The sequence below is a fragment of the Methylobacterium sp. Leaf102 genome (assembly GCF_001422425.1).
Lineage (GTDB): Bacteria > Pseudomonadota > Alphaproteobacteria > Rhizobiales > Beijerinckiaceae > Methylobacterium.
Map to the genome: position 1 here is coordinate 1 of NZ_LMMX01000003.1, position 54,374 is coordinate 54,374.

Consider the following 54,374-nt stretch of genomic DNA (forward strand, 5'->3'; position numbering starts at 1 on the left):
GCTGAAATTCGCCTGCTTCCTGAAACACTGAGATTACGGAGGCTACGATGGCCAAAGAGAAATTCGCTCGTACGAAGCCGCACTGCAACATCGGCACGATCGGTCACGTGGACCACGGCAAGACGTCGCTGACGGCGGCGATCACGAAGGTCCTGGCCGAGTCGGGCGGTGCGACGTTCACGGCCTACGACCAGATCGACAAGGCGCCGGAGGAGAAGGCGCGCGGCATCACGATCTCGACGGCGCACGTCGAGTACGAGACCGCCAACCGGCACTACGCCCACGTCGATTGCCCGGGCCACGCCGACTACGTGAAGAACATGATCACGGGTGCGGCGCAGATGGACGGCGCGATCCTGGTGGTGTCGGCCGCCGACGGCCCGATGCCGCAGACCCGCGAGCACATCCTGCTCGCCCGCCAGGTCGGCGTGCCGGCCCTGGTGGTGTTCCTCAACAAGGTCGACCTCGTCGACGACGAGGAGCTCCTCGAGCTCGTCGAGATGGAGGTGCGCGAGCTCCTCTCCAAGTACGACTTCCCCGGCGACGACATCCCGATCACCAAGGGTTCGGCCAAGGTGGCCCTCGACAACGGCGACAAGGCCGTCGGCCACGACGCCGTGATCGCCCTGATGAAGACCGTGGACGACTACATCCCGCAGCCGGAGCGTCCCATCGACAAGCCGTTCCTGATGCCCATCGAGGACGTGTTCTCGATCTCGGGCCGCGGCACGGTGGTGACGGGTCGCGTCGAGCGCGGCATCGTCAAGGTCGGCGAGACCGTGGAGATCGTGGGCATCCGCGACACCCAGACCACGACGGTGACGGGCGTCGAGATGTTCCGCAAGCTCCTCGACCAGGGCCAGGCCGGCGACAACGTCGGCGTGCTCCTGCGCGGCACCAAGCGCGAGGACGTCGAGCGCGGCCAGGTCGTGTGCAAGCCCGGCTCGGTCAAGCCCCACACCAAGTTCAAGGCCGAGGCCTACATCCTGACGAAGGAGGAGGGCGGCCGCCACACGCCGTTCTTCACCAACTACCGCCCGCAGTTCTACTTCCGCACCACGGACGTGACCGGCGTGTGCGTTCTCCCCGAGGGCACCGAGATGGTGATGCCCGGCGACAGCGTGACCATGGACGTCACCCTCATCGTGCCGGTGGCCATGGAAGAGAAGCTGCGCTTCGCCATCCGTGAAGGCGGCCGCACCGTCGGCGCAGGCGTCGTCGCCGCCATCAACGAGTAGTCTTCCGTCCCACGGTCACGTCTGCAGGGAACGACAGAGGGGCGGGGCCTCGCGCCCGCCCCGATATCGCCCCGCCAAGGTTTAGGTCATGAACGGTCAGAATATTCGTATCCGCCNATCGTGCCGGTGGCCATGGAAGAGAAGCTGCGCTTCGCCATCCGTGAAGGCGGCCGCACCGTCGGCGCAGGCGTCGTCGCCGCCATCAACGAGTAGTCTTCCGTCCCACGGTCACGTCTGCAGGGAACGACAGAGGGGCGGGTCCTCGCGCCCGCCCCGATATCGCCCCGCCAAGGTTTAGGTCATGAACGGTCAGAATATTCGTATCCGCCTCAAGGCGTTCGATCATCGGATCCTCGATGCATCGACCCGCGAGATCGTCTCGACGGCCAAGCGCACCGGTGCCACCATCCGTGGTCCGATCCCGCTGCCGACGCATATCGAGAAGTTCACCGTCAACCGCTCGCCGCACATCGACAAGAAGTCGCGCGAGCAGTTCGAGATGCGCACCCACAAGCGCGTCCTCGATATCGTCGATCCGACGCCGCAGACCGTGGACGCGCTCATGAAGCTCGACCTCGCCGCCGGCGTGGACGTGGAGATCAAGCTCTAAGTCCCGCGGGGATTTAGAGCTTACCGTAAATCGCGCGAGGGGAGACACCTATGCGCTCAGGCGTCATTGCACAGAAGGTCGGCATGACCCGCATCTTTACGGATGCAGGCGAACATGTTCCGGTCACAGTGCTTAAAATCGATCAATGCCAGGTGGTTGCCCACCGTACCGTCGAGAAGAACGGTTACGTCGCCCTTCAGGTCGGCGTCGGAAAGGCCAAGGTGAAGAACGTGTCGGCTGCCGAGCGCGGCCGGTTCGCGGTCGCCAAGGTCGAGCCCAAGCAGAAGCTCGCCGAGTTCCGCGTGTCGGAAGACAAGCTGATCCCGGTCGGCGCCGAGATCACCGCCGACCATTTCATCCCGGGCCAGTTCGTCGACGTGACGGGCACCACCACGGGTAAGGGTTTCGCCGGTGGTATGAAGCGTTGGAACTTCGGTGGTCTGCGCGCGACCCACGGCGTGTCCGTGTCGCACCGCTCGATCGGTTCGACCGGTGGCCGTCAGGACCCGGGCAAGACCTTCAAGAACAAGAAGATGCCCGGTCACATGGGCGTCGATCGGGTGACCACCCAGAACCTGCGCGTCGTCCGCACGGACGTCGAGCGTGGCCTGATCCTGGTCGAGGGTGCGGTTCCCGGCGTCGCCGGCGGCTGGATCCAGATTCGCGACGCGGTGAAGCGCAAGCTCCCCGCGGACGTTCCGCAGCCTGGCAAGTTCCGTGAGCTCGGCGCTTCGCCCGTCTCCGACGCCCCGGCTCCCGAGGCTCCCGCTTCCGAGGAGAACGCGTGATGAAGCTCGATATCACCACCCTCGACGGCGCCGGAGCCGGCTCCGTCGAGCTCGACGAGACCATCTTCGGTCTCGAGCCCCGCGTGGACCTGCTCCAGCGCATGGTGCGCTGGCAGCTTGCCAAGCGTCAGGCCGGCACCCATGCGGTCAAGAACCGCTCGGACGTCAACCGGACCCGCAAGAAGCTGTACAAGCAGAAGGGCACCGGTAACGCTCGCCACGGCGCCGCCTCCGCTCCGCAGTTCCGCGGCGGTGGACGCGCCTTCGGTCCGGTCGTGCGCTCCCATGCCCACGACCTGCCCAAGAAGGTCCGCGCCCTGGCCCTCAAGCATGCCCTTTCGGCGAAGGTGAAGGATTCGACCCTCATCGTCATCGACGACGTCAAGCTCGAGGACGGCAAGACCAAGAACCTCGCCGCCCGCTTCGAGAAGATGGGTCTGTCGAGCGCGCTGTTCATCAGCGGGTCCGAGGTCGACGTGAACTTCGGTCGCGCCGCCCGGAACATCCCGATGATCGACGTGCTTCCGATCCAGGGCATCAACGTCTACGACATCCTGCGTCGCGACAAGCTCGTGCTGACGCGCGCAGCGATCGATGCGCTGGAGGCGCGTTTCAAATGAGTGCCGATCCGCGCCACTACGACATCATCGTCTCCCCGGTCATCACCGAGAAGGCGACGAACCTCACCGAACAGAACAAGGTCGTTTTCCGGGTTGCCCCGAAGGCGACGAAGCCGCAGATCAAGGAAGCGGTCGAGAAGCTGTTCGACGTCAAGGTGACGGGCGTGAACACGCTCGTGACCAAGGGCAAGAAGAAGATCTTCCGCGGGCTTCGCGGACAGCGTTCGGACGTGAAAAAAGCGATCGTGACCCTCGCCGAGGGTGAAACGATCGATGTCACGACCGGCCTCTGAGACAAGTCGGGTTAAGGATTACCACCGATGGCCTTGAAGACATTCAAACCGGTCACGCCGAGCCTTCGCCAGCTCGTGCTCGTCGACCGCCGTGAGCTCTACAAGGGCAAGCCGGTCAAGAAGCTCACCGAGGGCAAGTCGTCGTCCGGCGGCCGCAACAACCTCGGCCGCATTACCGTCCGCTTCCGTGGCGGCGGTCACAAGCGCACCCTGCGCAACGTCGACTTCAAGCGTCGCGTTCAGATGGGTGTGAGCGCCACCGTCGAGCGGATCGAGTACGATCCGAACCGCACGGCGTTCATCGCGCTGATCGCCTTCCCGGACGGCACGCAGAGCTACATCATCGCGCCCCAGCGTCTCTCGCCGGGTGACAAGGTGATCGCGGCCGAGCAGGTCGACATCAAGCCGGGCAATGCCGGTCCCGTCGGCAACATGCCGGTCGGCACCATCGTCCACAACGTCGAGCTGAAGATCGGCAAAGGCGGCGCGATCGCCCGCTCCGCCGGCAACTACGCTCAGATCGTCGGGCGCGACCAGGGCTACGTCACCCTGCGCCTGAACTCGGGCGAGCAGCGCCTGGTCCACGGTCAGTGCTTCGCCAGCGTCGGCGCGGTGTCGAACCCGGACCATATGAACATCTCGCTCGGCAAGGCGGGTCGTAACCGCTGGCTCGGCAGGCGCCCGCACGTTCGTGGTGTCGCCATGAACCCGGTCGATCACCCGCACGGCGGCGGTGAGGGACGCACGTCCGGCGGCCGTAACCCGGTCACGCCCTGGGGCGTTCCCACGAAGGGGAAGAAGACCCGCTCGAACAAGCGGACCGACGTCTTCATCCTGTCCAGCCGTCACAACCGCAAGAAGTAACCATCATGGCACGCTCGCTCTGGAAGGGGCCGTTCATCGACGGCTACCTCCTCAAGAAGGCTGAGACCGCGCGCGGATCCAGCCGCAACGAAGTCATCAAGATCTGGAGCCGCCGCTCCACGATCCTGCCGCAGTTCGTCGGGCTCACCTTCGGTGTGCACAACGGGCAGAAGCACATCCCGGTCTACGTGTCCGAGGAAATGGTCGGTCATAAGTTCGGTGAATTCTCGCCGACCCGTACCTTCCACGGTCACGCAGCCGACAAGAAGTCGAAGAGGCGCTGATCATGGGCAAGCCCGCCACTCCCCGCGCGCTCCCCGAGAACGAGGCTCAGGCCGTCGCGCGCATGCTGCGCGTCAGCCCCCAGAAGCTCAATCTCGTCGCGCAGCTCATTCGCGGCAAGAAGGTCGAGTCGGCCCTCGCCGATCTCGAATTCTCCCGCAAGCGGATCGCCCGCGAGGTCAAGAAGTGCCTCGAGAGCGCCATCGCCAATGCCGAGAACAACCACAATCTGGACGTCGATGATCTCATCGTCGCCCAGGCGTTCGTCGGAAAGGCCCTCGTGCTCAAGCGCTTCCACGCTCGTGCCCGCGGCCGCGGCGCCCGCATCCTGAAGCCCTTCGCGAACCTCACCATCGTGGTGCGCGAAGTCCCGACCGCCGAAGCGGCGTGAGGAGGACCTGATGGGCCAGAAAGTCAATCCGATCGGTCTGCGGCTCGGTATCAACCGGACCTGGGACTCCCGCTGGTTCGCCCAGAAGGGTGAATACGCGAAGCTCATGCACGAGGACGTCGCGATCCGCGCCGCCCTCATGAAGCAGCTGAAGCAGGCTGCCGTCTCGAAGATCGTCATCGAGCGTCCGCACCGGAAATGCCGCGTCACCATCCACTCGGGTCGTCCGGGCGTGGTGATCGGCAAGAAGGGCGCCGACATCGAGAAGCTCCGCAAGCTCGTCGGCACCCTGACCAAGGCCGACGTGACAATCAACATCGTCGAGGTGCGCAAGCCCGAGATCGACGCCACTCTGGTGGCCGACTCGATCGCCCAGCAGCTCGAGCGCCGTGTCGCCTTTCGTCGCGCCATGAAGCGTGCCGTGCAGTCGGCCATGCGTCTCGGCGCGGAGGGCATCCGGATCAATTGCTCCGGTCGTCTCGGTGGTGCCGAGATCGCCCGCCAGGAATGGTACCGCGAGGGCCGCGTGCCCCTGCATACCCTCCGGGCCGATGTCGATTACGGTGTCGCCACCGCCTTCACGACCTACGGGACATGCGGGATCAAGGTCTGGGTGTTCAAGGGCGAGATCCTCGAGCACGACCCGATGGCACAGGATAAGAAGGCGCAGGAAGAGGGTGGCCGTTCGGGCGGCCGTCGCGAGCGCGATGGCGAGGGTGGCCGCGAGCGCGGCCGGCGCGAGCACGCCTAACGGCGTGTTCGTGACCCCGTCGCCCTAGAAAGGTGTTGAGAGGCTGCCATGTTGCAACCCAAGAAGACCAGGTTTCGTAAGCAGTTCAAGGGTCGCATCCACGGTGCGGCCAAGGGCGGCTTCGACCTCAACTTCGGGACCTTCGGCCTGAAGGCCGTCGAGCCCGAGCGCATCACCGCGCGGCAGATCGAGGCGGCCCGCCGCGCGATCACCCGCGAGATGAAGCGTCAGGGCCGCGTCTGGATCCGGATCTTCCCGGATGTTCCGGTCACGGCCAAGCCCACCGAAGTCCGCATGGGCTCCGGTAAGGGTGCTCCCGAATTCTGGGCTGCCCGCGTGCATCCCGGTCGTATCATGTTCGAAGTCGACGGCGTGGCCGAGGACGTCGCGAAGGAGGCCCTGCGCCTCGGCGCGGCCAAACTCCCGATCCGCACGCGCGTCGTTCAGCGCATCGCTGACTGAGGGGGGGGGATCATGAAGTCGTCACAGAGACAGTCGGATCTCGCCGCCCTGTCGCCCGATCAGCTGAGCGATGAGCTGCTGAACCTGAAGAAGGAGCAGTTCAACCTGCGCTTCCAGGGTGCCACCGGCCAGCTTGAGAACGTCGCGCGGGTCCGCGAAGTCCGCCGCGATATTGCCCGCGTCCGTACACTTCAGCGTCAGAAGACGCTGAAGTCCGCGCAGGCTTGAGGAGTACACCATGCCGAAGCGCGTATTGCAGGGCGTCGTCGTCAGCGACAAGGGCGAGAAGACCGTCGTCGTGAAGGTGGAGCGTCGCTTCACCCATCCGGTGATGAAGAAGACCGTCCGTCGTTCGAAGAACTATCACGCCCACGACGAAGGCAATGTGGCCAAGGTCGGCCAGACCGTATCGATCGAGGAATGCCGTCCGTTCTCGAAGACCAAGACCTGGCAGCTGATCTCCGGCGCCGCGTCCGAGGTTCCCGCCGCCGAGGCGTGACCTCGTCGTCAGGACCGACCAAAAACGGGCGCAGGTTTCTGCGCCCGTTTTTTTGTGCCCGGCGGAGAAAGGGTTCCGCAACGGGATGCGTTGAACGCCTGCGTCGTCCGCCCGAACCCGGGGATCCTCTCGCCCGTCCGAGACGGCGCCGTATCAGGGCGCCTCATATGGTTTCCGGCTGATCCGTTCGGTGACGCGGTGAATCGCGGGTCCTTACACCTTCCAGGAGAGGGAGCCCGTCGCGCCGGCTCGATCCGAGGTGATCGGGCGGACACCGTATCAGGCGCCGTCGTAGCGGCCGCGGCCGGCTTCTCCCGCTGCGCCACCGTCGACCAATCGCCGGCCATGATGCTGCCGTAGGGCTCGACCGAATCGACGATGTCCGCGAGGCCATAGGTCCGGATCCGCGCCCGGACCGATACTGCGGCCTTGTAGGCACCCGGTAGGCCGAACGCGGCTCGGATGCGATGTGACGAGCGAGCCGGCCGATGCGTTCGGCATCCGTGCAAACCCTCTCAGGGTCCGCGACCCACAGTCGATCCTGTGCGGGAAGGTTGCTTCGGGTTCCTTGGCATCCGGGTTCCGGCCACGGCATCGTGGATCGCCGGCGGGACGGTTTCTCTGGCGGTTCCTGCGACGGGCCTTGCACCGGCAAGCCGGCTGATGTATTGGGCATGCCTTCGCGACAGTTGAGAGGGGTGCTCGCACCTTTCGAACGCGGTGACCGCGCCGGTGTGAAAGCACCGATAGCGCGGTTCGTCATATGAGCCGGGGACATCAGATCCCCCTCAGGCGTCGTCCGCCGGACAATACCGTCCGCGTGCGGAAACCCGCCTGAAACAAAGAAAGGTCACTGCCCGTGATCCAGATGCAGACGAATCTGGACGTCGCCGACAACTCGGGTGCACGCCGTGTGATGTGCATCAAGGTTCTGGGCGGGTCGAAGCGTAAATACGCCGGTGTCGGCGACATCATCGTGGTCTCGGTCAAGGAAGCGATTCCCCGGGGTCGCGTGAAGAAGGGCGACGTCATGAAGGCCGTCGTCGTGCGCACCGCCAAGGAAGTGAAGCGTCCCGACGGTTCGGTGATCCGCTTCGACAAGAACGCCGCCGTTCTGATCAACAATCAGAAGGAGCCGATCGGCACCCGCATCTTCGGACCGGTGCCGCGCGAGCTTCGCGCCCGCAACCACATGAAGATCATCTCGCTCGCGCCGGAGGTGCTGTAATGGCCGCTAAGGTCAAGAAGGGCGACACGGTCGTCGTTCTCACCGGTCGCGACAAGGGTCGCTCCGGCGAGGTCACCCAGGTGCTCCCCAAGGAAGACCGCGCCTTCGTGCGTGGCATCAACTTGGTCAAGAAGCATCAGAAGCAGACGCAGAACCAGGAAGGCGGCATCGTCTCCAAGGAAGCTGCGATCCAGCTCTCGAATCTCGCGTTGCAGGACGCGAACGGCAAGCCGACTCGCGTGGGTTTCCGCATCCTCGAAGACGGCCGCAAGGTTCGCTTCGCCAAGACCACGGGGGACCAGATCGATGGCTGAGAAGAACATTGACGGGTACGTCCCGCGCCTGCGCAAGCATTACGACGAAGTCGTTCGTCAGAAGCTGATCGAAGAGTTCGGCTACGCCAACCCGATGCAGGTGCCGACGATCTCCAAGATCGTCATCAACATGGGTGTCGGCGAGTCCACCGCCGATTCGAAGAAGGCCTCTGTCGCCGCCGGCGATCTGGCCCTCATCGCCGGTCAGAAGCCGGTCATCACCAAGGCCCGCAAGGCCATCGCGACCTTCAAGGTCCGCGAGGGCATGCCCATCGGCTGCAAGGTCACCCTGCGCCGCCAGCGCATGTACGAGTTCATGGACCGCCTCGTCACCATCGCGCTTCCCCGCGTGCGTGACTTCCGCGGCCTGAACCCCCGCTCGTTCGACGGCAACGGCAACTACGCGCTCGGCCTCAAGGAGCACCTCGTGTTCCCGGAGATCTCGTACGACAAGGCCGAGGCCACCTGGGGCATGGACATCGTCATCCAGACGACGGCCCGCACCGATGCTGAGGCGCGTGCGCTCCTCACGCAGTTCCGATTCCCGTTCCGGCAGTGAGGCCTGCTTAGGTCTCATACGCGGACACCGGAGAGAGAAATGGCAAAGAAAAGCTCCATCGAGAAGAACAAGCACCGCGAAGCGCTGGTCAAGCTCTATGCTCCCAAGCGCAAAGCCCTGCTGGCGACGGCGAACGATCAGTCCCTCGAAATGGAGGAGCGCTTCGAGGCGCGCCTCAAGCTCGCGGAACTGCCCCGCAATTCGTCGCCCACCCGCGTCCGCAACCGTTGCGGCATCACCGGCCGTCCGCGCGCCTTCTATCGCAAGATGGGCATCTCGCGCATCGCGCTGCGCGAACTCGGCAACCAGGGTCTGATCCCCGGTCTCGTCAAGTCGAGCTGGTAAGGAGCAACCACCATGGTCAACGATCCCGTGGGTGATATGCTCACCCGCATCCGCAACGGTCAGCAGCGCCGCCGCAACGTCGTCCAGACGCCCGGTTCGCGCCTGCGTGCCAGCGTGCTCGACGTCCTCAAGTCCGAGGGCTACATCCGTGACTACGCGACCACGGATTACGGCAACGGCCGCACCGAGTTCGCGATCGAGCTGAAGTACTACGACGGCCAGCCCGTCATCCGCTCGATCCAGCGCGTGTCGAAGCCCGGCCGCCGGGTCTACTCGTCGGTCGGCGAGCTGCCGCGTGTCGCCGACGGTCTCGGCGTCACCATCGTGTCCACCCCGCAGGGCGTCATGGCCGACCACGAGGCGCGCGAGCGCAACGTCGGCGGCGAAGTGCTCTGCAAGGTGTTCTGATCCTGGACTTGGAGGAATAAGGCGATGTCTCGCGTAGGCAAGAAGCCCGTTCCCGTCCCGTCCGGTGTGACGGCCACGGTGACCGGTCAGACGGTTAAGATGAAGGGCTCCAAGGGCGAGCTCCAGTACGTCGTTCCCAACGTGGTCGACGTGAAGTTCGAGGACGGCGCCGTCTCGGTGCAGCCCCGGAACCAGACCAAGGAGGCCCGCTCGCTGTGGGGCACCTCCCGTGCTCAGGTGGCGAACCTCGTCGAGGGCGTCTCCAAGGGCTTCGAGAAGAAGCTCGAGATCACCGGCGTGGGTTACCGCGCCGCGATGGCCGGCAAGGCACTCAAGCTCTCGCTCGGCTACAGCCACGACATCGAGTACGAGATCCCCGTCGGGATCACGATCGCGGTGCCGAAGCCCACCGAAATCGTCATCTCCGGCATCGACCGGCAGGTGGTCGGCCAGGTGGCAGCCGAGATCCGCGACTATCGCAGTCCCGAGCCCTACAAGGGCAAGGGCGTGAAGTACGCGGGTGAGTTCATCTTCCGCAAGGAAGGCAAGAAGAAGTAAGGGCCGGCCAACATGTCACGCAAAATCGATGCACTCGACCGCCGCAAGGCGCGTGTGCGCCGCGCGCTGCGGGCGGCGGCCAACGGACGGCCCCGGCTCTCGGTGTTCCGTTCTTCCAAGCAGATCTACGTCCAGGTCATCGACGACGCCGCGGGCAAGACCCTCGCGGCGGCGTCCAGCCTCGACAAGGATCTGCGGACCGGTCTGAAGACCGGTGCCGACGTCTCTGCCGCCCAGGCGGTGGGCAAGCTCGTCGCGGAGCGCGCCAAGGCAGCCGGCGTCACCCAGGTGATCTTCGATCGCTCGGGCTACCTCTATCACGGGCGCGTCAAGGCGCTCGCCGACGCCGCCCGCGAAGGCGGTCTCGAGTTCTAAGATTGGCGGAGGGGAGCGGTTTCGGCCGTTCCCCGTCCTGACGATTCAAGCGAGCGGGTCCGCCACCCGCGCCAGTGAGATGGAAGTGTAAGAATGGCACGTGAACGTGAAGGCGGGGGCCGCGGCCGCCGCGATGAGCGCGAGGAGCGCGACAGCGAGTTCGTGGACAAGCTCGTCCACATCAACCGCGTCGCCAAGGTCGTGAAGGGCGGACGTCGCTTCGGCTTCGCTGCCCTCGTCGTCGTCGGCGATCAGAAGGGCCGCGTCGGCTTCGGCCACGGCAAGGCCCGCGAAGTCCCCGAGGCGATCCGCAAGGCGACGGAAGCCGCCAAGCGCGGCCTCGTCCGCGTGGCCCTGCGTGAGGGCCGCACCCTGCACCACGACGTCCAGGGACGTCACGGTGCCGGCAAGGTCATCCTGCGCGCCGCTCCCCAGGGTACCGGCATCATCGCCGGCGGCCCGATGCGCGCCGTCTTCGAGACGCTGGGCATGCAGGACGTGGTGGCCAAGAGCCTCGGCTCCTCGAACCCCTACAACCTCGTGCGCGCCACCTTCGACGCCCTGAAGAACGAGGACAGCCCGCGCTCCGTCGCGGCCCGTCGCGGTCTCAAGGTGTCGGCGCTCCAGGCCCGCCGTCGTGACGCCGATCCGTCCGACTTGTCCGAAGCCGCAGTGGCTTGAGGGAGGGTCAGATGGCACAGAAGACCGTCCGTATCGAGCAGATCGGCTCGCCGATCCGCCGTGAGGGCGACCAGCGCGCGACGCTGATCGGCCTCAAGCTCAACAAGCTGCACCGGGTCTCCGAGCTGGAGGATACCCCCTCCGTGCGCGGCATGATCCGCAAGGTGCAGCACCTCGTGCGTGTCCTTGGCGACGCGGCCTGAGGGAGGGCATCATGAAACTGAATGAACTCCACGACAATCCCGGCGCAACCAAGAACCGGATGCGCGTTGGCCGGGGCATCGGCTCCGGCAAGGGCAAAACCGCTGGACGCGGCGTGAAGGGTCAGAAGGCCCGCACCGGCGTGTCCATCAAGGGCTTCGAGGGCGGTCAGATGCCGCTGCATCGTCGCTTGCCCAAGCGCGGCTTCAACAACCTGTACTCGACGGACCTGAACGAGGTGAACCTCGGCCGCGTCCAGCAGGCGTTGGATGCCGGTCGTCTCGAAGCCGGTGCGGTCGTCACCGTCGAGACCCTGATCGCCGCGGGCGTGTGCGCCCGTGCCCGTGACGGCGTCAAGCTCCTCGGCGTCGGCGAGCTGACCACGAAGGTCTCCTTCGAGGTGACCCGCGCGTCGAAGTCGGCCATCGAGGCCGTCGAAAAGAACGGCGGAACCGTCACCGTGACCTTCGGCGACGGCGTGTCCACCCGTGGCAAGCCCGCCCGCGTGGTTGCGTAGACTCGAGACCGACTTTAAGTCGAACCTCTGAGCGGCGGCCCGTGCGACCTCGCGCGTGGCCGCCGTTTCAGTTTATCGGGGAGCTGTTCGCTCCCGTGCGAATCGTGACTCAGGAACCGGTGCCATGGCCTCAGCCGCCGAGCAGCTTGCCGCGAACCTCAATTTCGGGGCCATCGCCAAGGCCGACGAGCTCAAGAAGCGGATCTGGTTCACCCTGGGTGCGCTGATCGTCTTCCGGCTCGGCACCTACATTCCGATTCCCGGCATCGATCCCGAGCAGTTCGCCCGGAACTTCCAGCAGCAGGCGGGCGGCGTGCTCGGGCTGTTCAACATGTTCTCCGGCGGTGCCGTCGAGCGCATGGCGATCTTCGCCCTCAACATCATGCCGTACATCTCGGCCTCCATCATCATTCAGCTGCTGACCTCGGTCGTTCCGACCCTGGAGGCGCTGAAGAAGGAGGGTGAGTCCGGCCGCAAGGTCATCAATCAGTACACCCGCTACCTCACGGTGGTGCTGGCCCTGGTCCAGAGCTGGGGCATCGCCTTCGGCCTCCAGAGTTCGAGCGCGGCCATCGAGCCGGGGCCGTTCTTCATCCTGTCCACGGTCATCACCCTGACGGGCGGCACGTTGTTCCTCATGTGGATCGGCGAACAGATCACCTCGCGCGGCATCGGCAACGGCTCGTCGCTCATCATCTTCGCCGGCATCGTCGCCCACCTGCCGGTCGCCATCGTGGGTGCACTGGAGCTGAGCCGCACCGGGGCGCTCTCCTCCGCCGTCATCCTGGGCATGGGCGTCGCCGCCATCGCCCTGGTCTACTTCATCGTGTTCATGGAGCGCGCCCAGCGTCGGCTCCTGATCAACTACCCCAAGCGCCAGGTCGGCAATAAGATGTACGAGGGCCAGACCTCGTTCCTGCCGCTGAAGCTCAACACCGCCGGCGTGATTCCGCCGATCTTCGCCTCGTCGCTCCTGCTGCTGCCCGCCACCGTGGCGAGCTTCTCGGCGAACAACGGCGGCACCGGCATCCTGGCGACGATCACGACCTATATCGGCCACGGCCGGCCGCTCTACATGGTGCTGTACGCCGCCCTGATCATCTTCTTCGCGTTCTTCTATACCGCGGTGGTGTTCAACCCCGAGGAGACGGCGGACAACCTGAAGAAGCACGGCGGCTTCATTCCCGGAATCCGGCCGGGCGAGCGTACCGCGGCCTTCATCGACAAGGTCCTCACGCGCATCACCCTCATCGGCGCCCTGTATTTGACCTTCGTCTGTCTGGTGCCCGAAATCCTGGCGTCGTACTCTTCGGCCAGCATCGGGTTCGGCGGCACGTCGCTCCTCATCGTCGTCTCGGTGACGATGGATACGGTGGCGCAGATCCACGGTCACCTGATGGCCCACCAATACGAAGGCCTCGTCAAGAAGGCCAAGCTGCGGGGCGCCACGCGGCGCCGCTGAGCACCCATCGGGCGAGCCTATCAGCGACGGCGTTCCCTTTTCGAGGGCGCCGCCCTTCAAGAAGAACGGACCTGAGGAAACGACGCCATGCGGATCATTCTGCTCGGACCGCCGGGAGCTGGTAAGGGAACGCAGTCGGCGCGCATCGTCGAGCGGTTCGGCATTCCGCAGCTCTCCACCGGGGATATGCTGCGGGCGGCGGTGGCCGCCGGTACGCCCGTGGGCCTCGAGGCCAAGGCGATCATGGAAAGCGGCGGGCTCGTTCCCGACGCCGTCGTCGTCGGTATCGTCGCCGACCGGATCGAGGAAGCGGACGCGCGCAACGGCTTCATCCTCGACGGTTTCCCCCGGACGGTCGCGCAGGCCGCCGCCCTCGACCGGATGCTCGAGAAGAAGAACCTCGCCCTCGACACCGTGGTCGAGTTCGCCGTGGACGAGGACGCCTTGATCGGACGCATCGCCAAGCGCGCCTCCGAGACCGCCGCCCGCGGCGAACCCGTACGCAAGGACGACACGCCCGAGGTGTTCAAGACGCGCTTCGAAGCCTATCGCGAGCTCACCGCGCCGCTCTCCGCCTATTACGCCAGCCTCGGCATGCTGGAGACCCTCGACGGCATGAAACCGGTCGACGAGGTCACCGGGGATCTCATGGCGACCCTGGAGCGCCATGTCGAAACGACGGCGTCCTGAGTCGAAACGACGGCGTCCTGAGCGGCTGGATTTGTTACCATCGAGTTGACAGCGGGACCGGCCCGCGCTAGTGGGCCGGTCTTCGTTCACACGGATTGGGTCCGGGCCGCCTCGCCAGAGGTTGCCGCGGGCCGCTTTGTCGTTCTGGACGGTACGCAGGGGCCGGTCTCCACCGGACGCGTATCACGATAACCCGGGCCGGACCGATTGGGTCCGCTGCCCAGATGGAGAAGACCTTGGCTCGTATCGCTGGCGTTAACATCCCGACCAACAAGCGCGTCGTCATCGCGCTTCAGTACATCCACGGCATCGGTTCGAAGAAGGCGGAAGAGATCACGGAGAAGGTCGGCATCCCGGCCGAGCGCCGTGTGAACCAGCTCACCGACGCCGAGGTTCTGTCGATCCGCGAGACCATCGATCGCGATTATCTCGTCGAGGGCGACCTGCGCCGCGAAGTCTCGATGAACATCAAGCGCCTGATGGATCTGGGCTGCTACCGTGGCCTGCGCCACCGCCGCAACCTGCCCGTCCGCGGCCAGCGCACGCACACCAACGCCCGCACCCGCAAGGGCAAGTCCAAGCCCATCGCCGGCAAGAAGAAGTAAGCATTCGCATTTCGGGAGGCCGTGGTTCGCTCGGCCTCCCGAACGTCGATCCGGGTACCCCTCACGGAGGCCCGGTGTGTCGGTACGGTCTTCCACGCCCGCGCCGCCACCTCCCAGAGAATCCCGAGCGCCTGGTATGACGGGCGCGTTTGAAGGACGAGAACCAAGATGGCCAAGGAAACAACCCGCGTTCGTCGCCGCGAACGCAAGAACATCGTCTCGGGCGTCGCGCATGTGAACGCGTCGTTCAACAACACGATGATCACCATCACCGACGCCCAGGGCAACACCATCTCGTGGTCGTCCGCTGGCGCCATGGGCTTCAAGGGCTCGCGCAAGTCGACCCCGTACGCGGCCCAGGTCGCCGCCGAGGACGCGGCCCGCAAGGCCGCCGAACACGGCATGCGCACCCTCGAAGTCGAGGTGTCCGGCCCCGGCTCCGGCCGTGAATCCGCCCTGCGCGCGCTTCAGGCCGCCGGCTTCACCGTGACCTCCATCCGCGACGTCACGTCGATCCCGCACAACGGCTGCCGCCCCCGCAAGCGTCGGCGCGTCTAAGACTGACGAAAACCGGCCGGGCCGGTCCGAAAGGACTCCGCCCCGGCCGGCATTTTAGGTGTGTGACGGAGACGTGCGTGTCGAACGGTTCGAGTCCGCTTCCCGGTGTGCTGCGGTGGACCTTGGGTGATCTCACGGTCACGGTTCTGAATGACGGCTACCTGCCCGGGTCGCTCGACCTCGTCGTCGGGATCGATACGGATGAGGCCGGCTCGCTTCAGGCGGCCGGCTTTCGCGCGCGCGATCCTCGCATCACCCTCAACGCGTTTCTCATCACCGGGCCGGGCCGGGCGCCGATCCTCATCGATACGGGCATGGGTCGATTCGGGGGCGATACCCTCGGGCGTGTCCCGGCGGCCCTGGCCGCCGCGGGTGTCCGGGCCGAGGATGTCGGCACGGTGCTGCTGACCCACCTGCACCCCGACCATGCCGGCGGTCTCGTCACCGCCGATGGCTCGGCGGCGTTCGTCAATGCAGAACTCGTCGTGCACGCCGACGAGTCGGCGCACTGGCTCGACGAGGGTGCCCTGTCCCGTGCGCCGGAAGGGGCCAAGCCCTATTTCGAGAACGCCGCCAAAGCGACATCCCCTTACGCGGGTCGGCTGCGGACCGTGACCGGCGGCGAGGTCGCGCCCGGGATCACCATGGTCCCGTTGCCCGGCCACACGCCGGGTCATTCCGGCTATCGGATCGTGTCGGGCGACCACGCACTCCTGATGTGGGCCGACATCGTCCACCTGCCGGCGATCCAGTTCAAGCGTCCGGACGCCGGGATGGTGTTCGACGTCGACGCGGACGCAGCGCGCCAGGTGCGCCGCCGCATCCTCGACGAGGTCGCCACCGACCGGACCTTCATCGCCGGCGCCCATCTCGAATTCCCGGCCCTGGGCTACGTCGCCCGGGACGGGGCCGCTTACAGCTTCGTCCCCGAACTCTGGGTCGCGGCACACTGAATCCGTTCGCTGCGAAAGCGGCGAGCGCCATCCTTTTCAAGGGGTTTCGGCGCTGAGGCGCAGCATCGAAACCCGAGCGTGGACCGCCCGTGTGGGCCGCGCCGATCGTCGCGAGAGGTAGCATCGTGGTCATTCAGAAGAACTGGCAAGAGCTCATCAAGCCGAACAAGCTCCAGGTCTCGACCGGTCACGACCCCAAGCGGGTCGCCACCGTCGTGGCCGAGCCGCTCGAGCGTGGTTTCGGCACGACGCTGGGCAACTCGCTCCGCCGCGTGCTGCTGTCCTCGCTTCAGGGCGCGGCCGTGACCTCGGTGCAGATCGACGGCGTGCTGCATGAGTTCTCGTCGATCCCCGGCGTGCGCGAGGATGTCACCGACATCGTCCTCAACATCAAGACCATCGCCATCCGCTCGCAGACCGAGGCGCCCAAGCGCCTGACCCTGCGCAAGACCGGCCCCGGCCTCGTCACCGCCGGCGACATCGGCACGGTCGGCGACGTCCAGATCCTCAACCCCGACCTCGTCATCTGCACCCTCGACGACGGCGCCGAGATCCGGATGGAGTTCACCGTCGCCACCGGCAAGGGCTACGTCCCGGCCGAGCGCAACCGTCCCGAGGACGCACCCATCGGGCTGATCCCCGTGGACGCCCTGTTCTCGCCCGTGACCAAGGTCAGCTACCGCATCGAGACCACCCGCGAGGGCCAGGATCTCGACAAGGACAAGCTGACGATGACCATCGAGACCAACGGCGCGGTGACGCCCGAGGACGCGCTGGCCTACGCCGCACGCATCATCCAGGACCAGCTCCAGGTGTTCGTGAACTTCGAGGAGCCCCGCAAGGAAGAGGCGCAGCCGCTCGCGCCGCAGCTCCCCTTCAACCCGGCCCTGCTCAAGAAGGTCGACGAGCTCGAGCTGTCGGTCCGTTCGGCGAACTGCCTGAAGAACGACAACATCGTCTACATCGGCGACCTGATCCAGAAGTCGGAGGGCGAGATGCTGCGCACCCCGAACTTCGGCCGCAAGTCGCTCAACGAGATCAAGGAAGTGCTCGCCGCCATGGGCCTCCACCTCGGCATGGACATCCCCGGCTGGCCGCCGGAAAACATCGAAGATCTCGCCAAGCGCTTCGAAGAGCATTATTAGGGCGAGCCGCCCCGGCCGGGACTTTCTGGCGCGTCGCGGCGCCGTTTGTTTGGCCAATCCATCGGGGGTTCGCGGAGATGCGAACTCCCAAAAGAATCCCGCCGCGGGGTCATGCGGAATGAACAGCCCCGCTCATGGGGCGCTTGGCCGTACCGTGGCACGGCGGCCATCACATAAGGACCAGCCATCATGCGTCATGGATTTCGCGGTCGTCGCTTCAACCGCACCACCGAGCACCGCAAGGCGATGTTCGCCAACATGTCCGCCGCGCTGATCAAGCACGAGCAGATCATCACCACTTTGCCCAAGGCGAAGGATCTGCGTCCGGTCATCGAGAAGCTGATCACGCTCGGCAAGACCGACTCGCTGCACGCGCGCCGCCTCGCCATGTCGCAGATCCGCGACCACGACATGGTCCGCAAGCTCTTCGCCGTCATCGGCCCGCGCTACAACGCCCGTCCGGGCGGCTACTGCCGCATCATGAAGGCCGGCTTCCGCTACGGCGACAACGCTCCGCTCGCCGTCATCGAGTTCGTCGATCGCGACGTCGAAGCCCGCGGCAAGGATTCCGGTCCGGCCCAGGTCGTCGACGCGGCGTAAGTCGCCGGCCTTCGGGTTGGCTTGAGAGCTTTCTAAGCTGAGGAAACGAGAAAAGGCGGCCTTTCGGGCCGCCTTTTTCTTTTCTCGGACGTACCGCGCGCTACCATCACGCCTGTAACCGATCGCAACACAGGTTCCGTCATGCGCGCGTCTATCAGGATACTCTTATGTTTCACCCTGTGCATGGCCACCGGTGCACAGGCGGCGAAGTTGACCATGGACGACAAGGTCGCCCGCTGGCCGCGCGCGACGACGGACGAGAAGATCGATTTCGCCACCCGCATGGGCAAGGCGTTCACGAGCCTTTCGCCGGATCTCGACCGCAACTACTTCATCAAGTGCCTGGAGGAGACGGCGAACATCGGCAACCCGCGCGACATCAAGCTCGAAGAGGCGGTGAAGATGTGCATCGCCGTCAACAAGCCGCCGTCGGAGCCGGAGTAAGCGCCGCGCGTCGCATCGTGTCCAACCCGCCGCCCTGCCACGCTGCGGCAGAGCGGCGGCGTCAGACCATCCGCAGGCGCGGGCCGCGGCGGACGAAGCCGACGATGTCCTTCACCGCGTCGAGGGTCGGGGCCGCGATGGCCTCGGCGCGCTCGGCCCCGTCGGCCAGGACCGCGTCGATCTCGGCCGGATCGGAGACCAGACGCTTCATCTCGGACCCCAGCGGCGCCAGGGTCTCCACCGCGAGTTCGACCAGCGCGCCCTTGAACTGGGAGAACTGGGCGCCGCCGTAATCGCGCAGCACATCCTCCCGCGACACGTCCTTGAGGGCGGCGAAGATGCCCACGAGGTTGTCGGCCTCGGGCCGCCCGGCGAGCCCCGCCACTTCGGAGGGGAGGGCGTCCGGGTCGGTCTTCGCCTTGCGCACCTTGGCGGCGATGGAATCGGCGTCGTCCGTGAGGTTGATGCGCGAATTGTCGGAGGCGTCCGACTTCGACATCTTCTTCGTTCCGTCGCGCAGGCTCATGACGCGGGCGGCCGGCCCGCCGATGAGCGGCTCGGTGACGGGAAAGAAGCCTTCGCCCGCATCGTGGCCATGGGCCGAGATCGACTCCGAAAAGTCGTTGTTGAACTTCTGCGCGATGTCGCGGGTGAGTTCGAGGTGCTGCTTCTGGTCCTCGCCCACGGGCACGTGGGTGGCGCGGTAGGCCAGGATGTCGGCGGCCATGAGCACCGGGTAGGCGTAGAGCCCGATCGACGCGTTCTCGCGGTCCTTGCCGGCCTTGTCCTTGAACTGGGTCATGCGGTTGAGCCAGCCGAGCCGCGCGACGCAGTTGAAGATCCACGCGAGCTCGGCGTGCTGGGGCACCTGCGACTGGTTGAAGACGATGCTCCGCTTCGGGTCGATGCCGGCGGCGAGGAACGCTGCGGTGACCTCGCGGATCTGCCCCTTCAGGGCGGCCGGGTCCTGCCACAGGGTGATCGCGTGCATGTCGACGACGCAGTAGAGGCACTGCGCGTCGCGCGCCTGCATCTCCACGAAGCGCTTGATGGCGCCGAGATAGTTGCCGAGATGCAGGTTCCCCGTGGGCTGGACGCCCGAGAACACAAGCTCCTTGAACGCGGTCATCGCGCGGGGTCCTTCACGTGCCGTCCTGTCGGAAGGGCGCCGTCGTGCGAGGACGCCAAGGGGCGGTTTCTGAACGCCGCGTCGGGGCCGGTCAAGCGGCCGTCGTCTTGCCCTGCCGTGCCTGCCCCGTGGGGCAGAGATCGAGGAGGACGCAACGCCCGCAGGCCGGACTCCGGTGGTGGCAGACCGCCTGACCGTGCAGCATCAGGATCTCGTGGTTGTCGTAGAGGTCCTGGGCGCTCCAATCGGCCGGCAGCTGCGCCCGCAGGATCGGGTGCGACGGGCCGACATCGATCGCCGCGCCGATCAGGCCCGTGCGCTGGGCGACGCGGTGATGGTGGCTGTCCACCGGGAGCGCCGGCATCCGCAGGACGCTGAACGACAGCACGGCGGCACTGGTCTTCGGGCCGATTCCGGGAATCGCTTCGAGCCAAGCGCGCGCCGCGTCGACACCCATCTCCGCCAGGAAGTCGAGGGACAGGGCACCGTGCCGCTCCTGTACGGCGCGCAGGATGGCCTGGATGCGCGGAGCCTTGAGTTCGGGCCAGGTCACCCCGGGGATGGTCGCCTCGATCTCGGACACGGGGGCCGCCAGCATCGCGGCCCAGTCGGGGTAGCGCGCCCGCAGCGCCTTGAAGGCCCGGCCCGAATCGGCGTTCCGGGTCCGATGCGACAGGAGTGACGAGACGAGCTCGCTCAGCGGGTCGAGGCTGTGGAAGTAGGGGATCGGGCACGCGTAGACCGGGCACAGGCGCCGGTGGATCTCCAAGGCCTTCTCGCCCAGGCCCGGATCGGCCGGGAGGTCCGTGGAGCGGCGTCGCGAAGGGCGGGGGCCGGCGAGGTCGTGTCCGGATGCGATGGTCATGAAGCGGGAATCGCCGAGGATTCGGACCGGTTCCAGGCTGTGACGAAAGCTCCGGGTTTGTCAGGCCCCGGCTTGCGCGGCCCGGCACGGCATGTAACCTTGCCCTCGTCAGCAATGGCGATACGGGAGAGCCCAGGTCGAAGCACTTCGTGTGCGAAGCATTTCGATCATGGCGCCGACGGAGCAACCACCCCCGGAAACTCTCAGGCACAATCACCGTATCGTTTCGACAATCTGGAGAGAGGCGCCTGACGGCGCCCACCGAAGGAGAAATCCCGCGTCGCGCCGTCTGCGCACGGGAGAAGCTCTCAGGTAACCGCGACAGATGGGGGCAACCGGACCACTCGACCGAGGGTCCGGAACCATTCTGTCGTGGGAATTCCGATGCCGCTCGACGCCCTTCGCACACCGCTCCACGCCCTGCATCTGCGCCACGGCGCCCGGATGGTGCCGTTCGCCGGCTATGCCATGCCGGTGCAGTACCCGGACGGCCTCCTCAAGGAACACCTGCACACGCGCGTCCACGCCGGGCTGTTCGACGTGTCGCATATGGGCCAGATCCAGCTCATCCCCCGATCGGGCAGTCTCACGGATGTGGCCCACGCCCTCGAGGCCCTGTTGCCCATCGACGTGCTCGGGCTGCGTCCCGGCCGCCAGCGCTACGGCCTCCTGCTCGACGAATCCGGCGGCATTCGCGACGACCTGATGGTCGCCCAGTGCGGTGACAGCCTCCTCCTCGTCGTGAACGCGGCGAACAAGGTCGCCGACGAGGCGTATCTGCGCGCCCATCTCACCGGCATCTGCGAGATCGCGGTGCTGCCCCGCGCCCTCCTCGCCCTGCAGGGGCCGGGGGCGGCGGCTGTCCTGGCACGCCTCGCCCCCGAGGTCGCCGCCATGCGGTTCATGGATGTCCGGACCGTCGATCTCTCCGGTACGTCCGCCCTCGTCACCCGCTCAGGCTACACCGGCGAGGACGGGTTCGAACTCTCAATCCCCGAGGACCGGGCCGAGGCCCTCGCCGAGGCCCTGCTCGCCGACGAGACCGTCCGGCCCATCGGGCTCGGCGCCCGCGATTCCCTGCGCCTGGAAGCCGGCCTGTGCCTGCACGGGGCGGACATCGACGCCGGCACCGACCCCGTCGAAGCCGGCCTCGGTTGGGCCATTCCCGCCGTGCGCCGGCGAGGCGGCGCGCGGGAGGGGGGCTTTCCCGGTGCGGCGCGCATCCTCGCGGCCCTCGCCGACGGTCCGTCGCGCAAGCGCGTCGGCCTGCGCACCGAGGGCGCCGCACCCGTGCGGGCCGGCGCCCCCCTGTTCGCCGGAGAGGTGGCGGGCGACGCCATCGGGCACGTCACCTCCGGCGGCTTCGGGCCGAGCCTGCAGGCCCCCATCGCCATGGGCTACCTGCCGGCCGCGCTGACCCGGCCCGGCACCCGCGTCTTCGCCGAGGTGCGCGGCCGGCGTCTGCCCATGGTGGTGAACGGCCTGCCTTTCGTTCCCGCCGGCTTCAAGCGCGCCTGAATTTCGGCGTCGTCCCGATCCCCGACTTCCCGACCTGTCCCCAGGAGTGACCCATGCTGCGATTCACCGACGAGCACGAATGGCTGGCCCGCGAGGGCGATGTCGCCACGGTGGGCATCACCACCCATGCGGCCGAGCAGCTCGGCGACCTCGTCTTCATCGAACTGCCGAAGGTCGGCGCCCGCCTCGTGAAGGGCGAGGCGGCGGCCGTGGTGGAATCCGTCAAGGCGGCGTCCGACGTCTACGCGCCCGTCTCGGGCGAGGTCACGGAGGTCAACGAGGCGGCGGTCGCCGATCCGTCGAGCGTCGGCAGCGACCCGCAGGGCGCCGGCTGGCTCTACCGCATCCGCCTCGACGACCCGTCGGCCCTCGACGATCTCATGGACGAGGCCGCCTACGCGGCCTTCCCGAAATAGGGCGGCCGAAGAACCCTCCCCCCTCCGCGGGGGAGGGTGGACCGCGAATGCGGGCCGGGAGAGGGGAGCACCGCCCTTTCCGGAAAGGTCCGCGCTGCCCCTCTCCCGCCTGCTCCGCAGGCACCCTCTCCCGCAGAGGGGAGAGGGTCGAGGGCGCGAACTCCACTCACACCTTGAGGCCCATCATGCCCAACGACCGCTACGACCCCTACGATTTCGCCAACCGCCGCCACATCGGCCCGACGACGCACGAGATCGAGGCCATGCTCGCCGTGGTGGGGGCCGAGACCCTGCACGCGCTCGTGGACGAGACCCTGCCGGCCAGCATCCGCCAGGCCGAGCGCCTCGATTTCGGCGTGTCGCTGACGGAGCGCCGCGTGCTCGAGCACATGCGCGGCATCGCCGACAAGAACCGGCTCCTCGTCTCGCTCATCGGGCAGGGCTATCACGGCACGACGATGCCGCCGGTGATCCAGCGCAACATCTTCGAGAACCCGGCCTGGTACACGGCCTACTCGCCCTACCAGCCGGAGATCAGCCAGGGCCGCCTCGAAGCGCTCCTGAACTTCCAGACCCTGGTCTGCGACCTCACCGGCCTCGACATCGCCAACGCGTCGCTCCTCGACGAGGCCACGGCGGCGGCGGAAGCCATGGGCATGGCCGCCCGCATCGCCACCAACGGCCAGACCGCGTTCTTCGTCGATGCCGAGTGCCTGCCCCAGACCATCGCGGTGCTCAGGACCCGCGCCGCGCCGCTCGGCTGGACCATCGTGGTCGGCGACCCGGCGACCGACCTCGATCCGGCTGCGGTGTTCGGCGCGGTCTTCCAGTATCCCGGCGTCTGCGGCGCCATCCACGACGTTTCGGAGATCATCACGCGCCTGCGCGCGGCCGGCGCCGTGGCGGTGATGGCCGCCGACCCCCTCGCGCTCACGCTCCTGAAGCCCCCCGGCGAGATGGGCGCCGACATCGCGGTGGGCTCGATGCAGCGCTACGGCGTACCCATGGGCTATGGCGGCCCGCACGCCGCCTACCTCGCCACCCGCGACGCCCACAAGCGCACCCTGCCGGGGCGCCTCGTCGGCGTCTCGGTGGATGCCCGCGGCAACCGCGCCTATCGCCTCGCCCTCCAGACCCGCGAGCAGCACATCCGCCGCGAGAAGGCGACCTCGAACATCTGCACCGCGCAGGTGCTGCTCGCGGTCATCGCCGGCATGTACGCCGTGTTCCACGGCCCGCGCGGCCTGAAGGCCATCGCGGCCCGGGTCCATCGCGACGCCGTGCGGGTGGCGCAGGGGCTGGAGAGCCTCGGCTTCGCGATGGAATCCGAGACGTTCTTCGACACGGTCACCGTGCGGGTCGGCGCGTTCCAGGGCCTGATTCTGGCGAATGCGGTGGCCAACGGGATCAACCTGCGCAAGGTCGGCAACGACCGCATCGGCATCACCGTCGACGAGCGGACCCGGCCCGACATCGTCCAGGCGGTGTGGCGCGCCTTCGGCGGCGATCACCTCGCCTACGACGAGGCGTGGCCCGCCCCGCGCCTGCCGGAAGGGGCGATCCGCACCTCCCAATACCTCACCCACCCGATCTTCCACATGAACCGGGCCGAGAGCGAGATGACGCGCTACATGCGCCGGCTCAGCGACCGCGACCTGGCGCTCGACCGGGCGATGATCCCGCTCGGCTCCTGCACCATGAAGCTCAATGCCACCGCCGAGATGCTGCCGATCTCCTGGCCGGAGTTTTCCGAGATCCACCCCTTCGTGCCGGCGGATCAGGCGGCCGGGTATCACGAACTCCTGGGCGATTTCTCGCAAAAACTCTGCGCCATCACCGGCTACGATGCGATCTCGATGCAGCCGAATTCCGGCGCGCAGGGCGAGTATGCGGGGCTGCTCGCCATCCGCGCCTACCACCTGTCGCGGGGGGAGGGGCACCGCACCGTGTGCCTCATCCCGTCCTCGGCCCACGGCACCAATCCGGCCTCGGCGCAGATGTGCGGCATGAGCGTCGTGGTGGTCGGCGCGGACGCCAAGGGCAACATCGACGTCGAGGATTTCCGCCGCAAGGCCGAGCTGCACTCCGACAAGCTCGCGGCCTGCATGATCACCTATCCGTCGACCCACGGGGTGTTCGAGGCGCGCGTCCGAGAACTCTGCGCCATCGTGCATTTCCACGGGGGGCAGGTGTACCTCGACGGGGCCAACCTCAACGCCATGGTGGGCCTCGCCCGCCCCGGCGACATCGGCGCCGACGTCAGCCACCTCAACCTGCACAAGACCTTCTGCATCCCGCATGGCGGCGGTGGCCCCGGCATGGGTCCCATCGGCGTGAAGGCGCACCTCGTGCCGTTCCTGCCCGGGCATCCCGAGACCGGCGGGGAGGGGGCGGTGTCGGCGGCCCCCTACGGTTCGGCCTCGATCCTGCCGATCTCGTGGAGCTACTGCCTGCTCATGGGCGGGCGCGGCCTGACGCAGGCCACCCGCATCGCCATCCTCAACGCGAACTACATCGCCGCCCGGCTCGGCGACGCCTACCCGGTGCTCTATTCCGGCGCGCACGGCCGCGTGGCGCACGAATGCATCATCGACCTGCGCCCGTTCCAGAAGAGCGCCGGCGTCACCGTCGAGGACGTGGCCAAGCGCCTCATCGATTGCGGCTTCCACCCGCCGACCATGAGCTGGCCCGTGGCCGGAACCCTGATGATCGAGCCCACGGAATCCGAGACCAAGGGGGAGATCGACCGTTTTTGCGACGCCATGCTGGCGATCCGCGAGGAGATCCGCGCCATCGAGGAGGGCCGGATCGACCGGGCCGACAACCCCCTCAAGCACGCCCCCCACACGGTGCGGGACCTCATCGGCCCGTGGGAGCGGCCCTATTCCCGCGAAGCCGCGTGCTTTCCCACCGGCAGCCTCGGGATGGACAAGTACTGGCCGCCCATCAACCGGGTCGACAACGCCTATGGCGACCGCAACCTCGTGTGCTCGTGCCCACCGGTGGAGGCGTACGGCGAGGCGGCGGAGTAGGGCCGTCGTCCGTCTCGTGGGTCGCGGAGGATGCGTCCCGATCGGCGCATGGTAGGCTCTGCCATGCGCCAGACAGCCTACACGATGCTCGCCAGCCCGATCGGCCCGCTTCTCCTCGGGGGAACCGATGACGGGTTGGCCTGCATCGGCTTTCCGAGCGGCAAGGGCGCCGTGACGCCGGGCGCGGACTGGCACCGGAACGACGCGGCCTTCGCCGAAGCGAGGGCGCAGCTCACGGCCTATTTCGACGGTCGGCTGACCCGGTTCGACCTCGCACTGGCGCCGCGCGGAACGCCGTTCCAGTTGACGGTCTGGCAGGCCCTCACGGAAATCCCGCCGGGCGAGACGATTTCCTACGGCGAACTCGCCCGCCGGATCGGGCGCCCGAGCGCGAGCCGCGCCGTGGGTGCGGCCAACGGCGCCAACCCGCTGCCCATCGTGGTACCCTGCCACCGGGTGATCGGCGCCAGCGGGGCCCTGACGGGCTTCGCCGGCGGTGTCGAGACCAAGCGTTTCCTCCTCGCCCTGGAGGGCGGCCCGGCCGGGCCGGCACCCGCGCAACTCGGCCTGCTGTAAGGTATTCCTTCCCCGATCGCCCCAGGCGCCTTGTCACCGCAACGCCAGGATGCAATGAGCCCGGCCCGATGCTTCCGTGGTCCGTAGATCCGGGGTCACACGCCGGTCTGCATCGACGAGTGGCCGAACAAGGCGTGGGCGGGGCACCTCTGCCTCGGCTGGTCCGAGAGGATGTCGATGGCGGAGGCGCGTGCACGTTTGGGGCGGCTCGGACAGGATGCGGTGCGGCTCCTGCGCCCCCTCTGGCCGCTCGTCGCGGTCTCCTCGGTCATCGGCGCGGCGAGCGGGCTGGCGACAGCGGCGGTCCTGGCCCAGGTCAACACGGCGATCCACGCCGAGGGCGGCCTGCCGGAGAATTTTCTGGCGATCTTCCTCGGCCTCGTCGTCCTCGGCGTCGGCGGGTCCCTCGTCTCCGGGCTCGGCAGCAGCCTGGCGGGCGGGCGCATCAACGCGACCTTGAACCGGGATCTCGCGGACCTGATCCTGACCGCGCCGCTCTCCCGCATCGAACGGCTCGGCCGCCACCGCATCCTCGCCTCCCTGAACGAGGACGCCGGCACCCTCTCGCGGGTCATCGGGCTCCTGTCGGGCCTGATCATCCAGATCGGCGTGCTGACCGGCTGCCTCGCCTACCTGCTCTATCTCTCACCGACCCTGTTCGCGATCACCCTCGTCGGCTTCGGCCTCGGCAGCTACGGCGAGGCCGTCCTGCGCCGCCGGGCGATGGTTCATTTCCGAACGCGCCGGACCCTCGTGGAGACCCAGCAGAAGCACTATCAGACCCTCACGGAGGGGTGCCGGGAGTTGCGCCTCAACAAGGTGCGCCGCCTGCGCGTGCGCAACGTGGCCCTGGCCGGCTGCATCGAGGATCTGAGGCGCAACGCCTGGGCAACGCAGACGCTGTTCGAGTTCTCCTTCCTCACGAAGAAGCTCGCCCTGTTCGCCACCATCGCGGCCATCATCGCCTACAAGGCCGCCATCGGGATCGACAGTTCCGTCCTGTCGGGCTTCGTGCTGGTGCTGCTCTACGTGGAGACGCCGGTGAGCTATATCCTCGCCTGCCTGCCCGAGATCGGCCGCGCCGAGGTCGCCTATGGACGCATCGCCGCGTTCTCGGCGGACAGCGACGCCGCCGAGCCCGATCTCCTCACGCCGGCCGTCCCGCCCGTAGCGGACGCCATCGACACCATCGAATTGCGGGGCGTCAGCCACACCTTCCCATCTGTGGACGACGGGCCGGCCTTCACCCTCGGACCCCTCGACCTGACCATCCGGCGGGGCGAGATCCTGTTCATCGTCGGCGAGAACGGCTCGGGCAAGACCACCCTGATCAAGCTGATCCTCGGCCTCTACCCGCCGCAGACCGGCACGCTCCGCCTCGATGGCGTGCCGGTGACGGCGGAGACCCGCGACGCCTACCGCCAGCACTTCTCGGCGGTGTTCTTCGACTACACCCTGTTCGACGATCTGGTGATGCCCGCCGCCATCGGCCCGGAGGCGGGCCAGGCACTTCTCGAGACCCTCGATCTGGCCCGCAAGGTCGCGATCCGCGACGGCGCCTTCTCGACCACGGACCTGTCGGCGGGGCAGCGCAAGCGCCTCGCCCTGATCCAGGCCGCCCTCGAAGGACGCCCGGTCCTCGTCCTCGACGAGTGGGCGGCCGAGCAGGACCCGACCTTCCGGCGTCTGTTCTACGCCGAATTGCTGCCCGCCCTGAAGCGCCAGGGCCGCACCCTGGTGGTGATCAGCCACGACGACCGCTACTTCGACGCAGCCGATCGGGTGATCCACCTGGACGGCGGCCGCGCGACCGAGGCGCCGCGCGGGGCGCCGGCCCCGGCGAAATCCTACGGCTTCGGCAGCGCGTAGATGTTCACGTCGAGCTTCTCGTCGGCCTTGTCGTTGAGGTCGGTGACGTATTCCTCGATGAAGCGGTCCTGCACCACCACGTCCTTGGCGTCGAGGTAGGCGGTGAGCGTCTCGTAGGTGCCGTCGATCTCGTCGTAGGAACCCCGGTGCGGGAAGCGCAGGGCCTTGCCGCTCGGGGTGGTTCCGAACCGCAGGCCGTCGGCCTCGGCGGGCTTCGGGTCCGGCATCGCCGCGATGGGGATCATCGCCTCGTACTGGAAGCCGTCGTCGTCCGTCTTGGCGAAGACCGCGATGGGCCGGCCCGTGGGCGTGATGCCGGCCTTGGCGAGATCCGCCTCGATGCGCTGGAACGCGGCCTTCAGGCTCGGCACCGCCTCCTCCCATTTGGCGCGTCCCGACAGGATCGCGGCGGGTTTGGGCGGCAGGGACACCGCATCGACGTCGTTGGCGTCGCCGGGCGTCTCCACAAGGGTCTTTCGCGGCGCGGCCGTGGGGGGCGCGGCCGGGGCGGCGCCCGCCTGGGCGGGGACAGGCACGTCGGGCGTGCCCGGGCCGGCCGGGCCGGGCGTCGTGGTGGTGGGCAGGGGGGTGGCGACGGCCGGCGGCACCGCTTCCTGAGCGTGGGCGAGGCCGGCCGCGAGGCATCCGGCAAGGAGCGTCAGGCGAAAGCGAATCACGGCGGCGCTCCGGAGGATCGGCGGCCTCCCGGGGAAGCCGGGGGCAGTGGTCGCCAACGTAGTGACGAAGCCCGCCCCCCGCGAGGCGCATCGCGTGTCCGCGCGCACGAACGTGACCGGGCGCGGCGCTTCTGCAACGCAGCCCCCCGGCGGCCCCGCGTGCGCGGCCCCGGGCTTTCGCCTATATGCGGGGCCCGGGCCCTTCCACCGAGACAATCATCCGAAGAGACATGAGCGCACTCGCCCATCGACGGTTCCTGAAGATGAACGGCGCCGGCAACGCCATCGTGGTGCTGGACCTGCGCGGGTCGGACCTCACGGTCGCGGCCGGCGACGTCCGGGCCATCGCGAGGCACCCGGCCTCCGCCTTCGACCAGCTCATGGTGATCCACGACGCGCGCACCCCCGGCACCGACGCGGCCCTGCGCATCTACAACACCGACGGATCGGAAGCGGGCGCCTGCGGCAACGGCACCCGCTGCGTCGCCTACGCCATGCTCGACGACCCCGCCATGGCGCGGCCGGCCGAGAGCGGGCGCCTCACCCTGGAGACGCGGGGCGGCCTCGTGAGCGTCAAGCGCATGGCCGAGCGCGCCTTCACCGTCGACATGGGCCGGCCCAAGCTGAAGTGGGACGAGATCCCGCTCGCCGAACCGTTCCAGGACACGCGGCGCATCGAACTCCAGGTCGGCCCCATCGACGCGCCTGTGCTGCACTCGCCGGCGGTGGTCAACATGGGCAACCCGCACGCGATCTTCTTCGTGGACCGCGACCCCGCGACCTACGACCTCGCCCGCATCGGCCCGATGCTGGAGAACCATCCCGTCTTTCCCGACCGCGCCAACATCTCGCTCGCCCGGGTGACCGGCCCCGACACCATCGTCCTGCGGGTGTGGGAGCGCGGCGCCGGCCTGACCCTGGCCTGCGGCACCGCCGCCTGCGCCACCGTGGTGGCGGCCGCGCGCCTGCGCATGATCGGCCGGGGCGCCACCGTGCACCTGCCCGGCGGCGACCTCGTCATCGAGTGGCGCGCCGACGACCACGTGCTCATGACCGGCCCCGTGGCGCTGGAATGGGACGGCACCTTCGATCCCGCCCTGTTCGCCGGGGCCGCCTAGAATGGCGGTCGAGACCCTCACCTTCGGCTGCCGGCTCAACACCGTCGAGGCGGAGGTGATGCGCGGCCATGCCGGCCCCCATGCGGCGGACGACCTCGTCATCGTCAACACCTGCGCGGTGACGCAGGAGGCCGGGCGCCAGGCGCGCAAGGCCATCCGCCGGATCGCCCGCGACCGGCCGGCGGCCCGCATCGTCGTCACCGGCTGCGGCGCGCAGGTGGAAACCGCCCTCTACGCCGCCATGCCGGAGGTCGCCCGCCTCGTCGGCAACGACGCGAAGGGCCGGATGGAGACCTGGGCGCCTTCCCGCGTCCCCCCCGACCGCAATGCGGTGGACGACATCATGGCCGTGCGCACGGTCGCGCCCACCCGGATCGCCGCCATCGCGGGGCAGACCCGCGCCTTCGTGCCCGTGCAGAACGGCTGCGACCACCGCTGCACGTTCTGCGTCATCCCGTTCGGGCGCGGCAACTCGCGCTCCGTCGCGCAGGCGGACGTGGTCGATCAGGTCCGCCGCATCGTCGACCATGGCGGGCGGGAAGTGGTGCTCACGGGCGTCGATCTCACCGCCTACGGCCGCGATCTTTCGGACACATCGAGCCTCGGACGCCTGACGCAGGCGATCCTGTCCGGCGTGCCCGACCTCGCCCGCCTGCGCCTGTCCTCCATCGATTCCATCGAGGCCGACGACGCCCTCATGGATGCCATCGCCGGCGCGGCGCGGCTGATGCCGCATCTCCACCTCTCGCTCCAGGCCGGCGACGACCTCGTCCTCAAGCGGATGAAGCGCCGCCACACCCGCGCCGACGCGATCCGCTTCTGCGCCGAGGTACGCCGCCTGCGGCCGGAGGTGGTGTTCGGGGCCGACCTCATCGCGGGGTTCCCGACCGAGACGGAGGCGCAGTTCGTCCGCTCCCTCGACCTCGTGGTCGAATGCGGCCTGACCCATCTTCACGTCTTCCCGTACTCGCCGCGCCCCGGGACCCCGGCGGCGCGGATGCCGCCGGTGCCGGGGGATGTTGTCCGCGCGCGCGCCGCGCGGTTGCGCGCGGCCGGGGAAACGGCCCTGGCGGCGCATCTCGCGGCGCAGGTCGGGCGCACCCACCGGGTGCTGAGCGAGCGCGGCGGCATGGGGCGGACGGAGGGGTTTACCCAAGTGCGGCTAGAGCCGGACACCCCGGCCGGAGAGCTTCGGGACGTCAGCATCGCCGGCCACGACGGAACGATGTTGGTCGGGGCCTGACAAACCCTCCCCCCTCTGCGGGCTACGGGATTCACACGACGGTGAAGCCGGCGATTTCGGCCGCTCGCCGAGCGGGTCCCGTGCGTCGGCGTGAAGCGCAACAGGCCCCCTCTCCTGAAGGGAGAGGGCTGGGGTGAGGTGAGAGGTCTCTCCGGAAAGGTCGTACACCTCACCCTGTCCCTCTCCTGGAAGGTGTGGGGACCCGTGCCGCCCGCGAGAGGTGTGAATCCGGCAGCCTCCGCGGGAGAGGGCTATGTTCGGCCCGGAGCCACTCGAGCACCGAAATTTCTTGACAATATTCCTATTTCGTGGTTCAGTCCGGGCACTCGCCTCCCACGCGGGAGGCCCCCCGGCGAACCGGGTCGGGGGGCTCGGGGGAGGAGACGGCGCCCCGCGTCGRTGGCCCGGTCTCGCCATCGCCCCGGGCCGCATCGGCGACGCAAGGTGTTCTGGACGGGGAGGAGCCGTGTTGAGGCGAGGAACCGGGACCCTGGAGCACGGGCTCGGGGCTTGACCCTGATCAGTCGGCTGCCGCACCGGCGTTCCCGTAAGGGACGTCGCGTCGCGCGGAGGTGGGCCGCTACTAGCCGAGTCGCCGAGGCCGAGAAGACGCCGTGACGAAACGGATCGGTCCCGAAAGGGGCCGGGCCGGGGGACGCCGGGAGACCGGCTAAACTTACAAAAACAGGGTCTCGYGGCGTCCCGCGTCTCCCGTTTCCTCAGGCCGTCCCCCGCGCCGAACCGGCGGCGGGGCGCTGGCGCGTGGGGAGCGCCCCCGGAACAAGGGGCGGCGTCACGGCGCCAGCCAGGCGCCCGTCCACCCCGCCGCCCCGCGTTCCCACCCCGCCCGGCGGTGCCCGCGCCGGTCGAGGAACAGGAAGTCGAGGCGGGTCGCCGTCACCACCACGGCGCAGAAATTCGGGCGCGCGAGGTCCAGGTCGGCGCCGTCCTCGGGCTGGGTGTAGGCGTCGCCCGCGGGCAGCGCCGTGCCGGGGGCCGGAGCGATCCCGTAGCAGGTCCGGCTCATGACCCGCGAGGCGGCCCAGGCGGCCTCGGCCACGGCGTCGTCCGTGTGGAGGCGGGCCGGCCCCGAGACCCGGATCTGGATCTTCGAGGCGGTGTCGTAGCCGTGCAGGGCGGCCCGGCCGGTGGCGGCGATCTCGCCGGCCTTGGCCGAGCGGCGGTCGCAGTGGAACCGGAGCGTTCCCGCAGCGGGATCGGCTTCGCGCAGGACCACGGTCCGCACCTGGGGGTGCCCGCCGGCGTCGACGGTGGCGAGGGCCGGCATGTGGAAGGCGTTGCGGCGCAAGGCTGGCCCCTCGTGCAGGAGGCGCCAGAGTTCGAGAAAGCTGGCGTCGAGGTCGTCGTAGAACGCCGGCAGGGGCGCGAAGGCCGTCATCGGGCGCGCCGCTCGCGCAGGATGAGGACGACGTTGCGCAGGTAGATGAAGGTCGACAGCGCCTGCCCGAAGATGATCACGGGTTCGCGCCGCACGAGGCCGTAGACCAGGGTCATCAGGCCGCCCGCGATGGAGAGGAACCAGAACGCCAGGGGGATCACGCTGCGCCCCGCCCGCTCGGAGGCGAGCCACTGCACCACGAAGCGGGCGCCGAACACCGCCTGGGCGAGGATGCCGAAGACGAGCCACCCGTCGAAGCGCACCACGAAGACGTCGTAGACGTAGCCGCGGATATCCGCGGCGAGCTGGATCAGCATGGGGTCAGGGTCCCGTGACGTCGGTGACCGAAGGCGTGACCCGCTTGCGGCGGATCAGCCACCACACCCCGGCGAGATCGAGGAGGCCGACCCAGAGCCGGTCGAACAGGCCGTATTTCGAGGCCCCGGTGAAGCGCGGGCGGTCGATCACGTCGCGGTGGACCACAGCGTAGCCCTCGCGGGCCACCAGCGCCGGCATGAAGCGGTGCAGCCCGTCGAAATACGGCAGGCGGGCATAGACCTCGCGGCGCACGAGCTTGTAGCCGCAGCCGGTGTCGCGGGTGGCATCCTTGAGGATGCGCACCCGCACCCCGTTGGCGATGCGCGACTGGAGGGTCTTCAACCGGCCGTCCTTGCGCCCGACGCGCTGCCCCTGGGCGAGGCCGACGCGCGGGCCGCCCTCCTCGAGGGCCGCCAGCAGGGTCGGCAGGTAGGCCGGATCGTTCTGGCCGTCGCCGTCGAGGAGGGCGCAGATCGCCCCGCGGGCGGCGGCGATGCCGGTCTGCACCCCGGCGGACTTGCCGGCCGTGCGGTCGTGGCGCAGCACCCGGAGCCAGGGCCGGTCGCGGCGGGCGAGGTCGAGGGCCGCGGCGGTGCCGTCGGTGGAGCCGTCGTCCACGTAGATCACCTCGAACGGCGCCAGGGACGCGCAGGCCGCGCCGATCTCGGCGACGAGGCTCGCGATGTTGCCGACCTCGTCCTTCACCGGCACGATCACGGAGAGACGCATGGGGGATTCCCGGGGGTTCAGGGCGTCGGTTCGGGGGCGTGGGCGTAGGCCGTGAGGTCGACCCTTCGTCCGCCGTTGATGTTGAAGCCCGAGACGGTGCCGACCGGGGCCGGCACGAACCCGACGCCCGCGGCGGCCTCGGCGAAGGCCGGGGCGAAGCGGCCCTCGACGTAGAGCAGGCGGCAGCCCTCGCCCCGGAGGAAGGCGGCGGCCTCGGCGGCCGTGTCCATCATCGCCAGATCCGTCCCGATGAGGAAGACGAAGCTCGGCTCGCGGTAGCCGAGGCTCGCCACCTTCGGCGCCGCGCAGGGCACGCGGTCGCGCAGGGCGGCGAGGCGGGGCGAGACCTTGAGGGCGGCCATCACCGGCTGGGTCAGACCGAACACCGCCGGCGAGAGCAGGGCCGAGGCGAGGATGCCGAGGCACAGGGCCCGCTCCGCCGCCCCCCGGGCGAAGGCGCGCCAGGCGAGGACCGCCACGGCGCAGGCGGCCAGGAGCAGCGGCAGCCCGGCCCAGGGCAACGTCCGGTCGTAGGTCCAGGCGAAGGCCGAGAGCCCCAGGGTCAGGCCCACCGGGATCAGCACCACGAGGCCGGCCGTGAGCCGCGCCCCCCGGCGTTCGGGGTCGAGGGCGCCGCGCGTCAGGGCGAGCACGGTGAGGATCGCGAGGGCCGGGAACAGGGGAAGCACGTAGTGCGGCAGCTTCGTCGGCACGATCTCGAACAGGAGCCAGGTCGGCACGATCCAGGCGAGGAGGAAGGCGATTCCCGCTTCGCGCCGGTTCGCCCAGGCGAAGGGCGCGCCGAGCGCCGCGAAGGCCGCGCCGGGCCAGAAGGTGCCGAACACCGCGAACAGGTAGGCGCCCGGTGGCGCCCAATGCTTCTCGGAGCCGCCCTGGACCTTGCTCATCATGTCGTGGCCGACGGCCTCGCCGTAGAAGGCGCCGCCGCTCTTCCAGGTGATGGCGACGAACCAGGGCGCCACGATGAGGAGCGTGAGCGGCAGGCCGAGGCCGGGCCGCAGCGCCTGCAGCCACCGGCCGGAGCGGGCGTGGAGCGACAGCGCCAGGGCGGGCAGCCCGCAGAACAGGGGCACCATCGGGCCCTTCACCAGGATGCCCACGGCGAGGCCGAGCCAGAAGGTCAGGACGGTGGCGGTGCCGAGGGTCCGGCCGGCCGATCCGTCGGCCCGGCCGAGCCAGGCCCGCGCCAGGGACCCGAAGGTCGCCATGGCGCAGGCGCAGAGCAGCGCGTCGGTCTTGGCGAGGCGCGCTTCGGCGGAGAGCACCACGCAGGCGGCGAACAGGGCGGCGGCGAGCAGCGCGCTCCGCCGGGGCAGGAAGGCCAGGGCCGACCAGTAGGCGAGGAGCACCGCCCCGATGGCGCCGAGCAGCGAGGGCAGGCGATAGAGCGCGATGGTGGTGCGGGCGTTCGGGATGCCGAGGGCCTCGCCGGCCCCGACGAAGGCGGCCTGGGCCCAGTAGATCCCCACGGGCTTCTTGTGGCGCGCCTCGCCCTGGAAGCGGATGTCGACGAGGTCGCCGGTCTCCAGCATCTGCTTGGAGGCCTGGGCGAAGCGCGGCTCGTCCCGGTCCATGGGCTGGAGCGAGGCGAGCCCCGGCAGGAAGCAGACGAGGCAGAGCGCCACGAGGAGGGCACAGGCCCGGCCATGGCTCAGCGCCGCGGCGTCGAGGATCGCCTGCGGCCACGCGAACAGGTCGCGACGGCCCGGGCGAGACGCGAAGGCGCGGTCGGTCATGCGGGAGGACGGGCCGGAAAGGCGGGCATGCGGCTCCAGACTGGCACGCGCCCGGCGATTCCGGTCGATGCCGCGAAGGCCGGCGGTGTCGATGATGCGGCCCCGAATGTCAAATTCCGAACGGGCCCGGGCGGGGCCTGCGAGGAAGCGAGAAAAGCGGGCGCCCGGTCGTTTCGGTCCGGATATGATGGTGCGTGTCCGTGAGCCGGGGCGCCCCGCGAATCACGCACCCCAGAACCAGGGTCCTCACATGAGCCTCCACATCGGCCTCCTCGCCTTCCCGAACGTGCAGCAGCTCGATCTCACCGCGCCCTACGAGGTGTTCGCGATGATCCCGGGGGCGACGGTGCATCTCGTCGCCGCCGGCCTCGACCCGATCCGGAGCGCCACCGGCCTCGTGCTCGCCCCCACGGTGACCATGGCCGCGTGCCCGGTCCTCGACGTGCTGTGCGTCCCCGGCGGGGTCGGGGTGAACGCCCTGATGACCGATCCGGTCGTGCTGGCCTTCGTGCGCGAACGGGCGAAAACCGCCCGCTTCGTCACCTCCGTCTGCACCGGCGCCCTGGTGCTGGGCGCGGCCGGTCTCCTTCGGGGCCGGCGCGCCACTACCCACTGGGCCTCCCTCGACCTGCTCGCGGCCTTCGGCGCGACGCCCGTGGCCGAGCGCGTGGTGCGGGACGGCAACCTCGTCACCGGCGGCGGCGTCACGGCGGGGATCGACTTCGCCCTGGCGCTGGCCGCCGAACTCGTCGGTCAGGAGGAGGCGGAAGCGATCCAGCTCGGCCTCGAATACGCCCCCGCCCCGCCCTTCGACGCCGGCACGCCGGACACGGCGGCGCCGCCGGTGCTCGCCGCGGCCCGCGCGCGCCTCGCCGCCTCCCGGGCCGCGCGCGAGGCCCTGGTGCGGTCGATCACGGGCCGCGCGCCGGAGGTCTGGGGCGAGCCGGAATCCTGATCCGGACCGGGGTCCGGCCTTTGCGGGTTCTCAAGTATTCTGCCCGCAGGATACGGAGGACGGATCGCGCTATCCTGGGTGATCCTCGGGGCCGAGTTCCTGTCCCGATGGGGGGCCTTCTCGTCCCGACACAGTTCATGGGAGTTGCAGCCGATGACCACGGGAGTCGCCGACCCCGCGCGACAGGTGTCCGCCCGTGCGCTGGGTCCCGACGCCCTGCGCGTCACCGCCATGGTGGCGATCCTCCTCGTGATGCTGGTGGGCGCCAACCCGTTCCACGACGGCACCGCGCCCGAGAACGCGGCCTCGGGGGCGGGCGGCAACCTCGGCAACCAGATCCTGTTCCTGATCATGGGCGGCCTCGCCGGCACGATTCTCTTCGCCCGGGGCGCCGCCGCCCTACGGCCGCTGGCCAGCCTGCCGATCCTGCTGATGCTCGCCTGGCTCGCCGTATCGACGGTGCTGTCCATCGAGCCCCTGGTCTCGGCCCGCCGCCTGGTCTCCCTCGTGATCGTCACCGCGGCGGCGGTGTCGCTTCTCGTGGCGGCGCGCGACGCGCGCCAGTTCGCCACGGTGCTGGGCGCCACGGTGCTGGGAATCGTGGGCATCAGCTATCTCGGCCTCGTGCTCGTGCCCGAGCGCGCCATGCACACGGCCTTCGACCTCATCGAGCCCGAGCACGCCGGCAGCTGGCGCGGGGTCTACGCGCACAAGAATGCGGCGGGCGCCGCCATGGGGGCGTTCGTGTTCGTCGGCCTGTTCTGGGCGGGGACGGGGCAGCGCATCCTCGGCTTCCTGCTCGCGGGCGCCGCCGCCCTGTTCCTCGTGTTCACGAACGCCAAGACCTCCGTCGCCATCACGCCCGCGGTGCTCGCCCTCACCTGGTTCTGCACGTGGTCCGGGGCGACCGTCTGGCGGCGCCTCGTGCTGCTCGCGCCCCTCGCCCTCCTCCTGACGGTGACGGTGGGGTCGGTCCTGGTGCCGGAGATCGGCGCCCTGGTGGCGCGTCTGGCCGGCGACCCGACCTTCACCGGCCGCACGGAGATCTGGGAGTTCGCCGCCGACAACATCGCCAGGCGTCCCATCGCCGGCTACGGCTACGGCGCGTTCTGGGAGAGCGTGTTCTACGGCGGCGGCGCCGACGCGGCGACCTGGGTCAACCGGGCCACGGACGCGCACAACGGCTATCTCAACACCGCCCTCGAATCCGGCCTCGTCGGCCTCGCCCTCACCCTGTGGTGGCTCGTCTGGGCGCCCGTGAGCGACCTCCAGGCCCGGGCCGGGGGCCGCTCCATCGACCCCCTGACGATGCTGTTCCTGCGCCTGTGGCTGTTCATCATCCTCGTGGCGGTGTTCGAATCGGTGTTCTACCAGGCCACCAACGGGCTCTATTTCCTCCTCGTGGTGTCGGTGCTGGGCCTGCGCTACCTGGCGCGGACCCGGGTGGTCGCGGGTGGGGACCGGGCGGAAGGGGACCGGGCATGACGCCGCGCGCGGACCAGGCCGACCCCGCGGGCCCCCATCCGGCGGTGGAGCCCCTGCCGGCGCTGACCTCCCTGCGCTTCGTGGCGGCGGCCTACGTCCTCGCCTTCCACTTCGCCGGCTACGAGGCAGGCCGTGCGGCGATGCCCGATGCGGTCTTCCTCGGTTACTCGGGCGTGACGTTCTTCTTCCTGCTGTCGGGCTTCATCCTGGCCTACAACTATCAGCGGGTGGACCTGTCGCCGCGCGCCGCGCGCCTGCGCTTCCTGCGCGCGCGGGTGGCACGGGTCTATCCCGTCTACCTCCTGGCCCTCGCCATCGGCTTGCCGTGGTTCGTCGTCTGGACGGCGAAGGTCGTGCCCCCGCTCCAGACCCTGATGGCCTCCGGCGCGGTGCTGGCGCCGCTCGGCCTCCACGCCTGGGTGCCGGGCGCGGCCTGCTCCCTCGACTGTCCGAGCTGGTCGGTCTCGGCGGAGCTGTTCTTCTACGCCCTGTTCCCCCTCCTCCTGCCGCTCGCCCTCAGGCGGCCGGGCCCGACGGCGCTCGTCACCCTCGCGGCCTGGGCCGCGTCCGTCGCCCTCGCGATCCTGGCCTGGAACCGCTTCGCCCCCGGCCTCTCCCTCATCGCGCCGACCACGGACGCGGCGACCCTCCTGGCGCAGGCGATCAAGTACAATCCCCTGCTGCGCCTGCCGGAATTCGTGGCCGGCCTGCTCCTGTTCGTCCTGTGGCGGCGGGTCCGCCTGCCCCTCGGGGTGCTCCTCACCTGGGCGGGAGCGGCGGCCCTGGCTCTCGTCGCGGGGGTCGAGACGATCCCCGAGCCGCTCATGCACAACGGGCTCACCGCCGTGGTCTGGGCACCGGTGATCCTGGCCGGCGCCCAGGTCCGCTCCGGCCCGCTCACGGCCGGGTGGTTCGTCTTCCTCGGCCGCATCTCCTTCGCCCTCTACCTCCTGCACGTGCCCGCCTACGCCTTCGTGTCGAGCCTCGACCGGACCGTCCTCGCCGGCCGCCTCGCCGGCACGCCCTGGCTCACCGTCGCGCTCGCGACGCTCCTGTCGCTCGCCGCCGCGAGCGCCGTGCACCTGGCGATCGAGGAACCGGCGCGCCAGCGCCTCCTTCGGCCCCGCGCGCCCGCGCGCGAGGCGGCGCCCCTGCCCTCGGCCTGACGAACCGGCATGTCGCAGCTCCCTCCGCAGGCCCATTCGCTCACCCTCGCGGCCGGTCCGCCCTCGGCGCCCCTGCACATGGCCTATCGCCCGGACATCGACGGCCTGCGCGCGGTGGCCGTCCTTGTGGTGCTGTTCTTCCATGCCGGCGTGCCGGGCCTGTCCGGCGGGTTCGTTGGCGTCGACGTGTTCTTCGTGATCTCGGGCTACGTGATCACCCGGGGCATCCTCGCCGACGTGGCGGCGGGCCGGTTCTCCCTCGTCCGGTTCTACGAGCGCCGCATCCGCCGCATCCTGCCGATGCTGGTGGCGACGATTCTGGCCACCTACGCCCTCGCCCTGCTCTATCTGCCTCCCGGCGCCATGGACGATTACGCCCGCAGCGTCGTGGCGGCCGCGGCCTTCGCCGCCAACGTGTTCTTCTGGAAGACCACCGGTTACTTCGACCTCGAGGCGCAGACCCGGCCCTTGCTGCACACCTGGTCGCTCTCCGTCGAGGAGCAGTTCTACCTCGTGGTGCCCATCGCCTTGCCGCTGCTCCTCGCCCGCTCGCGGCGGGTCGCGGCGGCGGCTCTTCTCGCGGCCCTGCTGGCCTCCCTCGCCCTCGGCATCGTCCTGACGAACAGCGCGCCCGGCGCCAACTTCTACCTCCTGCCCACCCGCGCCTGGGAACTCCTCGTCGGTGCCCTCCTGGCCTTCGCGGCCGACTGGACGCCGCCGCGCGCCCTGCGCGAGGCCATGGCGACGGGCGGCCTCGGTCTCGTCGCCACCGCGGTCCTGGCCTACGACGAGGCGACACCGTTTCCCGGCCTGAACGCCCTGGCGCCGTGCCTCGGAGCAGCCCTCCTCATCGCCGCCGGGAATGGCCCGACCGCCATCGGCCGGGTCCTGTCGGCGCCGCCCTGCGCCGGCCTCGGGCGGATGTCCTACGCCCTCTACATGGTGCATTGGCCCGTGGTGGTGTTCGCTCGCTATGCCCTGCTGCGCGAGCCGGCCGGGTGGGAGATCTGTGCCGTCGTCGCGGCCTGCCTCGTCTTCGCCTACGCCGCCTGGCGCTGGATCGAGACGCCGTTCCGGTATGGGCGATCCACCGGGACACGGGACGGTCATCGTCCGCTCTTCGCCGCCACGGCCGCTGCCCTGACGGTCCTCGCGGCCCTCGGCCTCGCCGGCACCCTCGCGGAGGGCTTTCCCGCGCGCTTTCCCGACATTCGGCCGGGCGCCCTCGCGGCCCTCGAGCGGGCGGGCTGGAAGGGCGGGCGCTGCTTTCTCGAGAACCAGCGCGTCGCGGACTGGGCGGGAGCCGAGTGTCTGCTGGCCCGGGACGCGCCCGCCACCGCCCTTCTGTGGGGCGATTCCTACGCGGCCCATTACGTGCCCGGCCTCGTGCGCAACGCCCCCACCCTGAGCCACGCCATCCTCCAATACACCTTCGCCGGCTGCCCGCCGCTCCTCGCCTACGCCTCGCGGGCCAAACCCGGCTGCCGGGACTTCAACGCCCACGTCTTCGAGATCATCCGCGCCTACGGCATCGACAGCGTGGTGCTGGCCGCCCGCTGGGACCTCCTGCCCGCCCGGACGCTGGCCAACCTGCCCGACACCATCGCGCGTCTCACGGCGGCGGGGGTCGCCGTCTCGGTGATCGGCCCCTCGCCGCTGTTCGCGTTCGACGTGGGCGTGCTGGGCGCGCGCGGCGCCGGCACCCGGGTCGACGGCTCGGCGGCGTGGTTCGCCCACCGGGGCGATCCGGCGATCCGACGTCTGTCGGCGAAGGCCCGCTTCGCCGACCCCCTGCCGACCTTCTGCGACGGCCCCCTGTGCCGCTACCGCGCGGACGGCACCGACCTGTTCCTCGACACCGGCCACCTGTCGCAGGCGGGCAGCGAGCGGGCGGTGCGGGCATATTTTCCCCTCCTGCGCTGAGCCGGGGATCACAATCGCGCCCAGATCATGTCAGCGAGCGTTCAGCCGGGCGGGGGCATTTTGGTTGGCGATCCGGTCCTCGCGGCCGGATCGCCCTCACAACAGCAGAAGGGTCTGTTCCATGTCTGTGAACGCGCTCGTCGCGGCCCTCGCCGTCGCCTGCGGTGTCGGCCTCGCCTCGGCCGCCCATGCCGCTCCGCTGCCCCCGGCTCCCGCCGGCACCCTCGCGGCCCCGTTTGCCGGTTCCCCCACGGATGCCACGGTGCAGACCGTCGCCTTCGGTTGCGGCCCCGGTTGGGCGCCCAATCGCTGGGGACGGTGCCGGCCGATCTACCGGGGCTACGGCTACGGACCGCGTCCGTTCTACGGCCCGCGGCGCTTCTACGGGCCGGGCTACGCCTACGGACCACCGCGCCCGTTCTACGGCCCCCGCCCCGTCTACGGGCCGTTCTACTGATTCGGCTCCCGATCGAGGACGCGGGCGGGCTCTCCGCCCGCGTCCCTTCGCGCATGAGCCGTGAGGGTTGAAATCGCCTAGACCTCCCCGAACCACACCCGAGGGGATCCCATGCGTCGCGCGCTACCGCCCTGTCCCGGTCTTGGTCTTGGTCTTGGTCTTCTTGGTCTTGGTCTTTTTGGTCTTGCCGCCCTGGCCGGAGCCACCCTCCCCGCGGGAGCCCAGGAGCCGGCCCAGGACGCGACGGGCGGGCCGATGCTCCAGACCGTGGACGCGGCCAACACCCGCTATTCGCCCCTCGACGGGATCACGGCCGAGAACGTCGCCCGCCTCCAGGTCGCCTGGACCTTCTCGACGGGCGTGTTGCGTGGGCACGAAGGCGCCCCGCTGGTGGTCGGTGCGGTGATGTACGTCCACACGCCGTTCCCCAACATCGTCTATGCCCTGGACCTCGACCACGACGGCCGCATCCTCTGGAAGTACGAGCCCAAGCAGGATGCGTCCGTCGTCGCGATGCTGTGCTGCGACACGGTCAATCGGGGTCTGGCCTACGCGGATGGGGCGATTCTGCTGCACCAGGCCGACACCACGCTGGTGTCCCTCGACGCCGCGACCGGCCGGGTGAATTGGGCGGTCCGCAACGGCGATCCGGCCCGGGGCGAGACCAACACCGCCACGGTCCTGCCGGTGAAGGACAAGATCCTCGTCGGCCTTTCGGGCGGCGAGTTCGGCGTGCGCTGCCACCTCACCGCCTACGACGCGAAGACGGGCCGGCGCCTCTGGCGGGCTTACTCCATGGGCACGGACGCCGACATGCGCGTCGATCCCGAAACCACCACCGTGCTGGGCCGGCCCATCGGCCGGGATTCCTCCCTGGCCTCGTGGGAGGGCGACCAGTGGAAGACCGGCGGCGGCTGCACCTGGGGCTGGTACGCCTACGATGCCGCCCTGAACCTCATGTATTACGGCACCGGCAATCCCTCGACCTGGAACCCCGGCCAGCGCCCCGGCGACAACCGCTGGGCGCAGTCCATCGTCGCCCGCGATCCGGATACGGGCCGGGCGCGCTGGCTCTACCAGATGACGCCCCACGACCAGTGGGACTACGACGGCGTCAACGAGATGATCCTGACCGACCAGGCGATGGACGGCCGCATGCGGACGCTGCTCACCCATTTCGACCGCAACGGCTTCGCCTACACCCTGGACCGCGCCACGGGCGAACTCCTGGTGGCGGAGAAGTTCGATCCGGCGGTGAACTGGGCCACGCACATCGACCTCGACCGGGCCTCGAAAACCTACGGCCGGCCCGTCCTCGATCCGCGCTACGCCCCCGAGCGGACCGGCGAAGACGAGACCACCCCGGGCATCTGCCCCGGCGCCATCGGCGCCAAGAACCAGCAGCCGGCGGCCTACTCGCCCCGGACGCGCCTGTTCTACGTGCCGACCAACCACATCTGCATGACCTACGAGCCGTTCCGGGTGACCTACACGCCCGGCCTGCCCTATGTCGGCGCCACCCTGAGCCTGCAGCCGCCGCCGGGCGACGGCCACACCGGCAGCCTCACGGCCTGGGACGGGGTGCGCGGACGGATCGCCTGGTCGATCCCCGAGCCGTTCTCCGTGTGGTCGGGCGTCCTCGCCACCGCCGGGGACGTGGTGTTCTACGGAACCCTCGAAGGCCATCTCAAGGCCGTCGATGCCCGGACCGGCCGGGAACGCTACCGGTTCAAGACCCCGTCGGGCATCGTCGGCAACGTGACCACCTACACCCACAGGGGCCGGCAATACGTGGCGGTGCTCTCAGGGATCGGCGGCTGGGCCGGCATCGGGCTGGCCGCCGGTCTCACGGACCCCAACGACGGCGCCGGCGCCGTGGGCGGCTACGCGGCGCTCGCGAACTACACGGCGCTGGGGGGCCAGCTCACGGTGTTCGCCCTGCCGGACTGATGTCCGGGTTCGAAGGGTCGAGCCCTTCGCGGGTCCAGGCAAGAATTTACAAAGACCGGCCCTGGGTTCTGCGTCGGGCTCTGCCCGACACCCGCCGAAGGGGTGACCCCTTCGGGATCCCGGACCGGAAGGCTCACGCCCGATCGGCCTCCTCCTCCGAGGGTGCGTAGACCGCGTCACCGAGGCGCCGCAGGGGGCCACCGGGGCCGGAGCGCTTCCACAGGCGGGTGTTGAGGGCGGCCACCGGATCGTGGCCGGGCAGGTCGAAGCCGCGCGCCGTCAGGCCGGGCAGGATCTCGCCGGCATGCAGCGGGCGCCCGGCCTCGTGCAGGATGTCGAGGGCGGCGGCCACCAGGGCGCGCCCGTGGCGGCGGGCGGCGGCGATGTCCTCGCCCGGGCGTGCCTCGGGTTCGGCCGTCGGCGCCGGAGATGGGCGGGAGGCCGCACCGAGGCGGCGGCCGAGTTCGAGGTAGAGGGCATGGTCGGCGATCTGCCGGTCGAGGGCGTCGCGCTGTCGACGCAGGACAGCCAGAGCGGCTTCGATCTCGGCCTCGTTCGGAAACATCGCCACTCCATGGAATATTCTAATTAATCCCTGCCCGTAGGATTATCAGAATATTCCATGGAGACAAGAGAATGCGTATTATTCCCTGCCTTCCATCACCGACGCGTCAGGCCGCGACGGCCTTCCGGGCCGGCTTGCCGGCCCGCGGCGGAATCAGCAGGGCGCCGGCATCGGCCAGCTGGAGCAGCATGCCGTTGTCGTCCAGCCGGATCGGCAGCTTCGGGAACACCTCCTGCAGATGGGCGAGATCCGCCTTGAAGGCCTGCCGGAAGCTGCGGATGCTGGCATTGTCGGCGCCGAACTGCCTGTGCAGGTTGTCCCAGGTGAGCCGGAGGGGACGCTGGAGCGCGCGCAGGCGGTAGCCGACCCAGAACAGCAGATCGAGCTTGCGCGCGGAGCCCGAGAACGCCCGAGCCGCGCGGATGTCCACCGGCAGGGCGTGCTGGATCAGATTGTCGTAGAAATCCTGGTGGAACTGGACGCTTTTCTGCCAGACCACCCCGTCGGCGCCCTGCGGCAGCCACAGGTCGAGCTGGCGGAACGGCGGGACGTTGAGGGTGCTGGCGCTGCCGGCCCCGTCCCACAGGCCGATCTGCAGGGTGCAGGCGGCGAGCCGCGCCAGCTGCTCCTTGAACTGCCGGATGGTGCCGCGCTCGCCGCCGGTGACGGCGAATCCCATCTCCTTCATGAAGCCCGACAGGCTGTCGGCCACCGCGATGGTGGGGCTTCGCTGGCGCACGGCCTCGGTGCAGAGGTGCAGGAGCACGAGGCGAGCCTTGGGGCCGTAGGGCAGGCCCTGGAACTCCATCTCGCCGGTGGCGGGGTTCTTCAGGCGTCCGGCCAGGAGACTGAGGGAATTCTTGCCGTATTCCCGGAAGAATTCGCGGGCGTCGCCGGGGTCCCGGTAGGGCAGGCCGCAGAGCGCCAGCACCGAGTGGATGTGCTGGAGGTTCTCGGGCCCCGTGGGCTCGTTCTCGATGACCTCGCGCACGGCGTCGCGCCGGCGCTGGTCGCGCGCCATGGCCTGCCGCCGCCCGGCGACGGCCCCGCGGGCGGCGGCCTCGGCGTCCCGCGCCCGCTGCCGGTGCAAGATGGTCTCCGCGATGGTGGCGAACAGGAAGCCGCCACGCGCCACCTCGACCTCGGCCAGGAGATCGGCGTCGCGGATGCCCGCCAATGTGTCCTCGATCCCCAAAAGCCGCGATCCCGAACCCGTGCCGTCCGCGCCGATGCGGCGCCATGAGGACGGGACCATGCCCGATCCGGGGCACGGGAGTCTCACGGGCGGACGGCGTCATCCCGGCTATCCACCGGTCGGGACTCGTGAATTCGATCCTGCGGGTCGCGCGTCCGGACCGGGCGAGGGCGGCACGCAGAGTTCGATACGGGGTCGGTTTTCGAACTATCCCCGGAGTTCACCGGCCGGATCCGGTTTCCACGCCGAACCCAATACGCGGATGCGCCGAATCCCATACGCCCACCCCCGTTTCCCACGCAGAGTTCGATACGGACCGGCGCAGAGTTCGATACGAAACCACGCAGAGTTCGATACGCGAACAGGGCTCAACCCCTTCCGCGCATGCAGGTTTTCGACTCTCCATATAACCTGCATAACTGACTCTCTGAGAATCTCTTACTGATACCTTTCCTAAGGGGATCGGGCGCCGTTCGGTTTAACGAACACGCCGGGCAAAGGGGGTTTTTGGGGGACTTTTGAAGGGATGCACACCGCCTGTCCCGGATCTGTCCCCAGCCTCACCCCTCCCCGGCCGGATCGGCTATGGGTTCCTTCGCCCTCGCCGCAAACGTCCCGGAGTCTCCCTTGACCATCGACGCGCTCCTGACCCTGATGGCGGCCCTGCGCGACCCGGAGACGGGTTGCCCCTGGGACCTCGCCCAGACGCACGCCTCCATCGCACCCTACGCCGTGGAGGAGGCCCACGAGGTCGTGGACGCCGTCGAACGGGACGACGCGGCGGATCTGCGCGACGAGCTCGGCGACCTGCTGCTCCAGGTCGTGTTCCACGCCCGGATCGCCGAGGAGGCGGGGCGCTTCACCTTCGCGGACGTGGTGGACGCCATCGTCGCCAAGATGGTCCGGCGCCACCCGCACGTGTTCGCCCCCGATGGCGGCCCGGTACCGGCGGACTCATCCTTGCGCGATCCGGCGGCGGTGGAGCGGCAATGGGCGGCGATCAAGGCGGCCGAGCGGGCGGGGCGGCCGACGCGCGACCCGGGTCCCCTCGACGGCATCGCCCGCGCCCTGCCCGCCCTCAGCCGCGCGGAAAAACTCTCGGCCCGGGCGGCGACCTACGGCTTCGACTGGTCGGACCCGGCCGACGTCGTCGCCAAGGTCCGCGAGGAGACCGACGAGGTCGCCGACGCCATGCTCAACGGCACCCCGGCGGATGTGATCGAGGAGGTCGGCGATCTGCTGTTCTCGGTGGCCAACCTCGCCCGCCATCTCGGGATCGATCCGGAATATTCCCTACGCTCGGGGAATACGAAGTTCGAGCGGCGCTTCACCGCCATGGCGGCCCGCCTCACGGCCGACGGGAATACGCTGGGCGACGCGTCCCTAGACACCATGGAGGCCGCCTGGACGGCGGTGAAGCGAGCCGAGAAGAGGTGAGAAGTCAGGGTTCGAAGGGCTAGCCCTTCGCGGGTCCAGGGCGGAGCCCTGGAGGCCTTCGTCGGGCTCTGCCCGACACCCGCCGAAGGGGTGACCCCTTCGGAATCCCGGACACGGACGCCCTGCCCTCACCTGGTCCGGCGGGGCCAGTTGATCACGTGGGTGGCGTAGAGGGCCCACCAGACGAAGACCGGCTGAAACGCGAGGCGCGGCCCGTGATACCACCACGAATCAGGCAGGCCGGCGACGGGGATGCCCTCCACCGCGTGCTTGATGTTGGCCGGGAACACGCAGACGGCGTAGAGGGCGAGCCCGATGCCGGCCCAGCGCCGGGTCGGCGGCCAGATCAGGCCGGCGACGCCGGCGAGTTCGCAGAGGCCCGTGAGGATCACCACGCGGCGCGGGGCCGGCACCCAGTCCGGCATGATCGGCAGGAACGCGTCGGGGGCGGCGAGATGCACGATCCCGATGAAGCCGTAGGCCGCCATCAGGGCGAGGCGCAGCCACCAGCGGTGATCGCGCGGCCCGGTCACGCTTGCATGGCCGCGCGCAGGGCCTCGCTCAAGGCCGTGACGGCCGGATGCTCGGCAAACGCCGTCGCGCCGACGGCCCGCACGGGGGCCAGCCCGCGCAGGGAATTGGTGAGGAACACCGCCTCGGCGCCGAGGAAGTCCGGGAGTTCGAGGGGCCGCTCCTCGACCACGAGCCCGAGGCCCGGGGCCAATCCTAAAAGTTCGGCGCGGACGATGCCGGCGAGCACGCCCTCCGACAGGGGCGGGGTGACGAGGCGGGTGCCGAACACCGCGAACAGGTTGCCGGTGCCGGCGCAGGCGACGCGCCCGTGGGTGTTGCAGAACAGGGCCTCGTCGAACCCGGCCGCCTGCGCCTCCCCCGCCGCCAGCACGGCGTCGAGGTAGCTGAGCGTCTTCCAGCGCGCGGCCGGCGAGGTGTCGTTGCGGCGGATGTCCGTGGGATGCAGCGTCAGGGAGGCGAAGGGCAGGGCGGGCGGGAGCGGCGCCGCGCTCGCCCACAGGACCGGGCGCGGCTCGGCCGGGGGCGCGAGGCCGCGCGGTCCCGCGCCCCGGGTCACGGTAGTGCGGATCGCCGCCAGCTCCCCTGCCCCGTCGGCCACGGCCCGCATGGCTTGCGTGATGCGCGCCGGGTCGACGAAGAACCCGAGGGCCCGCGTGGCGGCGGCCAGACGCGCGACATGCGCGGCCTCGAACACGATGCGGCCGTCGCGGGCGAGCGCCGTGTCGAACACCCCGTCGCCCAGGGTCAGGCCCCGGTCGGCGAGGTCGAACTGGGCCGTCGGCCCCGCAATGAGGGCGCCGTCAAACCACGGCATGGGACCGCACCCGCTCCTGCCCCTCCCCCGCGCGCCAGGCGCGGGCCAACTCCAAAAAGTTGCCGAACAGGGCGTGGCCGTGCTCGGTCAGCACGGATTCCGGGTGGAACTGGATGCCCCAGGTCGGATGCTGCGTGTGGGACAGGGCCATCACCTCGCCCTCGGCCGAGACGGCGTCCACGGTGAGCGACCTTTCCATGCCGGGCTCCGGCGTGACGATGAGGGAATGGTAGCGTCCCACCTGCATCGGGCTCGGCAGGGCGGCGAACAGGCCTTGCCCCCTGTGGGTGATGGGGGTCGCCTGGCCATGGAGCGGCCGGCCTGCCCGTTCGACGCGACCGCCGAAGGCCGCCCCGATGGCCTGGTGGCCGAGGCAGACGCCGAGCAGGGGGATCGCGCCGGACAGCTCGCGGATGGCGGGGAGCGAGATGCCGGCCTCGGCGGGCGTGCAGGGGCCGGGCGAGATCACGATCGCCTCGGGGGCGAGCGCCCGGATGCCGGCGACATCGACGGCGTCGTTGCGCACCACCCGCACGGTCTGTCCGAGTTCCTCGAAGTACCGCACCACGTTGAAGACGAAGGAATCGTAATTGTCGATGACGAGGATCACGGCGCGCTCTCCCCGTCCGGCTCGAACGCCTGGAACACCCGCGCGGCCTTGGTCAGGGTCTCCTCGTATTCGCGGCCCGGGTCGGACAGCAGGGTGACGCCGCCGCCCGCCTGAAGCACGGCCGTGTGGCCCTCCATCACCACCGTGCGGATGGCGATGGAGGTGTCGAGGCTACCGTCGAAGCCCAGGGCCCCGATGGCGCCGCAATAGAGTTCGCGGGCGTCGCCCTCGATCTCGGTGATGATGTCCATGGCGCGCAGCTTCGGTGCTCCGGTGATGGAGCCGCCGGGGAAGGTCGCCTGGATCAGGTCGATGGCGTCCATCCCGTCCTTCAGGGTTCCGGTGACCACGGACACGAGATGGTGGACGGAGGCGTAGGATTCGAGCCCGCACAGGACCGGCACCCGCACGCTGTGCGGTTCGCAGATGCGCGAGAGGTCGTTGCGCAGGAGGTCGACGATCATGATGTTCTCGGCGCGCTCCTTGGGGTCGGCCTGGAGCGCGGCCCCCAGGCGCGCATCCTCCGCCAGGTCGGCGACGCGGCGCACCGTGCCCTTGATCGGGCGGGTCTCGATGTCCCGCCCCGAGAGCTTGAGGAAGCGCTCGGGGCTGCTCGAGGCGACGCGCAGGGTCTCGAAGGCGAGATAGGCGCCGAAGGTCGCCGGGTTGGTGGCGCGCAGGCGGCGGTAGAGACCGAGCGCATCGAAGCCCGCCGGCAGGCTGGCCTCGAAGCGCTGGGCGATGTTGGCCTGATAGATGTCTCCGGCGCGGATGTAGTCCCGCACCCGCTCCACCGCGGCCTCGTAGGCGCCCTTCGTGAAGTTGGAGTGCCAGACCAGGGGACCCTGCGCCGCCGGCTCGGGCGTCGGACGGGCGCCGGAGAGGTAATGCGCGAACAGGGCGAGGCGCGCCTGCGCCCGGGCCTGCCGGGCGGCGGGGTCTCGCTCGGGAAAGCCCGTGGCCATGAGCCGGCAGGTGCCGCTCTCGTGGTCGATGGTGAGCACCGTGTCGTAGAGGTTGAAGGCGATGTCGTCGCACAGGCCCGCGCGCCGGGCCGGGGCCGCCACCTGCTCCAGGCGTCCGCCGAGATCGTAGGCGAAGTAGCCGATGGCCCCGCCGGTGAAGCCCGGCTCGCCTGGCTCCGGGTCGATCCGATAGGGGGCGAGGCAGGCGCGCAGGGCGTCGAGGCCGGTGCCGGGCACGGGCGCGCCGTCCAGGGTGGCCTGACCGTCGCGATACCGGAACCGGGCGAACGGGTCCGCCGCCAGGGTCGAGGTCCGGCCAAGGGTCGGGTGATGCATGGCGCTGTCGAGGAAGGCGAGCCCCGGCAGGTGCGCCAGGGCTTCTGCCGCCGCGACGGGATCGACGAACGGGATGTCTGCGGTCCACATGATGATGGGGGCTTAGAGAGTCACGCGGCAATGGGATACCCGCCCTGCCCTGCGGCAAGGATTCCGGATTTTTCTGAGTTGGCACGCGCTTGGCCGCCGGGGAAGCGGTCGCGATGCATGGCGCGCCCGAAACGGTGAGGCTCGCAAGCCGGCCCGGATGCGGCTATAGAGTTGTCAACTCACCCGATTTCCTCGAATCACCGGCCGTTCGACACTCGTTCGACCGCGCCCGACGAGTGCCCATGACCGCTTCACCCCTGCTGCCGCCGGCGTCTTCGAAGGCCGCGCCCAAGATTTCGTTCGTGTCGCTGGGCTGCCCCAAGGCGCTGGTGGATTCCGAGCGCATCCTCACCCACCTGCGGGCGGAGGGCTACGAACTCGCCCGGCGCCACGACGGGGCGGATGTCGTCATCGTCAACACCTGCGGCTTCCTCGATTCGGCGAAGGCCGAATCGCTCTCGGCCATCGGCGAGGCCATGGCGGAGAACGGCCGGGTCATCGTCACCGGCTGCATGGGCGCGCAGCCCGAGGAAATTCGCAAGAAGTACCCGAACCTCTTGGCCGTCACCGGCCCGCAGGCCTACGAATCCGTGGTGGCGGCGGTGCACGAGGCAGTGCCCCCGGCCCACGACCCGTTCCTCGACCTCGTGCCGCCGCAGGGTGTGAAGCTCACCCCGCGCCACTACGCTTACCTCAAGATTTCAGAGGGTTGCAACAATCGCTGCACCTTCTGCATCATCCCGTCCCTGCGTGGCGACCTCGTCAGCCGACCTGCGGGCGACGTGCTGCGCGAGGCGGAAAAACTGGTCAAAGCCGGCGTCAAGGAACTGCTGGTGGTCTCGCAGGACACCTCCGCGTACGGCGTCGACATCCGCTACGCCACGAGCCCGTGGCAGGGCCGCGAGGTCCGGGCGAAGTTCTACGATCTCGCCGCCGAGCTCGGTGAGCTCGGGGCCTGGGTGCGGATGCACTACGTCTACCCCTACCCGCACGTGGACGACGTCATCCCCCTGATGGCCGAGGGCAAGATCCTGCCCTACCTCGACATGCCGCTGCAGCACGCTTCGCCGTCCGTCCTGAAGCGCATGCGCCGGCCGGGCAATCAGGAGAAGCAGCTCGAGCGCATCCGACGCTGGCGCGAGATCTGCCCGGATCTCGCCATTCGCTCGACCTTCATCGTCGGATTTCCCGGCGAGACCGAGGCCGAGTTCGAGGAGTTGCTCGCCTGGATCAAGGAAGCGAAGCTCGAGCGCGTCGGCTGCTTCGCCTACGAGCCGGTGGGCGGCGCGCTGGCCAACGATCTCGGCGCCGCCATCGCGCCGGAGGTCCAGGCCGATCGCAAGCGCCGGTTCATGGAAGCGCAGCAGACGGTCTCCGCCCGCCTGCAGAAGGCGCGCATCGGCAAGCGTCTGCCCGTGATCATCGATGCAGTCGCGGGCGGCGTCGCCAAGGGACGCTCGAAATACGACGCGCCGGAGATCGACGGGAACGTCCATGTGACCTCGCGCCGCCCGCTCCGCATCGGCGACATCGTCACCGTGAAGATCGAGCGGGCGGACGCCTACGATCTCTACGGCAGCGCGGTGTAGGCCGCGCTCTCGACGAAACCGACCCCGGCCGCCGCCATGGCGGCCATGGCGCGGGCGACCGAACCCTCGATGTCGATGCCCCTCACGGCATCGGTGACGACCACGGCCTTGAACCCCGCTGCGCGGGCATCGAGGGCAGTCCAGCCGACGCAGTAATCCGTGGCGAGGCCGCACACGACCACGCGGGTGAACCCGCGCTCGCGCAGGTAGCCGGCGAGCCCGGTGGGCGTGGTCCGGTCGGCTTCCAGGAACGCCGAGTAGCTGTCGACATGGCGGTGGTGCCCCTTGCGGATCACCAGTTCGGCGCGTTCGGCTCGAAGCCCGGGGGCGAGGACGGCACCGGCCGTTCCCCGCACGCAATGCTCCGGCCATAGCACCTGGCGGCCGTAGGGGAGCACCACGCTCTCGAACGCCGCCCGGCCCGGATGGCTGGTGGCGAAGGAGACGTGGCCCGGCGGGTGCCAGTCCTGGGTCACCACCACGTGGGCGAACCGGTCGATGAGGCGGTTGATCGGGGCGATCACCGCGTCGCCGTCCGGCACGGCGAGCGCCCCGCGGGCCAGGAAATCGACCTGCACGTCGACGACGAGGAGGATATCCGATGATCCGGGGATCACGGCGTCCTCCGATCCCGGGAGAACAGGATCCGAGTGGACAGGATCACGGGATCATCACCGTGGCACCCGTGGTCTTGCGACTGGCGAGATCACGGTGGACCTGGGGGGCGTCCGAGAGCTTCGCCTGGGCGTGGACGGGAATCGTCACCGCGCCGCTCGCCACCACGGAGAACAGGTTCTTGGCCATGGCGTCCAGGGTCTCGCGCTTGCCCGCATGGGCGAAGAGCGAGGGGCGGGTGGCGTAGAGCGAGCCTTTCTGGCCGAGGAGCGCGAGGCTGAAATCGTCCACGGGACCCGAGGCCGAGCCGAAACTCACGAAGAGACCCAGCGGGCTGATGCAGTCGAGGGACGCCGGGAAGGTGTCGCGGCCGACGCCATCGTAGACCACCGGCACGCCCTTGCCGCCGGTGATCTCCTTCACCCGGGCGGAAAAGTCCTCGTCGCGGTAGAGGATGACGTGGTCGCAGCCGTTGGCCCGCGCGAGTTCCGCCTTCTCGGCCGAACCCACGGTGCCGATGACGGTGGCGCCGAGGTGCTTGGCCCATTGGCAGGCGATGAGGCCGACGCCGCCGGCGGCGGCATGGAACAGGATCGTATCGCCGGCCTTCACCCGGTAGGTCCGGTGCAGGAGGTACTCGGCGGTGAGGCCCTTCAGCATCATCGCTGCAGCGGTGGTGTTCTCCACCCCGTCGGCGAGGTGCACGGCGGCGCTGGCCTGGATCACCACCTCCTCCGCATAGGTGCCGGCGGCCGAGCCGTAGGCCACGCGCTCGCCGGCCCGGAACTCGGTCACGCCCTCGCCCACCGACACCACGGTGCCAGCGCCCTCGTTGCCGGGGGTGAAGGGCAGTTGCGGCACCTTGTAGGCGCCCGAGCGGAAGTAGATGTCGATGAAGTTGACGCCGATGGCGCTCTGGCGGACGCGGATCTGCCCTGGGCCCGGCTCGGCCACCGTGACGTCCTCGTAGCGCATCACCTCGGGGCCGCCGTATTCGTGGACTCGGATCGCCTTCGGCATGGGGCTTAGCTCCTCGTGGTAGTCAGTTCAGAGCCGACATAGACGGTGTGCTGCGAAGGGCAATGGCGCATCGCCCCTGCCCGGCGGGTGAGCCGTTCGCGGAGCCCCTGCGCCTCATACGATCCCGGTGAGGTAGTAGATTCCGATCACCACGAACACGGCCGTCGTCTTGAGAACCGTGATGGCGAAGATGTCGGCGTAGGCCTGCCGATGGGTCAGTCCGGTGACGGAGAGAAGCGTGATCACGGCCCCGTTGTGAGGCAGCGTGTCCATGCCTCCGCTCGCCATGCTGGCCACCCGGTGCAGCACCTCCATGGGGATGCCGGCCCCTTGCGCCGCCGCGATGAAGGTGCCCGACATGGCTGCGAGCGCGATGCTCAAGCCGCCCGAGGCCGAACCGGTGATGCCGGCGAGCGCCGTCACGGTGACGGCCTCGTTCACCAGGGGGTTCGGGATCGCCGCCAGCGCCTCGCGGATGGCGAGGAAGCCCGGGAGTGCTGCGATGACCGCGCCGAAGCCGTACTCGGAGGCGGTGTTCATGGCGGCCAGTAGCGCACCCGCTACCGCCGCCCGGCTGCCCTCGGCGAAGCCCTGGGCGACGGGCTTCCAGGCGAAGGCCAGCACCGTGAGGATGCCGGCGAGCAGCGCCAGTTCCACCGCCCAGATAGCGGTAACGGACGCGATGGTCGTCACGATGGGCTTGTCGAGGCCGGCGAGCGCCGTCTCGACCTTGGACCCGTAGAGGCGCGGGATCGCTGCCGTGAAGGCGAGGTTCGCGAGCCCCACCACCACGAGCGGCAGGAGGGCGATGGCCGGGTGCGCCCGCGCGGCGACATCCATCACCGCCGGTTCGTTGGTGTGGCCGCTGCCGTAGCCCTCGCCCCTCCGCTTGGCCGCCGCGATGCGCGCATCCAGATAGGCGACGCCGATGACGAGGATGAAGGCCGCGCCGATGAGCCCGAGCCAGGGGGCCGCCCAGGTGGTGGTGTTGAAGAAGGTGGTCGGGATGATGTTCTGGATCTGCGGCGTGCCCGGCAGGGCGTCCATGGTGTAGGAGAACGCGCCGAGCGCGATGGTGCCGGGGATCAGGCGCTTCGGGATGTCGGAGAGGCGAAACGCTTCGGCCGCGAACGGGTAGACCGCGAACACCACGACGAAGAGCGAGACGCCCCCATAGGTGAGCAGGTTGCACACCAGAACGATGGAGAGGACGGCCCGCCTGGCGCCGACGACCTCGATCACCGCCGTGACGATGGAGCGCGAGAAGCCCGACATCTCGATGACCTTGCCGAACACGGCGCCCAGCAGGAACACGGGCAAGTACAGCTTCACGAAGCCGACCATCTTCTCCATGAACAGGCCGGAGAACACCGGCAGCACGGCGGAGGGATCGGTGAGCAGCACGGCCGCGAGCGCCGCGATGGGGGCGAACAGGATGACGCTGAAGCCGCGATAGGCCACCAGCATGAGGAAGCCGAGCGCGAAGAGCGCGATGGCGAGGTTCACGGGCATCTCCGGCGCGGGCGGACGGGTGTTCTCGCCCGGGATGCTAACCGGCGCTGTTTTCCCGCACCATCGCGT

At 69.3% G+C, this 54,374-nt stretch carries 61 protein-coding genes, 1 pseudogene and 1 riboswitch; of the genes and pseudogenes, 46 read left to right on the top strand and 16 right to left on the bottom strand.

Going from position 1 to position 54,374, the window contains the following annotated elements; genetic code table 11:
• Window positions 1-47 precede the first annotated feature (47 nt).
• From tuf to ASF27_RS04785, 31 genes and pseudogenes are all read left to right on the top strand, one after another.
• Complete coding sequence (gene tuf / locus ASF27_RS04640; protein ID WP_056171356.1) at window positions 48-1,238, top strand: elongation factor Tu; 1,191 nt, start codon at window positions 48-50, stop codon at window positions 1,236-1,238.
• A 117-nt stretch (window positions 1,239-1,355) separates the two neighbouring features.
• Window positions 1,356-1,451, top strand: a pseudogene (locus ASF27_RS22090) (elongation factor Tu); the annotation flags it as partial.
• A gap of 88 nt (window positions 1,452-1,539) precedes the next feature.
• The gene (gene rpsJ / locus ASF27_RS04645) at window positions 1,540-1,848 is read left to right on the top strand and encodes a 30S ribosomal protein S10 (protein WP_018044230.1); all 309 of its coding nucleotides are present in this window, start codon (window positions 1,540-1,542) and stop codon (window positions 1,846-1,848) included.
• A gap of 50 nt (window positions 1,849-1,898) precedes the next feature.
• Window positions 1,899-2,636, top strand: coding sequence for a 50S ribosomal protein L3 (rplC, locus tag ASF27_RS04650; RefSeq protein WP_056171354.1), 738 nt, complete (start codon window positions 1,899-1,901; stop codon window positions 2,634-2,636).
• Window positions 2,636-3,256, top strand: a complete 621-nt coding sequence (gene rplD / locus ASF27_RS04655; protein ID WP_056091573.1) for a 50S ribosomal protein L4 — start codon at window positions 2,636-2,638, stop codon at window positions 3,254-3,256. Before rplC ends, rplD begins: the two co-directional genes overlap by 1 nt.
• Window positions 3,253-3,549, top strand: coding sequence for a 50S ribosomal protein L23 (locus ASF27_RS04660; protein WP_056091577.1), 297 nt, complete (start codon window positions 3,253-3,255; stop codon window positions 3,547-3,549). The genes rplD and ASF27_RS04660 overlap by 4 nt, the downstream gene beginning before the upstream one ends.
• 27 nt (window positions 3,550-3,576) lie before the next feature.
• Entirely contained in the window at window positions 3,577-4,413 is an 837-nt protein-coding gene (gene rplB, locus ASF27_RS04665; RefSeq protein WP_056171350.1) for a 50S ribosomal protein L2, read from the top strand.
• A 5-nt stretch (window positions 4,414-4,418) separates the two neighbouring features.
• Window positions 4,419-4,697, top strand: a complete 279-nt coding sequence (gene rpsS, locus ASF27_RS04670; protein WP_056091583.1) for a 30S ribosomal protein S19 — start codon at window positions 4,419-4,421, stop codon at window positions 4,695-4,697.
• Between the two features lie 2 nt (window positions 4,698-4,699).
• Window positions 4,700-5,086, top strand: a complete 387-nt coding sequence (gene rplV / locus ASF27_RS04675) for a 50S ribosomal protein L22 (RefSeq protein ID WP_056091586.1) — start codon at window positions 4,700-4,702, stop codon at window positions 5,084-5,086.
• Window positions 5,087-5,096: 10 nt separating this feature from the next.
• Window positions 5,097-5,837, top strand: coding sequence for a 30S ribosomal protein S3 (rpsC, locus tag ASF27_RS04680; RefSeq protein WP_055949284.1), 741 nt, complete (start codon window positions 5,097-5,099; stop codon window positions 5,835-5,837).
• Between the two features lie 48 nt (window positions 5,838-5,885).
• On the top strand, window positions 5,886-6,299 hold the full coding sequence (gene rplP, locus ASF27_RS04685; RefSeq protein WP_055949287.1) for a 50S ribosomal protein L16: 414 nt from the start codon (window positions 5,886-5,888) through the stop codon (window positions 6,297-6,299).
• 12 nt (window positions 6,300-6,311) lie between these two features.
• Window positions 6,312-6,527 carry a 50S ribosomal protein L29 gene (rpmC, locus tag ASF27_RS21450; protein WP_056171348.1) on the top strand — a complete coding sequence of 72 codons (216 nt, stop codon included), beginning with the start codon at window positions 6,312-6,314 and terminating at the stop codon, window positions 6,525-6,527.
• Window positions 6,528-6,537: 10 nt separating this feature from the next.
• Entirely contained in the window at window positions 6,538-6,798 is a 261-nt protein-coding gene (gene rpsQ, locus ASF27_RS04695) for a 30S ribosomal protein S17 (protein WP_056171346.1), read from the top strand.
• A gap of 859 nt (window positions 6,799-7,657) precedes the next feature.
• Window positions 7,658-8,026 carry a 50S ribosomal protein L14 gene (gene rplN, locus ASF27_RS04700; RefSeq protein ID WP_055949294.1) on the top strand — a complete coding sequence of 123 codons (369 nt, stop codon included), beginning with the start codon at window positions 7,658-7,660 and terminating at the stop codon, window positions 8,024-8,026.
• The gene (rplX, locus tag ASF27_RS04705; protein ID WP_056091601.1) at window positions 8,026-8,340 is read left to right on the top strand and encodes a 50S ribosomal protein L24; all 315 of its coding nucleotides are present in this window, start codon (window positions 8,026-8,028) and stop codon (window positions 8,338-8,340) included. Before rplN ends, rplX begins: the two co-directional genes overlap by 1 nt.
• Complete coding sequence (gene rplE / locus ASF27_RS04710; protein ID WP_056171342.1) at window positions 8,333-8,899, top strand: 50S ribosomal protein L5; 567 nt, start codon at window positions 8,333-8,335, stop codon at window positions 8,897-8,899. The genes rplX and rplE overlap by 8 nt, the downstream gene beginning before the upstream one ends.
• A gap of 39 nt (window positions 8,900-8,938) precedes the next feature.
• Window positions 8,939-9,244 (top strand): 30S ribosomal protein S14, encoded by a 306-nt coding sequence (gene rpsN, locus ASF27_RS04715; protein WP_056171340.1) that lies wholly within the window; start codon window positions 8,939-8,941, stop codon window positions 9,242-9,244.
• 12 nt (window positions 9,245-9,256) lie between these two features.
• Window positions 9,257-9,652, top strand: coding sequence for a 30S ribosomal protein S8 (gene rpsH, locus ASF27_RS04720; protein WP_055881679.1), 396 nt, complete (start codon window positions 9,257-9,259; stop codon window positions 9,650-9,652).
• Window positions 9,653-9,676: 24 nt separating this feature from the next.
• On the top strand, window positions 9,677-10,210 hold the full coding sequence (gene rplF / locus ASF27_RS04725) for a 50S ribosomal protein L6 (protein ID WP_056171338.1): 534 nt from the start codon (window positions 9,677-9,679) through the stop codon (window positions 10,208-10,210).
• 12 nt (window positions 10,211-10,222) lie between these two features.
• Window positions 10,223-10,585 carry a 50S ribosomal protein L18 gene (gene rplR, locus ASF27_RS04730; RefSeq protein WP_056171336.1) on the top strand — a complete coding sequence of 121 codons (363 nt, stop codon included), beginning with the start codon at window positions 10,223-10,225 and terminating at the stop codon, window positions 10,583-10,585.
• Between the two features lie 93 nt (window positions 10,586-10,678).
• On the top strand, window positions 10,679-11,266 hold the full coding sequence (gene rpsE / locus ASF27_RS04735) for a 30S ribosomal protein S5 (protein ID WP_056171334.1): 588 nt from the start codon (window positions 10,679-10,681) through the stop codon (window positions 11,264-11,266).
• 11 nt (window positions 11,267-11,277) lie between these two features.
• Window positions 11,278-11,469 (top strand): 50S ribosomal protein L30, encoded by a 192-nt coding sequence (gene rpmD / locus ASF27_RS04740; RefSeq protein WP_056091618.1) that lies wholly within the window; start codon window positions 11,278-11,280, stop codon window positions 11,467-11,469.
• 11 nt (window positions 11,470-11,480) lie between these two features.
• Window positions 11,481-11,984 carry a 50S ribosomal protein L15 gene (rplO, locus tag ASF27_RS04745; protein WP_056171333.1) on the top strand — a complete coding sequence of 168 codons (504 nt, stop codon included), beginning with the start codon at window positions 11,481-11,483 and terminating at the stop codon, window positions 11,982-11,984.
• 124 nt (window positions 11,985-12,108) lie between these two features.
• A complete protein-coding gene (gene secY, locus ASF27_RS04750) occupies window positions 12,109-13,446 on the top strand; it encodes a preprotein translocase subunit SecY (RefSeq protein ID WP_056265540.1) in 1,338 nt (445 codons plus the stop codon).
• An 87-nt stretch (window positions 13,447-13,533) separates the two neighbouring features.
• Window positions 13,534-14,136, top strand: coding sequence for an adenylate kinase (locus ASF27_RS04755; RefSeq protein ID WP_056171329.1), 603 nt, complete (start codon window positions 13,534-13,536; stop codon window positions 14,134-14,136).
• A 236-nt stretch (window positions 14,137-14,372) separates the two neighbouring features.
• On the top strand, window positions 14,373-14,741 hold the full coding sequence (gene rpsM, locus ASF27_RS04760; protein ID WP_056171364.1) for a 30S ribosomal protein S13: 369 nt from the start codon (window positions 14,373-14,375) through the stop codon (window positions 14,739-14,741).
• Window positions 14,742-14,909: 168 nt separating this feature from the next.
• On the top strand, window positions 14,910-15,299 hold the full coding sequence (gene rpsK / locus ASF27_RS04765; protein ID WP_056171326.1) for a 30S ribosomal protein S11: 390 nt from the start codon (window positions 14,910-14,912) through the stop codon (window positions 15,297-15,299).
• A gap of 77 nt (window positions 15,300-15,376) precedes the next feature.
• Window positions 15,377-16,252 (top strand): MBL fold metallo-hydrolase, encoded by an 876-nt coding sequence (locus ASF27_RS04770; protein WP_056358288.1) that lies wholly within the window; start codon window positions 15,377-15,379, stop codon window positions 16,250-16,252.
• Window positions 16,253-16,377: 125 nt separating this feature from the next.
• Window positions 16,378-17,397, top strand: coding sequence for a DNA-directed RNA polymerase subunit alpha (locus ASF27_RS04775; protein ID WP_056171359.1), 1,020 nt, complete (start codon window positions 16,378-16,380; stop codon window positions 17,395-17,397).
• Between the two features lie 189 nt (window positions 17,398-17,586).
• Window positions 17,587-17,997, top strand: coding sequence for a 50S ribosomal protein L17 (gene rplQ, locus ASF27_RS04780; protein WP_056091639.1), 411 nt, complete (start codon window positions 17,587-17,589; stop codon window positions 17,995-17,997).
• Window positions 17,998-18,138: 141 nt separating this feature from the next.
• The gene (locus tag ASF27_RS04785) at window positions 18,139-18,441 is read left to right on the top strand and encodes a hypothetical protein (RefSeq protein ID WP_244480926.1); all 303 of its coding nucleotides are present in this window, start codon (window positions 18,139-18,141) and stop codon (window positions 18,439-18,441) included.
• A gap of 61 nt (window positions 18,442-18,502) precedes the next feature.
• Here ASF27_RS04785 and trpS read toward each other — a convergent pair whose 3' ends face one another.
• Window positions 18,503-19,570, bottom strand: a complete 1,068-nt coding sequence (gene trpS / locus ASF27_RS04790; protein ID WP_056171320.1) for a tryptophan--tRNA ligase — start codon at window positions 19,568-19,570, stop codon at window positions 18,503-18,505.
• 91 nt (window positions 19,571-19,661) lie between these two features.
• Window positions 19,662-20,435, bottom strand: coding sequence for a Fe-S cluster assembly protein HesB (locus tag ASF27_RS04795; RefSeq protein ID WP_056358161.1), 774 nt, complete (start codon window positions 20,433-20,435; stop codon window positions 19,662-19,664).
• A gap of 224 nt (window positions 20,436-20,659) precedes the next feature.
• Window positions 20,660-20,770: riboswitch (glycine riboswitch) on the top strand.
• A 49-nt stretch (window positions 20,771-20,819) separates the two neighbouring features.
• On the opposite strand from ASF27_RS04795, the gene gcvT reads away from it, so the two are divergent.
• The 5 genes from gcvT to ASF27_RS04820 all read left to right on the top strand — a co-directional run bounded on the left by gcvT (window position 20,820) and on the right by ASF27_RS04820 (window position 27,846).
• A complete protein-coding gene (gene gcvT, locus ASF27_RS04800; protein ID WP_056358164.1) occupies window positions 20,820-21,953 on the top strand; it encodes a glycine cleavage system aminomethyltransferase GcvT in 1,134 nt (377 codons plus the stop codon).
• Window positions 21,954-22,006: 53 nt separating this feature from the next.
• Window positions 22,007-22,369 carry a glycine cleavage system protein GcvH gene (gene gcvH, locus ASF27_RS04805; protein WP_056358167.1) on the top strand — a complete coding sequence of 121 codons (363 nt, stop codon included), beginning with the start codon at window positions 22,007-22,009 and terminating at the stop codon, window positions 22,367-22,369.
• A gap of 185 nt (window positions 22,370-22,554) precedes the next feature.
• On the top strand, window positions 22,555-25,401 hold the full coding sequence (gene gcvP, locus ASF27_RS04810) for an aminomethyl-transferring glycine dehydrogenase (protein ID WP_056358171.1): 2,847 nt from the start codon (window positions 22,555-22,557) through the stop codon (window positions 25,399-25,401).
• A 63-nt stretch (window positions 25,402-25,464) separates the two neighbouring features.
• Entirely contained in the window at window positions 25,465-25,977 is a 513-nt protein-coding gene (locus ASF27_RS04815) for a methylated-DNA--[protein]-cysteine S-methyltransferase (protein ID WP_056358174.1), read from the top strand.
• Between the two features lie 177 nt (window positions 25,978-26,154).
• Window positions 26,155-27,846, top strand: a complete 1,692-nt coding sequence (locus ASF27_RS04820; RefSeq protein ID WP_056171358.1) for a cyclic peptide export ABC transporter — start codon at window positions 26,155-26,157, stop codon at window positions 27,844-27,846.
• Here ASF27_RS04820 and ASF27_RS04825 read toward each other — a convergent pair.
• Complete coding sequence (locus ASF27_RS04825) at window positions 27,825-28,523, bottom strand: GyrI-like domain-containing protein (RefSeq protein WP_056171306.1); 699 nt, start codon at window positions 28,521-28,523, stop codon at window positions 27,825-27,827. The genes ASF27_RS04820 and ASF27_RS04825 overlap by 22 nt on opposite strands.
• 230 nt (window positions 28,524-28,753) lie before the next feature.
• Between ASF27_RS04825 and dapF the strand changes: the two genes are divergently transcribed.
• Both dapF and mtaB read left to right on the top strand, forming a co-directional pair.
• The gene (gene dapF / locus ASF27_RS04830) at window positions 28,754-29,641 is read left to right on the top strand and encodes a diaminopimelate epimerase (protein ID WP_056171304.1); all 888 of its coding nucleotides are present in this window, start codon (window positions 28,754-28,756) and stop codon (window positions 29,639-29,641) included.
• A 1-nt stretch (window position 29,642) separates the two neighbouring features.
• Window positions 29,643-30,884: a tRNA (N(6)-L-threonylcarbamoyladenosine(37)-C(2))-methylthiotransferase MtaB gene (gene mtaB, locus ASF27_RS04835; protein ID WP_056304891.1), complete on the top strand. Its 1,242-nt coding sequence runs from the start codon at window positions 29,643-29,645 to the stop codon at window positions 30,882-30,884.
• Between the two features lie 793 nt (window positions 30,885-31,677).
• Here the strand turns inward: mtaB and ASF27_RS04840 are convergent.
• The 4 genes from ASF27_RS04840 to ASF27_RS04855 are packed head-to-tail and all read right to left on the bottom strand — an operon-like array spanning window position 31,678 to window position 35,087.
• Window positions 31,678-32,283: a pyridoxamine 5'-phosphate oxidase family protein gene (locus ASF27_RS04840; RefSeq protein WP_056358177.1), complete on the bottom strand. Its 606-nt coding sequence runs from the start codon at window positions 32,281-32,283 to the stop codon at window positions 31,678-31,680.
• Window positions 32,280-32,600 (bottom strand): lipid-A-disaccharide synthase N-terminal domain-containing protein, encoded by a 321-nt coding sequence (locus tag ASF27_RS04845; RefSeq protein WP_056097410.1) that lies wholly within the window; start codon window positions 32,598-32,600, stop codon window positions 32,280-32,282. Before ASF27_RS04845 ends, ASF27_RS04840 begins: the two co-directional genes overlap by 4 nt.
• 4 nt (window positions 32,601-32,604) lie before the next feature.
• Entirely contained in the window at window positions 32,605-33,330 is a 726-nt protein-coding gene (locus ASF27_RS04850; protein WP_056168039.1) for a glycosyltransferase, read from the bottom strand.
• Window positions 33,331-33,347: 17 nt separating this feature from the next.
• Complete coding sequence (locus ASF27_RS04855) at window positions 33,348-35,087, bottom strand: glycosyltransferase family 39 protein (RefSeq protein ID WP_156467451.1); 1,740 nt, start codon at window positions 35,085-35,087, stop codon at window positions 33,348-33,350.
• Window positions 35,088-35,337: 250 nt separating this feature from the next.
• Between ASF27_RS04855 and ASF27_RS04860 the strand changes: the two genes are divergently transcribed.
• The 6 genes from ASF27_RS04860 to ASF27_RS04885 all read left to right on the top strand — a co-directional run bounded on the left by ASF27_RS04860 (window position 35,338) and on the right by ASF27_RS04885 (window position 43,023).
• Window positions 35,338-36,042 carry a DJ-1/PfpI family protein gene (locus ASF27_RS04860; RefSeq protein WP_056358180.1) on the top strand — a complete coding sequence of 235 codons (705 nt, stop codon included), beginning with the start codon at window positions 35,338-35,340 and terminating at the stop codon, window positions 36,040-36,042.
• A 153-nt stretch (window positions 36,043-36,195) separates the two neighbouring features.
• A complete protein-coding gene (locus tag ASF27_RS04865) occupies window positions 36,196-37,527 on the top strand; it encodes an O-antigen ligase (RefSeq protein WP_056263929.1) in 1,332 nt (443 codons plus the stop codon).
• Entirely contained in the window at window positions 37,524-38,693 is a 1,170-nt protein-coding gene (locus tag ASF27_RS04870; protein WP_056168028.1) for an acyltransferase, read from the top strand. The genes ASF27_RS04865 and ASF27_RS04870 overlap by 4 nt, the downstream gene beginning before the upstream one ends.
• Before the next feature lie 9 nt (window positions 38,694-38,702).
• Window positions 38,703-40,616 (top strand): acyltransferase family protein, encoded by a 1,914-nt coding sequence (locus tag ASF27_RS04875; protein WP_082478826.1) that lies wholly within the window; start codon window positions 38,703-38,705, stop codon window positions 40,614-40,616.
• A gap of 121 nt (window positions 40,617-40,737) precedes the next feature.
• Entirely contained in the window at window positions 40,738-41,073 is a 336-nt protein-coding gene (locus ASF27_RS04880) for a hypothetical protein (RefSeq protein ID WP_056168026.1), read from the top strand.
• 111 nt (window positions 41,074-41,184) lie between these two features.
• The gene (locus ASF27_RS04885; RefSeq protein ID WP_082478827.1) at window positions 41,185-43,023 is read left to right on the top strand and encodes a methanol/ethanol family PQQ-dependent dehydrogenase; all 1,839 of its coding nucleotides are present in this window, start codon (window positions 41,185-41,187) and stop codon (window positions 43,021-43,023) included.
• Between the two features lie 133 nt (window positions 43,024-43,156).
• Here the strand turns inward: ASF27_RS04885 and ASF27_RS04890 are convergent, their stop codons facing one another.
• Both ASF27_RS04890 and ASF27_RS04895 read right to left on the bottom strand, forming a co-directional pair.
• Window positions 43,157-43,588: a hypothetical protein gene (locus tag ASF27_RS04890; protein WP_056263923.1), complete on the bottom strand. Its 432-nt coding sequence runs from the start codon at window positions 43,586-43,588 to the stop codon at window positions 43,157-43,159.
• Between the two features lie 106 nt (window positions 43,589-43,694).
• Window positions 43,695-44,843: a replication protein RepA gene (locus ASF27_RS04895; protein WP_056358183.1), complete on the bottom strand. Its 1,149-nt coding sequence runs from the start codon at window positions 44,841-44,843 to the stop codon at window positions 43,695-43,697.
• A gap of 525 nt (window positions 44,844-45,368) precedes the next feature.
• On the opposite strand from ASF27_RS04895, the gene mazG reads away from it, so the two are divergent.
• Window positions 45,369-46,220, top strand: coding sequence for a nucleoside triphosphate pyrophosphohydrolase (mazG, locus tag ASF27_RS04900; protein WP_056358186.1), 852 nt, complete (start codon window positions 45,369-45,371; stop codon window positions 46,218-46,220).
• A 128-nt stretch (window positions 46,221-46,348) separates the two neighbouring features.
• Here the strand turns inward: mazG and ASF27_RS04905 are convergent, their stop codons facing one another.
• The 4 genes from ASF27_RS04905 to pabB are packed head-to-tail and all read right to left on the bottom strand — an operon-like array spanning window position 46,349 to window position 49,569.
• A complete protein-coding gene (locus ASF27_RS04905) occupies window positions 46,349-46,708 on the bottom strand; it encodes a DoxX family protein (RefSeq protein WP_056358297.1) in 360 nt (119 codons plus the stop codon).
• A 41-nt stretch (window positions 46,709-46,749) separates the two neighbouring features.
• A complete protein-coding gene (locus ASF27_RS04910) occupies window positions 46,750-47,568 on the bottom strand; it encodes an aminotransferase class IV (protein WP_056358190.1) in 819 nt (272 codons plus the stop codon).
• Window positions 47,555-48,178 (bottom strand): aminodeoxychorismate/anthranilate synthase component II, encoded by a 624-nt coding sequence (locus ASF27_RS04915; RefSeq protein WP_056303666.1) that lies wholly within the window; start codon window positions 48,176-48,178, stop codon window positions 47,555-47,557. The genes ASF27_RS04910 and ASF27_RS04915 overlap by 14 nt, the downstream gene beginning before the upstream one ends.
• Entirely contained in the window at window positions 48,175-49,569 is a 1,395-nt protein-coding gene (gene pabB, locus ASF27_RS04920; RefSeq protein WP_056358193.1) for an aminodeoxychorismate synthase component I, read from the bottom strand. The genes ASF27_RS04915 and pabB overlap by 4 nt, the downstream gene beginning before the upstream one ends.
• Before the next feature lie 242 nt (window positions 49,570-49,811).
• On the opposite strand from pabB, the gene rimO reads away from it, so the two are divergent.
• Complete coding sequence (gene rimO / locus ASF27_RS04925; RefSeq protein WP_056358197.1) at window positions 49,812-51,158, top strand: 30S ribosomal protein S12 methylthiotransferase RimO; 1,347 nt, start codon at window positions 49,812-49,814, stop codon at window positions 51,156-51,158.
• On the opposite strand, the gene pncA is transcribed toward rimO, so the two are convergent.
• From pncA to ASF27_RS04940, 3 genes are all read right to left on the bottom strand, one after another.
• On the bottom strand, window positions 51,140-51,775 hold the full coding sequence (gene pncA / locus ASF27_RS04930) for a bifunctional nicotinamidase/pyrazinamidase (protein ID WP_056358200.1): 636 nt from the start codon (window positions 51,773-51,775) through the stop codon (window positions 51,140-51,142). The genes rimO and pncA overlap by 19 nt on opposite strands.
• 43 nt (window positions 51,776-51,818) lie before the next feature.
• The gene (locus ASF27_RS04935; protein WP_056358204.1) at window positions 51,819-52,793 is read right to left on the bottom strand and encodes a quinone oxidoreductase; all 975 of its coding nucleotides are present in this window, start codon (window positions 52,791-52,793) and stop codon (window positions 51,819-51,821) included.
• A gap of 114 nt (window positions 52,794-52,907) precedes the next feature.
• A complete protein-coding gene (locus ASF27_RS04940; protein ID WP_056358300.1) occupies window positions 52,908-54,299 on the bottom strand; it encodes a GntP family permease in 1,392 nt (463 codons plus the stop codon).
• Between the last annotated feature and the right edge of the window lie 75 nt (window positions 54,300-54,374).

Bases quoted from the DNA above. Each gene is read 5' to 3' on its own strand.
- tuf (WP_056171356.1), top strand. From the start codon at position 48: ATGGCCAAAGAGAAATTCGCTCGTACGAAGCCGCACTGCAACATCGGC.
- rpsJ (WP_018044230.1), top strand. From the start codon at position 1,540: ATGAACGGTCAGAATATTCGTATCCGCCTCAAGGCGTTCGATCATCGG.
- rplC (WP_056171354.1), top strand. From the start codon at position 1,899: ATGCGCTCAGGCGTCATTGCACAGAAGGTCGGCATGACCCGCATCTTT.
- rplD (WP_056091573.1), top strand. From the start codon at position 2,636: ATGAAGCTCGATATCACCACCCTCGACGGCGCCGGAGCCGGCTCCGTC.
- ASF27_RS04660 (WP_056091577.1), top strand. From the start codon at position 3,253: ATGAGTGCCGATCCGCGCCACTACGACATCATCGTCTCCCCGGTCATC.
- rplB (WP_056171350.1), top strand. From the start codon at position 3,577: ATGGCCTTGAAGACATTCAAACCGGTCACGCCGAGCCTTCGCCAGCTC.
- rpsS (WP_056091583.1), top strand. From the start codon at position 4,419: ATGGCACGCTCGCTCTGGAAGGGGCCGTTCATCGACGGCTACCTCCTC.
- rplV (WP_056091586.1), top strand. From the start codon at position 4,700: ATGGGCAAGCCCGCCACTCCCCGCGCGCTCCCCGAGAACGAGGCTCAG.
- rpsC (WP_055949284.1), top strand. From the start codon at position 5,097: ATGGGCCAGAAAGTCAATCCGATCGGTCTGCGGCTCGGTATCAACCGG.
- rplP (WP_055949287.1), top strand. From the start codon at position 5,886: ATGTTGCAACCCAAGAAGACCAGGTTTCGTAAGCAGTTCAAGGGTCGC.
- rpmC (WP_056171348.1), top strand. From the start codon at position 6,312: ATGAAGTCGTCACAGAGACAGTCGGATCTCGCCGCCCTGTCGCCCGAT.
- rpsQ (WP_056171346.1), top strand. From the start codon at position 6,538: ATGCCGAAGCGCGTATTGCAGGGCGTCGTCGTCAGCGACAAGGGCGAG.
- rplX (WP_056091601.1), top strand. From the start codon at position 8,026: ATGGCCGCTAAGGTCAAGAAGGGCGACACGGTCGTCGTTCTCACCGGT.
- rplE (WP_056171342.1), top strand. From the start codon at position 8,333: ATGGCTGAGAAGAACATTGACGGGTACGTCCCGCGCCTGCGCAAGCAT.
- rpsN (WP_056171340.1), top strand. From the start codon at position 8,939: ATGGCAAAGAAAAGCTCCATCGAGAAGAACAAGCACCGCGAAGCGCTG.
- rpsH (WP_055881679.1), top strand. From the start codon at position 9,257: ATGGTCAACGATCCCGTGGGTGATATGCTCACCCGCATCCGCAACGGT.
- rplF (WP_056171338.1), top strand. From the start codon at position 9,677: ATGTCTCGCGTAGGCAAGAAGCCCGTTCCCGTCCCGTCCGGTGTGACG.
- rplR (WP_056171336.1), top strand. From the start codon at position 10,223: ATGTCACGCAAAATCGATGCACTCGACCGCCGCAAGGCGCGTGTGCGC.
- rpsE (WP_056171334.1), top strand. From the start codon at position 10,679: ATGGCACGTGAACGTGAAGGCGGGGGCCGCGGCCGCCGCGATGAGCGC.
- rpmD (WP_056091618.1), top strand. From the start codon at position 11,278: ATGGCACAGAAGACCGTCCGTATCGAGCAGATCGGCTCGCCGATCCGC.
- rplO (WP_056171333.1), top strand. From the start codon at position 11,481: ATGAAACTGAATGAACTCCACGACAATCCCGGCGCAACCAAGAACCGG.
- secY (WP_056265540.1), top strand. From the start codon at position 12,109: ATGGCCTCAGCCGCCGAGCAGCTTGCCGCGAACCTCAATTTCGGGGCC.
- ASF27_RS04755 (WP_056171329.1), top strand. From the start codon at position 13,534: ATGCGGATCATTCTGCTCGGACCGCCGGGAGCTGGTAAGGGAACGCAG.
- rpsK (WP_056171326.1), top strand. From the start codon at position 14,910: ATGGCCAAGGAAACAACCCGCGTTCGTCGCCGCGAACGCAAGAACATC.
- rplQ (WP_056091639.1), top strand. From the start codon at position 17,587: ATGCGTCATGGATTTCGCGGTCGTCGCTTCAACCGCACCACCGAGCAC.
- ASF27_RS04785 (WP_244480926.1), top strand. From the start codon at position 18,139: ATGCGCGCGTCTATCAGGATACTCTTATGTTTCACCCTGTGCATGGCC.
- trpS (WP_056171320.1), bottom strand. From the start codon at position 19,570: ATGACCGCGTTCAAGGAGCTTGTGTTCTCGGGCGTCCAGCCCACGGGG.
- ASF27_RS04795 (WP_056358161.1), bottom strand. From the start codon at position 20,435: ATGACCATCGCATCCGGACACGACCTCGCCGGCCCCCGCCCTTCGCGA.
- gcvT (WP_056358164.1), top strand. From the start codon at position 20,820: ATGCCGCTCGACGCCCTTCGCACACCGCTCCACGCCCTGCATCTGCGC.
- gcvH (WP_056358167.1), top strand. From the start codon at position 22,007: ATGCTGCGATTCACCGACGAGCACGAATGGCTGGCCCGCGAGGGCGAT.
- gcvP (WP_056358171.1), top strand. From the start codon at position 22,555: ATGCCCAACGACCGCTACGACCCCTACGATTTCGCCAACCGCCGCCAC.
- ASF27_RS04815 (WP_056358174.1), top strand. From the start codon at position 25,465: ATGCGCCAGACAGCCTACACGATGCTCGCCAGCCCGATCGGCCCGCTT.
- ASF27_RS04820 (WP_056171358.1), top strand. From the start codon at position 26,155: ATGGCGGAGGCGCGTGCACGTTTGGGGCGGCTCGGACAGGATGCGGTG.
- dapF (WP_056171304.1), top strand. From the start codon at position 28,754: ATGAGCGCACTCGCCCATCGACGGTTCCTGAAGATGAACGGCGCCGGC.
- mtaB (WP_056304891.1), top strand. From the start codon at position 29,643: ATGGCGGTCGAGACCCTCACCTTCGGCTGCCGGCTCAACACCGTCGAG.
- ASF27_RS04840 (WP_056358177.1), bottom strand. From the start codon at position 32,283: ATGACGGCCTTCGCGCCCCTGCCGGCGTTCTACGACGACCTCGACGCC.
- ASF27_RS04845 (WP_056097410.1), bottom strand. From the start codon at position 32,600: ATGCTGATCCAGCTCGCCGCGGATATCCGCGGCTACGTCTACGACGTC.
- ASF27_RS04850 (WP_056168039.1), bottom strand. From the start codon at position 33,330: ATGCGTCTCTCCGTGATCGTGCCGGTGAAGGACGAGGTCGGCAACATC.
- ASF27_RS04855 (WP_156467451.1), bottom strand. From the start codon at position 35,087: ATGACCGACCGCGCCTTCGCGTCTCGCCCGGGCCGTCGCGACCTGTTC.
- ASF27_RS04860 (WP_056358180.1), top strand. From the start codon at position 35,338: ATGAGCCTCCACATCGGCCTCCTCGCCTTCCCGAACGTGCAGCAGCTC.
- ASF27_RS04865 (WP_056263929.1), top strand. From the start codon at position 36,196: ATGACCACGGGAGTCGCCGACCCCGCGCGACAGGTGTCCGCCCGTGCG.
- ASF27_RS04870 (WP_056168028.1), top strand. From the start codon at position 37,524: ATGACGCCGCGCGCGGACCAGGCCGACCCCGCGGGCCCCCATCCGGCG.
- ASF27_RS04875 (WP_082478826.1), top strand. From the start codon at position 38,703: ATGTCGCAGCTCCCTCCGCAGGCCCATTCGCTCACCCTCGCGGCCGGT.
- ASF27_RS04880 (WP_056168026.1), top strand. From the start codon at position 40,738: ATGTCTGTGAACGCGCTCGTCGCGGCCCTCGCCGTCGCCTGCGGTGTC.
- ASF27_RS04885 (WP_082478827.1), top strand. From the start codon at position 41,185: ATGCGTCGCGCGCTACCGCCCTGTCCCGGTCTTGGTCTTGGTCTTGGT.
- ASF27_RS04890 (WP_056263923.1), bottom strand. From the start codon at position 43,588: ATGTTTCCGAACGAGGCCGAGATCGAAGCCGCTCTGGCTGTCCTGCGT.
- ASF27_RS04895 (WP_056358183.1), bottom strand. From the start codon at position 44,843: ATGGTCCCGTCCTCATGGCGCCGCATCGGCGCGGACGGCACGGGTTCG.
- mazG (WP_056358186.1), top strand. From the start codon at position 45,369: ATGGGTTCCTTCGCCCTCGCCGCAAACGTCCCGGAGTCTCCCTTGACC.
- ASF27_RS04905 (WP_056358297.1), bottom strand. From the start codon at position 46,708: ATGGCGGCCTACGGCTTCATCGGGATCGTGCATCTCGCCGCCCCCGAC.
- ASF27_RS04910 (WP_056358190.1), bottom strand. From the start codon at position 47,568: ATGCCGTGGTTTGACGGCGCCCTCATTGCGGGGCCGACGGCCCAGTTC.
- pabB (WP_056358193.1), bottom strand. From the start codon at position 49,569: ATGTGGACCGCAGACATCCCGTTCGTCGATCCCGTCGCGGCGGCAGAA.
- rimO (WP_056358197.1), top strand. From the start codon at position 49,812: ATGACCGCTTCACCCCTGCTGCCGCCGGCGTCTTCGAAGGCCGCGCCC.
- ASF27_RS04935 (WP_056358204.1), bottom strand. From the start codon at position 52,793: ATGCCGAAGGCGATCCGAGTCCACGAATACGGCGGCCCCGAGGTGATG.